We start from the raw sequence: 57671 nt of genomic DNA on the forward strand, positions 1-57671 counted from the left end.
TGAAGCCGTGGTCTTCCCACCAGTTTCCAGGGCCGACGTCCTCGGTCCGCCGCCCCTTGCGCATCGGCACATGCGTCAGCGGCACCTCCTCCTTGGGGCGCCCCTCGTCGGAACGGCATGAGCGCTTGCTCCGGCGCTCCTCGCTCGCATAGACGTCGCGCATATCCGTTCCCTCCGCGCTTCATCCAAGGATCGTGGCCGGCAAGGCGCTTCGCCGTAGCGCGCGGCCGAGTGCGCCGCAACGCGGCGCGTGCGTTCGGGCAATCGGGCAATCGGGCAATCGGGCAATCGGGATGCAAACGCATCGCGGCCCGCCTGTGGAGCACGTAAGGCCGCCGCATTCATCTCGAAGGCTAGGCGCGTGCCCGCACCACCGATATCCGAAACGCGAAAGGGTCTCGATCGATTTCCGACGGCGCTAACGATCTCGAAGCCGCTCGCCCTAGACCACCCATGATTTCTTGGCATACTGAGACCGTGACCGGATCAGCGGCCCGGCCGTGCGCGGATACCTCGCGCGAGGCGCATATCAACCGCCGCAGATCACCCGCCGATGCGTCGCGCGCGAGGTCGACCGGCGCAAGGCCAGCGGCAACGCGCGGCGCCATACCGCATAGACCTCGCTCGCCGTTCATACCGCGGGCAGGCTCCGCCGAACACGTCGTCCGGAACCGATCACCCGATTGCCCCTAGAGTGTGTTTGCCTCGCGCCGGATGGGTGAAATCGTCTGCGTTCGATCGAGCAAGGTGGCCAGCCTGCTTTGCGCGGCGACGTATACGTGCGTGGGCACGACGTCGAGCAACGCATCATGAATTCGGAGGATCGTTTCGATAACGGCCGCCTCCTTTTCGTCAAGGCGCCAGACGTGCGTGTCGAGCGCGCGAATCACGGCGGCATCCAAAACAGCCTCCGCATCGCTAAAGGTCGCGGCATCGGCATGACCGTATCCCGCTTGCCAAAGAAAGAAACTCAGGTACGTGACGCGCGTCATTTCGTTCAGCGCGTCTCGTCCGCCCTCCCGCGTACCGCATCCGACCAAGGCCATATGACACCGCAGAGACTCGTCACGCGCGTAATCGGTCGGCAGCGGAAGCAGCATGGACTTCGAGCGTCGAACCTGCCTCGGCGAGACGGACTTTCGCTTCCTTGAACACGGCATGTCTTGGATTCCTACGCGTCACGACGCCCTTCGCATTCAGCCGACGTGACAGTCGCGCGCCGACAACCGGTAGCGAATCGTGCGTGGCCTCCCGGCGCGAAACAACACGCCGGTTCGGTTCGAAAGCGGATGACCTTCGGACGGTTGCGCGACGCGCCCCAGATCAAAGAAACTATTGGCGGGCTCCACACCCAATGCGAAGTGTTCGCCGCGCCAAGGCGCGTGTTGACGTCCGCCATTGCTGATCCAAAGCAATGCATCCGGTAACTCGTCGGCGTTCCAGTCCAGAAACACCTCCGCTTGCGCGCGCGGATACCGGAGCACGAACGGCGGCCGGCAGTCGGAAATTTGCATCAGCTCCTCAGTGCGGACCGGTAGCGGTAGACGCGTCGCATCCATCAAGCCGAACGCCGTCGGTATCTGCGCAAGCGACAAGAACGACACGTTCGGCTCAATCCGCGACACGCCCGGCTCCTGCGGCACCGGATAACTCAAGATGTCGCCGTGCGGACAAGCAAGGACTTCAACGCCGCCCTCCGGTACAGCAAACGTCGGATGCAACGCAAACGGGAGAACCACGTCATGGCGTGCATGCACGGTCAAAGATACGGAGATCGCCGGTGAATTCGGATCGACTTCGATTGTGCGTTCAAGGCGATCGATATCGCTATCCGGCGGACACGCGATGCTGAGCGTGAGCGCATGTTCCGTTTGCGAAACCCGCTGCCACATATGGTTCGCACCATACCCGTGATCCCACGGATCGCTTGCTTCTCGTCGTTTGAAATCGGACGGCAACCCGTCCGGCGCCTTGACCATACCGAACGGAAGGCAAGGCCACTCTCCTCGCAACGCGCGTAACAAGCCCGTTAAGGGCGGTTCGTCTTTCCAGGGCGCGACGTGCAGCGGCGACACGGATCGTCCCGATCCGATATCGAAACGCACGGGTGCGATCATGCCCCCGAGCGACTGAACCTGCGCTTCCCCGTACGCCCATTTCAACGTCCAGCGTTCCATGGCTTGCATCGTGCTGTCTGTCCCAAAGTTCGGTTAGAAATGTAGCTACGGCTCAAACAATTCGCGAAAGCACGAACGGAATTCCGATCTGCGAGATCGCCGCATTGCGCGAATCAGGCGGCCCAATGAAACTGGACATCCGCGCGCCCGCGCGTGGACTCGATGAGGGCGGCATTGACTTCATCGGTCTGTTGAACCCACTGCTTGGCCGCGTCTTCGTCGCGACCGAAGCGCATATGACGGCTGACCAGCCGATCGCGCCGGACATTCGAATCGACGTCGACATACCAGACTTCATCGAGCAGCGAGCGAACGTGTTTCCAGTGCCCATGGTCGAGCAGGAGGTAATTCCCTTCCGTGATCACGAGCGGCGTGTCGGTTGACACAGGGATCGCCCCCGCGATGGGCTCTTCGATTTCGCGTCGAAACGTCGGCGCATAAATCACTTCGTCAGGCGTCTGCGCGCGCAGTCGCCTCAGAAGCGAAACATAGCCCGCGCTGTCGAACGTGTCTTCGGCGCCCTTGCGCGCGGCGCGCCCGAGCCGTTCGAGTTCGACGTTCGCGAGGTGATAGCCGTCCATCGGCACCACGACAGCCCGGTTCGGCATCGATTCGAGCAACACCTGCGCCAACGTCGATTTGCCGGCGCCGGGAGCGCCGACCAGACCCACAATTCTGCGTTGACCATCGGCAATCAGATGCTGAAGACGCCTGATATAGCGTTCCTGAATGATCGGCATTGCGTGAACGAAAAAGGGATAGGCCATCTCGCCACGTTCTTGTGTGACGCGTCGAGACGGCATCGGCAGCTCGCCCGCGCGTATTGCGTCGGGCGGCATCGTGCTGGCGCATCGACGACACCGGCCGTCGGATGCGCCGTCGTTTTAATGGTGCGCTTTGGCTTTTGCCGCGGCGTTGATTCCGCCTTCGATGAACTGGCGCGCATGCTTGGCCAAATCCATCCCGTCATCCCAAAGATTGCGCCAGATCGCGAGCGCATTGGACAACTGTTCATTCACGACCGTGGACGAGAAGCTCTCGAAGGTCACGACGCCCTTGTATTCGATCATCGCCAGGGCATGGAAGAACTGCGCGAAGTCGATGGTGCCGGAGCCCAGATAACCGCGATTGCTTTCGCCGATATGGACGTAACCCAGGCGTTTGCCACATTGCAGCACCGGCTGCATGAAGTCGGACTCCTCGATATTCATGTGATAGGTATCGAGGTGGACGACGACGTTCGGCGCGTCGACTTCATCGATCATCGCGAGGGCCTGGCTTGCGGTGTTCAGCAGATTGCTCTCGTAGCGGTTCACGACTTCCATACCGAGCGTCACGCCGCGCTGATGCGCGAAGTCGGCAATGCGCTTGATCGAGTCGACCGCGTTACGACGCCCCTTTGCGGTGACGGGTGCGTTGTATTTGCCCATCGCCCCATACAGAATGCCGCCGAAATACGTGCCGCCCAGTTCCGACGTGATGCGGATGCCCTCTTCGAGCATGGCGACGCCCTTCGCGACGGTCGCGGGGTCTTCGCTGGAGACGTCCGCGTCGAACGTGAGGCCGCGCGAGCACCCGATTTCGAGATCGTGCTCTTGCAGCAGATCACGCGTGAGTGCGAGGTCCATGACCTTCGGCCCATGCAGTGAGAGCTCGACGAGATCGTATCCGGCCGCCTTGGTCTGGCTGATGACCTTGCGGGTCGATTCCGGCGTCAGATCGCCAGCCCAAACCAATGCGTGAACACCCAGCTTATTCATTGCGAACTCCTTGCGTTGCGGCGACGCGTTTGCGCGCCATGAGATTGGAAATGCCGTTCGCCCATGCCCACCGGACGAGCATGACGGCGAGCAGGAAGACGCCCCAAAGCGCCGTTGCCAGATGCTGATTGGCGCCGAGGAGATTGAGACCGGACGCGATGACCTGAAGAATCACAAGCGCGATGACCACCGGTACGACCCGGCCAAAGCCGCCGAACGGATCGACGCGACCGAGAAAACACGCGAGCACCGAGATGAGCAGAAACGCTTCGCCATGCCCCACGCGAACCGAATTGAATTGCGCCGCCATGACCACGCCGGCCACGCCGCACATAAAGCCCGAGAGCATGTAGATGCGCGTCACCGCGCGCGTCGTCGCGATCCCGGAATATCGGGTTGCTTCGAGATTCGAACCGATCATTCGCGTGGCGAAACCGAGACGCGAGCGCGTCATGACGACATGCCAAAGCACCGCGCACCCGATAAAAATCCAGAGCGGGTTCGGCACGCCGATCAGCGAGCCGTTGCCGAGCGTGCGGATGAACGGAGGAAAGCCCGAGATATCGCCGCCGTGCGTCAGAAATTCGCCGAGACCGCGCAGGAAGATCATCATCGACAGCGAGACGAGAATCGGACTTGCGCCGGTCCGCGCGATGATGGCGCCCATCACCCAGCCCGACACGGAACCGACCGCGAGCGCCGCGACGATGCCGAGCACGATGGCGGCGGCGCCCGCATCGGCGCCTCCATGCGTTTGCAGCACATACGCCATGGCGAGGCCCGAGCAATTGGCCGTAAAGGTCACGGCCAGATTGAAGCCGCCCGAAATCAACGGCATCAGCATCGCGAGCGTGAAGAAGCCGAGTTCGGGCAACTGAAATGCGACCGAGACGAACGTGCTGGGCGAGAAAAACTGCTCGGACGCGACGCTCATCACCGCGATCACAAGTGCGAGAAAGGCGAGCAGGCCGGCCACATCGGCCGCGATGAAAGGCGTGCGGCCAGGCGAGGAAAGTGTCTTCATGATGCAGCCTTTGCGCGTTGCATGCTGAGGCGCGAGCCGACAAGCTTGGCGAAGCCGCCGCTCGACAAGGTGATGGCGATGAGGATGATGGCGCCGATGATCATCTTGAACGCGTACGGCGAGATCCCGAGCAGGTTCAAGCCGTTCGCCGTAATCGCGGTCAGCAGAATGCCGAGGATCGCGCCGAGGATGGTCCCGCGGCCGCCGCCCAAGCGCGCGCCGCCGAGCACGACCGCGGCCAGCACGTCGAGTTCGCGTCCGTAGAACGCGTTCGGCACGACCTCCTGAACATAGTGCGCCTGCATGAGCCCTGCGATGCCGGCCATCATCCCCAGCCAGCCGAATGCGACGTAGTGCATCGCGCCGATGTGAATCCCGACGCGCCGCGCCGCTTCGACGTTGTCGCCCATCGCGTAGAGCTGACGGCCCGTCGTCGTGCGCCGAAGCAGGAACCACGTCGCGGCCACCATGGCGACCATCACCGCGACCGGCAATGCAAGAACCGCGACGCCGCTCGACGTCGTGACGTGGACGATGGCCACGCGGTTCGTCAGCCAGTCCGGGAGGTCATAGATCGATACGCCGCCGGTCAGGAACATCAGACCGCCGAAGAACACGTTGAAGGTCGCAATCGTGACGACGATCGATACGATTTTGAATCGATAGATGATCGTCGCATTGATCGCGCCGAGCAAAAAGCCGAAGAACGCGGCCGCCGCGAGACCGAGCGCCCAGTCTCCCCCGCCGACGGCGTTGACGGTCAACGCCGTCAGGTACTGCACGACCGATGCGCCGACGGCAAACGAAATATCGATGCCGCCCGCGATCAGGACGACCAGCAATCCGACCGCGAAAATAATGTTGACCGAGCTCTGGTTCAACAGATCGAACAGGTTCGGCAGCGTGAGGAAGGTCGAGGTCGTGAGGCTCAAGCCGGTCGCCATGAAGACGATGACGAGCATCAGCAGTGCCTCGATGGAGCCGATCCCGAGTTTGCGAAGATTAGGCATGAACGTCTCGCTCGATTTGGTCAATGGTTGTCGTGCCGGGTACATATTCGGCAACGACACGGCCATCGCGCAGATGCAGGATGCGGTCCGAGTTGAAGTACACCTCGGGAATCTCGTCGGAGATCAGCAGGATGGCCATGCCTTCCGCGGCGAGCTTGTGGATGATCGCGAAGATGCCCGCGCGCGCGCCGACGTCGACGCCGACCGTCGGGGAATCGAGAATCAACAGCTTCGGATTCGTCGCGAGCCATTTGGCAAGCACGATGCGTTGCTGATTGCCGCCCGAGAGCGTCGACACCGCATCGTCGGGTTTGCCGATCTTCACGGCGAGCTTCTGGATCCAGTCGCGAATCAGCGCGTTGCGCTTTTTCATCGAGATGAGCCGCGACGCGTCGAGCAGATCGTCGAGCACCGCCGATACGGTGTTGTCGCCGATCGACTGCTGTTGCACGAGGCCGAGCTGAAGTCGATCTTCGGAGACATAGGCAATGCCCGCGCGGATTGCGTCGCGGTTCGAGCCGAGCGATAGCGCGCGTCCTTCGAGCGTGACCGCGCCGGCCGTCGGCCGCGTCATGCCGAACAGCGACAACGCGATCTCGGTGCGGCCGGCGCCGAGACGTCCCGTCAAACCGAGGATTTCGCCCTTGCGGATACGGAAATCGACGCTGCTGTATTCGCCTGCGCGCGACAGACCCTTGACGTCGAGCACGACGGGGGCGGCCGACAGATCCGTCTTGCGCACTTCGTAGTCGAACGTGCGCCCTGTCATGAGTTCGGTCAGGCGCGTCTGCGTCATGCCGGCCGTCGGAAACGTGCCGACGTATTTGCCGTCGCGAAACACCGTCACGCGCGTGCAGACGTCGAGGACTTCCGCGAGACGGTGACTCACGAACACGACCGCGATGCCGTCGGACGACAGGCGTCGCACGATCTTCAGCAGCGCTTCCGTTTCGGCATGGCTCAACGATGCGGTCGGTTCGTCCATGAACACGAGCCGCGCATCGGCGACGAGCGCGCGCGCGATCGCCACGATCTGCCGCTGAGCGATCGACAGCGAGCGGACCGAACGACCGAGATCGATCGATACGCCGAGCCGTTCGAGAATGCGGCTCGCGGCATCCCGCATGCGGCTGTAGTCGACGAAGCGCGGGCGCGAGCCCAGATTCTGTTCGAACGCGATGTTCTCGGCGACCGTCATCTCCGGAAACAGCGCGAGATCCTGCCAGATCACCTGGATGCCGAGCTCGCGTGCGCGTGCCGGATCGAGGCCTTCGATGCTTTGGCCGTCCATGCGCATCACCGCGCCCGGCTCGGGCTGATAGACGCCGCTGATCACCTTGATGATCGTGCTCTTGCCGCAGCCGTTTTCGCCCGCGAGACAGAGCACCTCGCCCGGCATGATGTCGAAGCGTACGTTCTGCAGCGCTTTGACGCCGCCGAAGTGCTTGGAGATGTTTTCGAGCTTGAGCAGCGCGGGACGGTCGGACTCGGCCGACTCGACCGGCCCGTCGCTCGATGGGCCGCGCGCACGCGCGGACTCCGTGGGGGAAGCTGCTTGAATCATTCAAATGCTCCGATGCGGCTGATGCGCGGCCGCCGCGGCGGCCGCATCCAAGTCACGACACCACGCGCGGCCAAGCGGCATACGGTGCCGCTTAGCCGCGCAACAAGACTTAGAGGCCCATCTTCGCGAGATCGTCGACCGTGTTGACGTTCAGATCAACGAGTTCGTTGACGATCAGGTTGTGTCCGTCCGGATGCACGACGCCGAGACCCGGAACGTTCGTGCCGTCGGTGATCTTCTCGCCCTTCGCGACCATCGTGCCGAGCGTGACGAACACTTCGCCGGCCAGTTCGGGATTCCACATGTAACCGCCGCTGAGTGTGCCGTCGTGCACGAGTCGTTTGCCCTGCCCCGGCGAGAACGGGCCGAGCACGGCGATCTTGCCGCTTTGCTGCTGCTCGGCGACCGCGCGCGCCGCGCCGATCGGTCCCTGGCTGCCGAACGCGAGGAAGCCCTTCAGATCCGGATGCGCGCGCATGAGGTCGAGCGCGGTCTGGCGCGATTGATCGACGTTCTCCGCGACGCCGTACCGGTCGCCGACGAGCTTCATATCGGGGTAGTTGGCCTTGATGTATGCGATGGCAGCGTCGGCCCATGCGTTATGCAGCGGCACGGTCAACGAACCCACGAAGACAGCGTATTCGCCCTTGCCCTTGAGCATTTCACCGAGGCGCTTGCCGTAAGCCTCACCGAAGCCCTTGGCCGAGGCGAGCTCGAAGTCCCAATCGGCGTTCTTCTGCTTGGGCGATTCATGCGTGATCACCTTGATGCCGGCCGCGCGCGCACGCTGGAGCACCGGTTCGAGCACCTCGGCGTCGTTCGGCACGACGCCGATCACATCGACGTGCTGGGCGATCAGATCCTCGATCGCGCGAACCTGCAGCGCGGGATCGGCGCTCGTCGGACCGACCATGAAGGCTTTGACGCCGAGCTGGTCGGCGCGCTTCTTGATCCCGGCTTCCATCGCATTGAACCAAGGGATGCCGCCGATCTTGACGACAACGCCGATGACGGGTTTATCGGGCGATGCCCAAGCCATGTTCGCCGCGAATGCGAACGCCGCCACGCCTGCCAACAACGAACGCACGAAAGTCTTCGTCATGTCTCCTCCGGTTAGGCATCTGAAAGTTTCGGCAGACGCCTCTGATGGGTGATAGGAAATCCCGAATCTTTTTTGCTGAATATTGCTAAATCCATTTAGCAGATCGGGTGACGTATGCTGAATCTATTTAGCAGCCGATGAAACCCGAACTTACCCTAATATGGCGACGGCGGACGCTCGGGCTACCGTCTGCGAACTTGGAACAGACGCTCGCGGGAGCACAGTGGGATGGCGCGTATGAGCACGGGGCGGAAGTCCACGATTTACGATATTGCGAAGGAAACCGGCGCATCGACCGCCACGGTCAGCATGGTGCTGAACGGGAGCTGGGCCCGGTATCGGATCAAGGAAGAGACGGCGAACCGGATTCTCGAAAGCGCACGGGCGCTCGGTTACAACGTCAATATGAAGGCCCGGGGGTTGCGCCTGTCGCGCTCGGGGCTCGCGGGCATGGTGCTGCCGCATTATCGAAACCGGTTTTTCGCGGGACTCGCGCAGTCGTTCGAGGATCAGGCGCGCAGTCGGGGGCTGTGCCCGATCGTCGTCGGCACGCAGCGCGACCCGGAGGTCGAGGTGAGCGTCGTCGAGACCTTGCTCTCGCAACGGGTCGAATTGCTGTTTATCGCGGGGGTGCGCAACCCGACGCCGCTCAACGCGCTATGTGCGGCTGCGGGTGTGCCGTCGATCAATCTCGACCTTCCCGGCGAGGCGGCGCCTTCGGTCGTTTCGGATAATCGCCACGGCGCACGGGCGATCACGAACCTGATGATGGACAAGCTCGAAGCGCGCGGCATCCCGCCGAGCGAACTCGTCCTGCTCGGCGGCGTGGCCAACGAGTACGCCACCGATATGCGCGTGGCGGGCTTTCGCGACGCGTTCGAAGCGCGCGGACTCGAACTCGCCGAAGACGCGGTCGACCGATGCGGATACAACGCCGGCGCCGCGCGCGACGCGCTCGCCGCGCGTTACCAAAAGCTCGGGCGGCTTCCGGCCGGTCTGCTGATGAACTCGATTACCGCGTTCGAAGGGCTCGTGCAATTGACGTCGACGCTGCCCACATCCGATTCGAAGTCGGCCGTCGTCGGCTGCTTCGACTGGGATCCGTTCGCCGTCCACCTCGCCTTCGACGTGACGATGCTGCGCCAGGATGTCCAGAAGATCATCGCCGAAGCATTTACGTCGACCGACAACTATGACGCGCCCGATCGGCATCTCGTGATGGTGCCCACGCGTTTCGGCGATATGTTCGACGAGAACGAACAGACGACGGAATTCGATCGATAGGCACGCGAGGCGCGCGACGCGTCTGCCTGCGGGAACGCATCCGTCGCGGCCCCGGAGACAAGCGGCGCCGCGCTATGACGCCGCCCCGACGACGCGGCTCACGGGGTGGGACGCGATCCCGGCGCGGGATGGCGTCGCGAACGCAACCCTGCTTTGCTCAAATGACTGGGCAACGCATGCCCGACCAATTCGGGCAAGCCCGAAGCCACGTCGAGCAAGGTGTGTTCCTCGATACCCGTGTCATAGCCCATCAGATTGAGCATATGCACGAGATCTTCCGTACAGGCGTTGCCGCTCGCGCCCGGTGCATACGGACATCCGCCGAGGCCGCCGAGCGATGCATCGAAGCGATCGATGCCTTCGTCCAGCGCAGCCAAAGTATTGGCAAGCGCCATCCCGCGCGTGTCGTGAAAATGCAGCGTGAGTGTCAGCGTCGGAAACAGTTTGCGTGCCTCGCGCGCGATGCGCGCCACTTGCGACGGATACGCCATCCCTGTCGTGTCGCACAACGTGACGCCATGTACGCCCAACGCGGCGAAGCGGGCCGCCAATTCGAATACCTGATAGGGGTCGACATCCCCTTCCATCGGACACCCGAAGACCGTCGACAGCGACACGTTGATCGCCACGCGTTCACGACTGACCGACGCGATCACGTCGGCGAGCTGCGCAAGCGACTGCGCGCGCGTCATGCGCAGATTGGCGACGTTGTGCGTCTCGCTCGCCGACATGACGAGATTGATCTCGTCGACCTCGCAGTCCATCGCGCGCTCGGCGCCGCGAACGTTCGGCACCAGCGCGGCGTAGACGACATCGGGATTCCGTCGGATGCGGCGCATGACCTCCTCGGCGTCACGCAAGGCCGGAATCGCCTTCGGCGACACAAACGAGGTCACCTCGATCTTCGCGTACCCCGCATCGGACAGACGATCCACGAATGCGATTTTCCGATCCGTATCGATGAACTGCTTTTCGTTCTGAAAGCCGTCTCGCGGGGCGACTTCCTGGATGTACAGCTTCTTGCCGTTGGCGGTCTGAAGAGACATGGCTGCGGTTCTCAGATAATGCCGCGGCTGCGCCAGTCAGCGCGCCGCTCGGCGTTGAGCCCGAATCGTTCGAGGATTTCGTCGGTATGCTGTCCCAGCGACGGCGCGGCGCTGCGCACTTCACCCGGCGTCGCCGACAGCTTCGGGACGATCCCCGGCAACTTGATCGGCGTACCGTCGTCGAGTTCTCCATCGAGGATCATTTCCCGCTCGAGATAGTGCGGATCCGATGCGATATCCGCGATATCGAAAATTTTTCCCGCGGGAATGTGCGCGGCGTTCAGCAGATTCAATACGTCGTCCATGCCATGTCGGCCGGTCCACTCGGAGATCGCCGCGTCGAGCGCCTCGACATTCCGCACCCGACCGTTATTGCTGGCCAGATCCGGCGATTCGCCGAGATCGTTTCGGCCGATCACGTTCATCAGCCGTTTGAAAATGCTGTCGCCGTTTCCTGCGATGAGCACATATTTACCGTCTGCGCATCGATAGGCATTGCTGGGTGCGATGCCCGGCAGGCTGCTTCCCGCCGGCTGCCGCACTTCGCCGAATACCGCATATTCAGGCAACAAACTCTCCATCATGTTGAACACCGACTCGTAGAGCGCGACGTCGATCATTTGTCCTTCGCCCGATTGATCGCGCGCGCGCAGCGCGAGCAGCACGCCGATCACGCCATGCAACGCCGACAGGGAATCGCCGATCGAGATGCCGACGCGCACCGGGGTCCGATCGGGCTCGCCGCTCAGATGACGCAAGCCGCCCATCGCTTCACCGATGACGCCGAAGCCCGGCAGGTCCCGGTACGGTCCGGTTTGACCGTAGCCCGAGACGCGCAACATGACGAGACGCGGATTGATCTTTCGCAGATCGTCCCATCCCAAGCCCCATTTCTCCATCGCGCCCGGCTTGAAGTTCTCGACGACGACGTCCACGTCGCTGACCATCGCGCGGATCAGCTCCTGCGCTTCCGGTTGACGCAGATCGAGACTCACCGATTTCTTGTTGCGTGACTGCACCTGCCACCAAACCGACGTGCCTTCGTGCAGCAAGCGCCAGTTACGCAGCGGATCGCCCTTGCCCGGCGGTTCGATCTTGATGACGTCGGCGCCGAATTCCGCCAGCATTTTCGCGGCGAACGGTCCGGCGATAAGCTGCCCGAGTTCGAGCACGCGAATCCCACTCAACGGTTTGGAAGACATGAATTCCTCATAGATCTCTCAGCTTCGGCTCTGCCGCGCCACACGACTGACAGGGCCGATCGATGCCCGCCCGAAGGCGGTCAATGCTTGTGTTTGCCCAGATAGGCTTCGCGCACGCGATCGCTCGTCAGCAATGCCGAGCCCGTGCCTTCGATGACGATATGCCCGACTTCGAGGACATACGCGCGGTCCGAAATCGCGAGCGCCTGATTCGCCATTTGTTCGACCAGCAGAATCGTCATGCCGCGCGCCTTCAACGATTGAATGATCTGGAAGATCTCCGCGACGATCAGCGGCGCCAAGCCGAGCGACGGTTCATCGAGCATCAGAATCTTGGGTTTGCTCATCAATGCGCGGCAGATCGCGAGCATCTGCTGCTCGCCGCCCGACAACGTGCCCGCGTATTGATCGCGGCGTTCCCTGAGACGCGGAAACATCTGAAAAGAAGCCTCGATATCGGAGGCCAATACCGCAGCGGGCTCGCGGCGCAAATACGCGCCGAGCATCAGGTTCTCGAATACGGTTTGATCGGGAAAGATCTGCCGGCCTTCGGGAACGTGCGCAATCCCCAAACCCACGCGCTTGTGCGCGGGCATGCCGGTCAGATCCCGGCCGTCGAACGCAATCGTGCCGCTCGACTTCTCGATGCCCGATAACGCGCGCATCAATGTGCTTTTGCCTGCGCCATTGCCGCCGATGATCGTCACGATCTCGTTGCGCTTCACATGCAGCGAGACCTGTTTAAGCGCATGGATCGCGCCGTAGCTGACCGCGAGGTCCTTGATTTCAAGCAATTGCGTCATGACTGTCTCCTAGGCTGCGGCGCCCAGATACGCTTCGATGACCTTCGGGTTCTCCTGAATCTGGCCGGGCAAGCCCGATGCGATCTTCACGCCGTAGTCGAGTACGACGATGTGATCGGAGATCGCCATCACGAGATCCATGTGGTGCTCGATCAGCAGAATGGTCAGGCCCTTGTCGCGCAGCTTGACGATCAGCGCGGTCAATTCGTCGGTCTCGGAGGGATTCAGGCCCGCAGCGGGTTCGTCGAGCAAAAGAAGGTCCGGCATCGCGGCCACGGCCCGAGCGATTTCGAGGCGGCGCTGCAAGCCATACGGCAAGCTCGTGGCCGACGCGTCCGCATGACGATGCAGATCGAAGAACCGGAGAATCGCGTAGGCTTGCCGACGGATCGCCCGTTCCTCGCCGAGCGCGCTGGGGAAGCCGAGCAGATTCGCGACAAGGCCCGACTTCTGAACGCGATAAAAACCGACCATCACGTTTTCGAGCACGCTGAGTCCGTCGAACAGCTTGAGGTTCTGGAATGTGCGGCCGATGCCCGCCGCCGCGATTTGATTCGCCGTGAGCCCGATCATCGACTTGTCCTGAAAGCGGATCGATCCCGCGTCGGGACGCACCAGGCCGGAGAGCAGATTCAAGGTCGTCGTCTTGCCCGCGCCGTTCGGGCCGATCAGCGAGACGATGTCGCCGCGCTTCAGGCTGAACGACACCTTATTGGTCGGCACCACGCCGCCGAACGCCTTGTAGAGGTCGCGCACGTCGAGCAGCGTGTCGTGCGCCGTCGTGTGCGGCTTCGCGGGCGACCAGACATCGGGACGCGCGCGGTCGGCCTCGGATAGCGCGCTCCGACGCGGCAGCAGCTTCGCGACCAGACCCGACAGACCTTCGGGCATCGCATAGAGCGCGAACAGCAGAATCAGCCCGTAGGCAAAGTGTTGCAATTCGGGCCAGCGAGCAAGCGCCGCATCGATGACCGTCAGCACGACCGCGCCTAAAAACGATCCGCCGGGCGTGCGGCCGCCGAACAACACGAGCACGAGCAGAAACACCGACACATTGAACGTGACGAAATCCGAGTTGATGTACTGATTCTGCTGCGCGACGAGACCGCCCGCGATACCGCATGTCATCGCGCTGATGACGAACGCGAGAATCTTGAAGCGGTAGACACTGATGCCAACGCTCTCGGCCGCGATCTCGGATGTGCGTACCGCGGCGAATCCGCGGCCGAAGCGGCCATTGAGCAGCAACGATGTCGTCGCGTGCAAAACCAGGCCGATGACGACGACCACGACGACCCACTGTCTGCCATCGAGCGGCGCACCGTGGAATGTCGGACCGGCGATGCCGGAAAAGCCTTCCTGCCCTTTGAACACATCGGTCCACTCGGACACGATCTTTTCGATCAGCAGACCGAAGGCGATCGTCACCATCGCGAGACTCGGGCCTTTGACACGCAGTGCGGGAATGGCGATCAGCACACCGAATACGGCGGACACGACGATCGCGGCAAGCAGCGCGAGCCACGGGTCGACCTGATAGTTCACGTTGAGCAGCGCAACGGTGTAAGCCCCGATGCCGAACAGCCCCGCGTGACCCAGTGACTTCTGCCCTGTCTGGCCGACCAGGATATTGAAGCCGGTCGCGGCAATGAAATACGCGCCGATATTGAACAGGATTTCCAGATAGAAATCGTTGATGCCCGAATACGCGACGATCAGGACCAGCGCGGCAATCGCGAGCGGCGCGAAGCATGGATTGAGTTTCATACTTTCTCCGCGTGTGCACGGCCGAGCAAACCGGCGGGCCGGAAGTACAGCACCACGATAATCAACGCAAACACCGCGATTTCGCGCAAATTGGCGTACCAAAGGCCGATCATCGATTCGAGCAGCCCGATCAGAAAGCCGCCGAAAATGCAGCCGCGCGGGTTTTCGAGCCCGCCGAGGATCGCGGCGGAAAATGCCTTCAGGGCCAGCAACGTGCCGACGAACACGGAGGCCGTCGAGATCGGCGCGACCGTGACGCCGGCGATCGCCGCAAGCGCCGAACTGATGGCGAACACACCGACGGCCACGGCGTTCGCGTTGATGCCCATCAGGCTTGCGGCATTTTTGCTAAACGCGACCGCGCGCACCGCGTTGCCCATCTTCGTCCGATGCAGCATCCAATCGAGCACGATCATCAGCACGAGCGTCGTCACGAACACGAGAATTTCTTGCGGCCGCACGCCGGCCCCCAACACCTTGACGATGCCGTCGCCAAGCGGCGACGAAAGCGCGATCGGCGCCGGCCCCCAGATCAGCAGCGCGAGGTTCTGCACGATGATGCCGAAGCCGATCGTGCTCATTACCCACGCGAGGCCGGCCTCGCCGACGAAATGTCGGATCGCCGTGACGTAAAGCACGTAGCCGAGCAGCGTCAGCACGACGCTTGCCGCAAGCAGCGCGAACAGAAACGCGCCCCACGTCATATCGGCCGCGCTCGGAAATCCCGACAGGCGTCCATGGCTGAACAACATCGTGGCGCTGACGCCGATAAGACCGGCGAGCGCGAGAAACGCGCCCTGCCCGAAGTTGAAGGTCCGGGTCGTCGTGTATGTGATGCTGAAACCGAATGCCACGAGCGCGTAAACGCTGCCCATCGCCAGACCGCTCAGCAAGGCTTGAAGGATTTGCATGCAGGACTCCGCCACATCCGTCTCGCGGCGCGCCGCCCGAAGACGGACGCGCCCACGATCGATCGGGCTATCAGAACTTGAGATCGGCCGGCGTGATCGCCTTGACCGTCGCGTCGTCGACCGAGACGACCTTGCCGTTGACCCAGCGCACCAAGCGGAAGTCCTTGACGGTCAGCGCTTCGTGGTTCTCGGCGGAGAACGGCTTGTTATAGGTCTTGATGACGCCTTTGACCGGCTCAAGATTTTCGAGCGCGGCCTGTACCTTGTCGCCGTCGGTGGTCTTGGCCTGCGTCATCGCAGCGGCGAGCAGCTTGACCGAATCGTAGGCCTGAGCGGCCATCACATACGTCGAGAGACTGCCGTCGCGTTTGACGAGCGTGTCGTACAACGCCTTCGATTGTGGCGAAGAATCTTCGGTGATGGACGCCGTGAAGATCATCTTCTGCGCGAGGTCCGGCCCTGCGATGCGCAGGAACGGCGGGCTCAGATTCGCCCACGACGCGAGCGTGACCGGGAAATAGCTGATCTTCTCGAGGCTGCGCATGACGTGCGCGTTCGAATCGGCAAGCGCGTAGACGATCAACGTGTCCGCGCCGGACGCCTTGATCTTGTTCAGCTGCGACGTCATGTCCGTGTCCTGCGGACCGAATTTCTCGCTCGCTACAGGCGTCACGTTATGCAGCGCGAGGATCTCCTGGGCATCCTTCGCGCCTTGCTGACCGTAGCCCGTCGTGTCGGCGATGATCGCGATCTTGCCGTTCTTGCTCGCGCGCGCCGCGTAGGCCGCGAGCAGCGCGATCTGATCGCGGTCGCGCATCGATACGCGGAAAACGTAATTCGGCGGCTGCTTCGCATAACGCGCTGTGATATCGGTCGCGGTCGCGACGGGCGAGATCGTCGGAATCTTTTTCTGTTCGACGATATGCAGCCACGCGAGCATGTTGCCGGAATTCACGCCGCCGAGCATGGCAACGACTTTCTCGTTGTTGACGAGCTCATTCGTATTCTGAATCGCCTTCGGCGGCGCCCCCACGTCGTCGCGCGCGACGATGACGACCTTGCGTCCCAGCACGCCGCCCGCCGCGTTCAACTCGTCGGCGGCCTCGCGCGCACCGGCGAGCGCGGAGATGCCGAAGTCGGCCGAACCCGTCGCCGACATATCGCTGTTAAACCCGATCTTGATGTCGTCGGCCGTCGCCGCGCTGGCGACGCCGGTCATCGCGGCAGCCAGAACGGCGGCTCGCCATTGCTTGAGGATGGTCTTGCGCATTGCGTCTATCTCCTTGCCGGCGCGTCGTATGACGGCGGCTTCGATCTGTTATGAATATAGGTAACGACGTGACGTACACTTCAAACGATATTGGCGCGCCTCAGCCTCGCAGGATCAGATCTGCCGCCTTGTTTCCGATCATCATCGTGGCGGCGCAGACATTGGCCGACGGCATGGACGGCATCACCGACGAATCGACGACGCGCAACGCCTGCACACCGTGCACGCGCAACTGCGGATCGACGACGGCGAGCGCATCGTCGTTCGGGCCCATGCGCGCCGTGCCGTTGACGTGATACGACGACACGCCGTAACGACGCGCGAAGTCGAGCAGTTCGTCGTCGGATTCGCACAGCGCGCCGGGCAGCGACTCGCCGTCGAAGCACGACGCGAGCGCTTTCGAACGCAACAAGCTGCGCGCGAGACGAATGCCGCGGACCAGCGTCATTTGATCGTCCGCATGACCGAGGTAATTCGCGTGGATGACCGGATCCTCGAACGGATCCGCGGAACGCACGCGCACCTGGCCGCGACTATCGGGCCGGTGTTGCCAGACGCCCGTGGTCATGCCGGGGAAATCGTCGAGCACGCCGACATAGCCTTCCTTGTAGCTGGCGGGGGTAAAGACGCCTTGGAGATCGGGCGCATCCAGACCTGCACGCGATTGCCAGAAGTAATGCACGAGCGATGGACTCAGCGCCATGATGCTGGGCTTCTTCAGCATCCACCGACTGATCTGGCCGACGAGATTCAAGCCTCGCACGAGCTGATTCATCGTCTGCATGTTTTTCACGCGCGCGACGACGCGAACCGAGTAGTGATCGCTCAGGTTCTCGCCTACGCCGGGCAGATCGCAGACCACGGCGATGCCCTTCTCGCGCAGGAAATCCGCGGGGCCGAGTCCCGACAGTTGCAGTAATTTCGGCGTATTGATCGCACCGCTCGATACGATGACTTCGCGGCGGGCCATGACCGTGTGCACGATCGACGGCTGACGCGGGTCGCAATAGCGCACGCCGACGGCGCGTGAACCTTCGAACACGACTTGGGTTGCCTGTGCGTAAGTGCGGACCGTCAAATTCGCACGCGTTCTCGATGGCTTCAGAAAACAACGCGCCGTGCTCATGCGCCAGCCGTTGTCGATCGTGCGCTGAAAGTAGCCGACGCCTGCCTGGCTTGCGCCGTTGTAGTCGGGATTGCGCGGCATGCCGCACTCTTGCGCGCCGGCGATAAAGGCTTCGCACAACGGATGAATCCAGTCGATGTCGCTCACGGGCAATGCGCCTTGCCGTCCGCGATAGACATCGTCGCCGCCGACGCGTCGCTCCATCGACTTGAAGTACGGCAATACGTCGGCGAACGACCAGCCCGGATTCCCCAGGCTCGCCCAATGATCGAAGTCGGCCGCCTGGCCGCGGTTGTAGACCAGACCGTTGATCGACGTCGAGCCGCCGAGCGTGCGGCCCTGCGGAATCGGAATGCGGCGGCCGTTGGTCAGCGCCGTCGGTTCGCTCGAAAATTGCCACGCATACTTGGGATTGAAGACGGCCTTGATAAAACCCGCGGGAATGTGCAGATACGGGCTCCGATCCGGCGGCCCTGCCTCAAGCACGCACACCGACGCGCCATCCGCGCTCAGGCGCTCGGCAAGAATGGCGCCCGCCGCACCGGAACCGACGATGACGAAATCAAAGCGGTCGGCATCGTCTCGCGACGTCGTGGATACTCGATTCATGGGCGATACGCAGACGGGAGCCGTCTGTCCGGGCTGACAACGATCAGGGGGATGCGCGGGCGACGAGCGTCCGCGCACGGGTCATGTGTTCGATCGGCGGCTAAGGCGCACGATTGAACGACTTGCCCGCGAGACAGGCGTACTTGAGTTCAAGGAACTCTTCGATGCCGTATTTGGATCCTTCGCGTCCGATGCCGGATTCCTTCACGCCGCCGAACGGACCGACCTCGTTCGAGACCGCGCCCGTATTGATGCCGACAATCCCATATTCGAGCGCTTCCATGACGCGCCACGTCCGTTCGAGATTCGCGGTATAGAAGTAGGCGGCGAGACCCGATTCGCTTGCATTTGCACGTTGAAGCACCTGAGCTTCCGATTCGAACGTACTCAGCGCGACGACGGGACCGAAGATCTCTTCGTGTGCGATGTCCATGTCGTCGGCGATGCCGTCGAGCAATGTCGGCTCGAACAGCAACGACCCGGGCGCGCTGACGCGACCTCCGCTCAGCAGACGCGCGCCCTTCGCAATCGCATCGTCGACGAGACGACTGACCTTACGCACGGCGCGCGAATCGATCAACGGCCCGATCGTCACGTCCGGATCCAGACCGTTACCGAGCGTCATCCGCTCGATCTCCGCACGCAGCTTCTCGGTGAACGTCTCGGCAACGCTCGCATGCACGAAGATGCGATTCGCACACACGCACGTCTGTCCGGCGTTGCGAAACTTCGAGGCCATGAGCCCTTGCACGGCGTCGTCGAGATCGGCGTCCTCGAATACGATGAACGGCGCATTGCCGCCGAGTTCGAGCGAGAGCTTCTTGATGTTGGACGCGCTTTGCTGCATCAGCAAGCGGCCTGTCGCGGTCGATCCCGTGAAGGTCAGCTTGCGGACAGTCGAGTTCGTCGCGAGCTCGCTGCCGATCGGCGCGGGATCGCCTGTCACCACGTTGAGCACGCCGGGCGGAATGCCGGCTTGCTCGCCGAGCCATGCGAGCGCGAGCGCGGTAAAGGGCGTCAATTCGGACGGCTTCAACACGACCGTGCAGCCGGCCGCGAGTGCGGGACTGAGCTTGCGCGTCACGAGCGCCGACGGAAAATTCCACGCGATGATCGCCGCGACCACGCCGACAGGTTGACGAATCGCCATCAGACGCTGGTCGCCGCGCGGTGTCGGCAGCACGTCGCCATAGACGCGCTTCGCCTCCTCGGCGAACCACTCGACGAACGAAAGCGCGTAGTTGAGTTCGCCCTTGGCTTCCGCAAGCGGCTTGCCTTGTTCGAGCGTCAGCAGCAGCGCGAGATCGTCGCTATGCTGTTCGATCAATTGATGCCATTTGCGCAGAATGGCGCCGCGCGCCTTTCCGGTTTTGGCGCGCCATGCGGGCAACGCGTCATCGGCCGCGGCGATGGCCCGAGCGGTCTCGGCCGCGCCCTGGTTGGGCACGGTGCCCAACAGATGCCCATCGAAAGGATTGCGCACGTCGATCGTGGCGCCGTTGTCGGCCGCGCACCAGACCCCGCCGATATAGGCGTGTTGACGCAAAAGCTCCGCTGCCTGCAATGCCATACCTGTCTCCAGATGTTCTGTCGCGGGTGCATCGTTGTCCGATGCGATATCGATGAACCCGACTTTTGCCGCAGTCTAGCAACGGCGATATGGCGCGCAAAAGCAGCGTTTGATGATGCTGCCATCACGTATTGCGATGACAAGACGGGGATGTGCGACTAGAATCGTGCGGTCGCATCGCCGTGCGGCGATCCGTCATTCGCACGTATTCCCCGTGTTATGCGTCTCGATCCTGTTTCTCTCAAGCTCTTCGTCAGTGTGGTGGAACGCGGCACAATCGCGGCCGCCGCGGAAAACGAGCACCTCGCAGCCGCCGCGGTAAGCAAGCGTCTGAGCGAACTCGAAGACACGCTGGGCATTCGATTGCTCATTCGAACCAACAAGGGCATCCGACCCACACCCGCCGGCGTCGAACTGTCGACACGTGCAAGGCGTGCGCTGCACGAACTCGATGAGATCGCGGTACATATGCGTGAATATGAAGTCGGCATTCGCGGCTTCGTTCGCGTCCATGCGAACATTTCGGCGATTACGCAGTTCTTGCCGGGCGACATCAAGCGCTTCCTCGGCGAGTACCCGAACGTTCAGGTCGATCTCGAAGAAAGGATCACGTCGGCCGTGACGAAGTCCGTGGCCGAAAACGCGGCGGACGTCGGTATCTTCTCAGGCGATATTTCCGACCACGACGTCGAGGTCTTTCCTTATCGCGAGGATGTGCTGGCCCTCGTCGTCCCGGCCGATCATGCCTTGGTCGCGCGTGACGATTTTCGATTCGCCGACGCATTGAACTACGACTTCATCGGCTTGCATCGGGGGAGCTCGATCAATCGCATGCTGGCCGCCGCCGCGCACGACGAAAAGCGCACGTTGAAACTCAAGGTCCAATGCACGGGGTTCGACGCGTTGTGCTTCATGGTGAATTCGGGACTCGGCATCGGGGTTCTGCCGCTCGACATCGCGCGGCGCTACGCCGTGATGTTCGACTTCCGAATCATTCAACTGGCCGATGCGTGGGCCAGGCGCAAGATTCAAATCTGCGTGCGCTCGTTTGACTCACTGCCGACTGCGGCGAAACTTTTCGTGAATCATCTGCGGGCACAACCCGGCACCGCTTGAAGCGACGACACGTTTTTCACGTGCCAACACCCGATAGCCGCTGAGGGCCGCTTGCGATCAGCACGGATTTAGCGGGCACACGAACCGAGCGCGATGCCATGGCGAGACGTTGAAGCCATCGCCCGCGACAAGCGCGCATTCCTGCGTGCCCTTAACGTCGGACGCAACGACTTCACGCACACGCCGCGCTCGGCCACTGCGGCGCGCTGATGAATCGATCCGCGAACTCGCGCGCCGGCAACGGCACGCCGAACAGATAGCCCTGGCCCTCCATGCAACCGAGATGGCGCAGCGTGTCGAGCTGCTCAAGGGTTTCGATACCTTCACCGATCGTCTGAAGCTTGAAGCCGCGCGCCATGTCGAGAATCGCGCGCACGACCGCCGCGTCCTTATCCGAGGACGTCATCCCCAGCACGAATGAGCGATCGATCTTGATCCGCGTGATCGGATACGTTTTCAACAGGCTCAACGACGCGTAGCCGGTGCCGAAGTCGTCGAACGCGACACCGACGCCGCGCGCGCGCAGACGCGCGATTGCGCTTAACACCGTGTCGTCGTCGAGCGCGATGGTTTCGGTGATTTCGAGTTCAAGCGCATCAGGCGGCAGACCGTGCCGGTCGAGCACCGCGAGCACGTCGCTCGCAAAACGATGGTCTCGGAACTGGACGCCGAACACGTTGACGCCCATCCGAAAATCCGGTTGCCCATTCCTGCGCCAGAACGCCGCTTGCGCGCACGCCTCGTCGAGCACCCAGGACCCCACGGTCGACGCAAGAGGCCCGCGTTCGAGCGAAGGCAGAAATGCAGCCGGAGACAACAGCCCTCTTTGCGGATGGCGCCAGCGAATCAACGCTTCGGCGCCGATCAGCGCGCCCGTCACGAGATCGACCTGGGGCTGATAGAACAAGACGAATTCGCTATCGCTGACCGCGCGCTGAAGTTCGATGTGGTACGACCGTCGCGCGAGCGCTTCCGTGCGAAGCGCGGGGCTGAACGCGAACGTCTTGCCCGATCCGCTTTGCTTTGCCTTATGCACGGCCAGATCCGCGGCCCCGATCACTTCGAGCGCCTCGAGTCCATGCGCGGGCGCCGCCGCGACGCCCGCGCACGCCGTGACGCGAACATCGACGCCGTCGATCGCAAGCGGCATCGCGATCGCCGCGGCCGCCGATTCGGCCAGCCTGCGCGCACGATCGATATCCGACTGATCGGGAATCAGCACCGCGAATTCGTCCGCGCCCATGCGCGCGATCGTGCCCTCGTCGCGGACCACGTCCTTCAGGCGCTGCACGATCTCGACGAGTACGCGGTCTCCACCCGCATGTCCGAGCGCGTCGTTGATGTCCTTGAGGCCGTCGACGTCGAACATGACGACGGTCGCCGAGCGTCCTTCCGTCAATGTGTGTTCGGTTTCGCGATAGAAACTCGCCCGGCTCGCGGCGCCGGTCAGCACATCTTCGTTCGTGAATCGGCGCAACGATTCGCGCTCGTCGCTCAGCGGCGTCAAATCCTGCAAATGCGCGTTGAACGTCAGCGTTCCGTTTTCATACCAGCAGAACAGCGAGAAGCCGAGCAGGAATTCCGTCCCGTCGCTGCGCAGTCCGTGCACATGCGACGGCATCGTGATCCCGTCGACGGTGCCCTTCTCGACCGCTTGCGCGATCAGCGAATGCAAGGCATCACGATCGCGTTCGGGCGCGAGCGTTCGGACGGTCAGCCAGCGCCAATCGTCGAGATCGTATCGATACAGCGTCGCGGCGCTCGCGTTCCAGCCGATGATTCGGCCATATTGATCGAACCGGATCATCGCGGTCGGCGAGATGGCTTCGGGCTCCGTACCGTCGATCGGATCCACTTCCGACGCGATTTCGATGCGCCGCAATTCGAGCCGATCCGTGGCCATCCGCGCCAGTTCGCGCAAACGCTCGGCATCGTCCGTCGAGAATTGATAATTCGGCGCCGGGTCGATGATGCATAACGCGCCCAGCGGCAGGCCATCGGCGGAAAGAATCGGGACGCCCGCGTAAAAGCGCACATGCGTCGAGCCGGTCACGAGCGGGTTATCGTGAAACCGCAAATCGAGTGATGCGTCGGGCACGATCATCACCTCGCTCTGCAGGATCGCATGCGCGCAAAACGACGCGTCGCGGCTCGTGTCCACCGCCGCCATATCGATGCCGATGGCGGCCGCAAAGAAGACATGGTCGTTGCCGATCATATTGACGGCCGCAACGGGCACGTCGAACATGCGCGCGGCGATACGGACAACGGCATCCAGACTGGGCAGAGGCCGATTGCGGCCTAAACCATACTTGGACAGCGCGACAAGTCTTTCGGGCTCGTGTGGCGATGCCGGGGGACACTTCATCAAAAGCCTCCGTGCCTCTAACAGAATTGATTCACCGATCCCCAAGGGGATTCACAGCCTGCGCGCGACGATACGCCCCTTCCCCGAAACATCGTCGGCCGGCATGCGAGTGGACGGTTCCGCTCATGCAAATAATCGCAATTCGTCTGACGAAGGTCAATCGGCCAAATCGACACTCGGCAACGAATATTCGGCCTAAAAGCCTTAGTTGCATTTCGCACTAAGTGTCGCTCGGGCATACGAAATAAGGCTGTGCGGTCAGATGACCGGCGTGCGATTGGGAATTTCAATAGCCCCTGTCGTGCCTTGAAAAAAAATAACCCTACAGTTTTTACGCGACGATCCGTTAAACGTTACCCTGCGTCGCCATGTCCTTTGCGGCGCGGCGCTTGGCGGTACCGTCTTTAGCGATAGCGGCCATTGTTGCGGTGCGGACCCAAGCCTTTTTTCGTCGGTACATATTGCCGGCGAGGCCGCGTGACGCACCCTTTCTTTTCCGCCCGCGCGTCAAGCCAAGAACGTTGAGTGAAATGCGCGTCGATCTTCATCGAATTCGAATCGCCTGCGACAACGCGATCTTGGCAATGCGCTCATTCCGGACGTCATTTTCCGCCTAACGCCAAACTCGCCTTCGGCGCGCTCGATGACCGGCTCCGCTCTGAGCGATAACCCTCGATTGGCGCGATGACCGTGCCTGAGTGTGCGCTCATCGCACTCGTGGCCCTTCAAAACGCTGTGATCCGTCAGCACAGATAGCTAGCCTAACGATGCGGGGATGCGTCGTGTCAGACGCCGAATGCATGTCGTCTGCACGACGAAGTGGGCAAGGATGCGCGGCCGCATGCCTTGGATGTCGCGCTCGCGCGACGCGAGCGGGCTCGACAGGCCTGCGAATCCGCTGCCTGTTCGTGCGTGACGCTGATACAGTGCCGGCACGCGGCAGGAACGGATGACTCGATTCCCTCGGTATCGAGGGCCGGTCCTCGACGCAGATCCATAAAAAAACCAAGATTTCGGAGACACTGATGAGCTATTCGGCCGATACGGCCCTTGCCGGATCCACCTCGCCCACACGCGCCGCGATGGCCAGCCTCGTCGGCGCGATCATCGATTGGTACGACTTCTACGTCTATGGCCTCGTTGCCGCGCTGGTCTTTCCGCGCTTGTTCTTTCCGTCCACGACTTCGTCCGTGGGTGTGCTGCTGACGTTCGCCACGCTCGGTGTCGGTTTCGTCGTCCGGCCGTTGGGCGGCGTCATCTTCGGACACTTCGGCGACAAGGTCGGCAGAAAGGCCATGCTCGTCGGCACGCTCGTACTGATGGGCGGCGGTACGGTGTTGGTCGGCCTGCTGCCAACGTACGATCAGATCGGGATCGCCGCGCCGATCATCCTTGTCGCGCTTCGACTCGTGCAGGGCTTCGCGGTGGGCGGCGAATGGGGCGGTGCGGCATTGATGGCGATCGAACATTGCCCGGAAAATCGGCGGGGCTTTTTCGGCAGCTTTGTGCAAGTGGGCAGCTTCGTCGGGCTGTTGCTTGCGACCGGATCTGTGTCGTTGATCGATACACTGACCACGGAGGCGCAGTTTCTGTCGTGGGGCTGGCGTCTTCCGTTCCTGTTGAGCGTGGTCGTGATCTTCGCCGGCTATTGGGTACGCCGCTCCGTCAGCGAATCGCCCGAATTCGAACAGGAAGTCAGTGCCGGCAGGACTGAAGCGATTCCGCTCGTCGCGGCGATTCGCGCGCATCCGTCTGCCTTTCTCGTCATTGTCGCGATGCGCTTGTGCGAACTCGTGAGCTTTTACGGCGTCACGGTGTTTGCGCTGAACTACGGGATCAAAACCTACGGCATTCCGCGCAGCGTGTTGCTCCACGCGACGATTGTCGTGGGGTTTGTCGCGATCGTGCTTTGTCCGACCATGGGCGCGTTGTCGGACCGGATCGGCCGCCGCCCGATCTACGTCTTGGGTGCGCTGATCGGTGCGCTTGGCGCATTTCCCTTGTTCTGGGCATTGCAAAGTCAGAACCCGCTTTGGATCTGTCTGGGCTTTGTCCTCGTCGGAAATTTTTGCTGCAATCTCGTGATCTGCGTGCAGCAGCCGCTCTTCACGGAAATGTTCGCGCCGGCGTTTCGCTATAGCGGCGCGGGCTTTGCGTATCAACTCGCGAGCGCGATCATCGGCGGGCTAACGCCGCTCGTTTCGGCGACGCTTTCGATGCGGGACAACGGCGGCTATACATACGTCGCCGTCTATATGTGCATCGCATGTCTCGTATCGGCCGCGACCGGATTGCTCGCGGGACGCAGATCGAACGCCGGCGCGACGGCATGGCGTGGTGCTTGAGCTCGATAAAGGTACGAATGATCAAGGACGCAACAGGACAAGACATGACAGGACAAGTCGAACGCAAGATCCGCGCACCGAGACGGGTTGTGACAGGACACGACGAATCGGGCCGCTCGATCGTGATTGAAGATCGTGACGCGCCGAACGTCACGCTGCGTACCGAGACGGGCGGCATCGTCTCGACCTTGCTCTGGGTCACCGACCAGAGCCCCGCCTCGACGAGCGGCCGACACGACGCCGCCGATCGCAAGATGGGCGTGCCGCCGCCGAAAATGGGCTCGGCGTTTCGGGTCATCGAGTTCCCGCCGACCGATCCCGCGATGCATCACAAGCCCAATGTCGAAATTCTTCGTGACTGGGGCATGGAAGGCGAAGCGTTGCCCGGGCATCCGCCGCGGCATCCGCTTGTGCATCGAACGCGTACGATCGATTACATCGTCGTGCTCGAAGGCGAAATCGACATGATGCTCGATGAGGGAGAGGTTCATCTGCGCGCGGGCGACACGTTGATTCAGCGCGGGACGAACCACGGCTGGATCAATCGCGGCACGGCGCCTTGCAGGGTCGCCATCATCTTCATCGATGCGGACGAACCTGACGAAGTCCGTCGCGCGGCGCAATAGCCGAGTCGGCGGAATGAATCGCGGGCGTTGACGCGCGAGCCCGGTCTTCGCCGACGTATGGACGCGATGCACTGCGCGAGCGATGCCCCATCCTCCCTCGAATACGAGCGAAATGCGCCTGAGCCCGTTCCGCCCGTCGGATAAACACGCTTCGATTGTCCAGAAATTGTTGCACGCAGGCGCGGGCACGCATCCGATTTCGCCGGGTGACGTGTTCGTACTCAATGAGCGGTAACTCTCATATCAAACGATCTCGACATCGATCGACGCAGGCCTGGTCCGACGGAAAGACGTGAGGGTTGTCGTGCATCGATGCCGTGCTTTCGCGCGACACGTTTGCGCGCCCGTTGCTTGGCCAAAGTCATGCAAGCGCCGAACAGACGCCTCATGATGAAATCGGACCGGTCTTAGCAACAGCGCCCGCGCATCGAAGTGCGACGCCGTCGACGCCGAATCGCCTCGCTTTACATTGCCGGCGCCTTCAAGAATATTGAGCGTGCGCTTCCAAACGGTCCTTGGCAGGCAATGCCCAAGATACGGCGCGAATTGTCCAACTGAGCCGATCTCTATGAAAACATGGGAATTCGTGAGCAACCTTCGCGAGGCGCTTTCGTTGCTCTGGCGTGCATCACCGGGCGCCGTGGCACTGGCCATCATCTCGAATCTCGTCATCGGCTTGATCCCTGCCGCTCTGCTCTACTTCAATGCACAACTGATCGAGCGCCTCACATCCAATGCCCCCCTTGCAGCGCTCATGACCCTGGTTGTCGTGTATTTCGTACTCGGCGGATTCCAGGACGGCCTCACTGCGATATCGAGCTTCATCGTCGACACGTTGCGCGATTCAGTCGGAGCCTCACTCAAGCGACACGTCAACGAAGCCGTGTCGAACTATCCGAAGCTGACGATCCACGAAGATGCGGATCTACGGGAAACGGCAATCCTCGCCACCCGCGCGAGTGAGCACATCGGCGATCTGATTTCGCATCTCCACGCCGTCTGCGTAGGAGCGGTCATGATCATCCCGCTGCTTGTGCTGTCAGGACAATCGGCCTGGTGGATTCCGTTTCTCATGCTGGCCGGCATGGTGCCGTCCGTGCTGTTTCGCGCAAAAGCCGAACGCGAAAGCTGGGACGTCACGGAATCCCATGCGACAACGTTCAACGCATTGCGCATTCACGAGCGCATCCTGACGCAGCCTGAATATGCCAAGGATCTACGGATCTATCGAATGCAGGGGCGAATACTCCACACCTGGCAAAACCTTTACGACAGCTATCTAGCGTCCATACGACACGTCCGCCTGAGGAACGCATTGAAACTCGCGGCGACCTCGACGACAGCAAGCATTTTTCTCGGCATTCCACTCTACGCCGCCATCAGCAGATATCAGGCCGGCCAATCCAGCATTGCGCAGCTCGCGTTTCTGCTGGGCGCGCTCGTCCAACTGAAAGATGGATTAGCGGCAGTGATCTTTAATTTCGGCGATCTTCTTAGTCTCTCGTATTCCGTGCGCCCGCTGCGCAAACTCGCCGAAGCATACGAACGGAACGCGCGGCGATTCGTCACGAACGATACATGTGCGACCGCGTCGAGCGAAACGCCACCGATCCAGCCCTGCGTAGCGCTACGAAATGTCGATCGGTGCTATCCGGGTACGGCGCGTGCCGCGCTCGATCGCATCAATCTGGAAATCCATCATCGAGAAGTCGTCGCCGTTGTCGGTGAAAACGGGGCGGGCAAAACGACGTTGGTCAAGTTGCTCAGTGGCTTCTACGAACCCACTGCAGGCGAGCTGATTTGGTCAACACCGCACGCAGAACCGAAAGTGGTGGCCGTTTTCCAGGACTTCGCGCGTTTCCCGCTCGACACCTACGAAAACCTCGTGATGAATAATGATCGACGACGGGCTCATGCATGTCTGCACGCCGTCGGCTTGGACGTGCTCTCCGACACCCTTCATACGCCACTCACGACGGAAAGCCCGGACGGGATCGATCTGTCGGGCGGACAGTGGCAAAGATTAGCGATCGCACGCGCCATGATTCACGCCGATGATGCGGATCTCCTTGTCTTCGACGAACCCACATCTGCGCTCGACCCCGAGTCCGAAGCCGACATCATGCGTCTGATCCTCGACCTCTCAAGGAAAAAAACCGCGATCATCGTTAGCCATCGACTCGCATTGACGCGATTTGTCGACAGGATCCTCGTGCTCGATCAGGGGCGCCTCATCGAGGACGGCTCGCATGATGAACTCATGAAACAAGGCGGAAAATACGCGCGAATGTTCGAGAGTCAGGCCCAGTTTTATCGCGAAGGCGCCGCATGCGCGAACACCTGACCTCACGACCCACTTCAACATCCTGCGCAGTCACCCGACCTCATCCGCGATGCACCGTATCGAGCTCCGGAAGCAACGTCACGCTTTCCTGATCGTTCGGGTCCGTTCGCGCAATGATGACGACCGCCGGTTCGTCCGAGTCGTTATAAGGCTGATGCGCAACGCCCGCCGGGATATAGAAAAAATCGCCGGCCGCGACCACGGCATGCTCTTCGAGCTTCGAACCGTACCAAACCCCCGATGCCCCAGACAGTCCGTAAATCGCGGTCTCGTGACCCGCATGCAGATGCGTTTTAGCGCGCGCACCCGGCGCTATCGTCACGATCTGAAGATTCAGCCCGGTCGCGCCGACCGTCTCGGCCGAGATTCCCACCGCATACTGGAGCCCTTGCTTGCCGATGAACGGGGCCTGCGCGCGCAATAAGCGACAGCTTCGCGAAGTCGATACCTGATCCGCTGCCGCCAACGTTTGAGTCGTCATGATTCTTCTCCTCGGGGACACGATACGAGATCACGCTTGCCGTGCACATCGACACACCGGCCCATCACGCGAACCGAGCGTCCGCGCCACACGCCGCTTGACACATCATGGCTCCACATCGACGTGCATCCGGACCTTGCGTACCGCGGGCAGCATAACGCGTCCGCCTTACGATCGCCATGTGCACGCAAATCGTTATCCCGATTCACTTCGCGACCGCTGCCTTCCCCGCGTCTTTCGCGCGCCAGACGACGTCGCCGTCGAGCGCATACAACTCGCAGCCGTCATGTCCCTGACCGCATTGAACGAGCGCCTGCGTGATGGGATCGAAGCCCGACGCGGAGCCCCATGCGCCGTCGGGTGCGATCGCGAATGCACGCGGCCGGACCCGTTTCGTGAAGTCGAGATACGCCGCCCGGCCGGCCGCATCGAGAAACGGCACGGCGTTCACGTCGTCGATCCTCGCGAAATGCGTCGGCGCGGGCGCATCGGGTTCTCCGGGCCAGACGATCGCATTGTCGACCGCGTATAGCGCGCAATGCCCGGTCTTGCGCTCGCAGTCGTTCAGCGCGAGCTGCGCGGCGTCGAAGCCGCCGTGCGTTACGCTCGCCCCGCTGATGCCGACCGCCATCGCGCGCGGCAACGGTGCCTTGAGAAACTGATCAAGGACCGATTGCGCGACCGCGGGCGGCAGATACGGCACCGCATGCACATCGCTCAAGGCCGCGTAGTGCGTGTCAGGCGGCGGCGGACTCGGCATATAGTCGGCATTGACCTCGGTGCCCGGCATCCCGATCCCTTTAAGGAACGCATCGAGCTTGCCGACCCATACGGACAGTCCCGCGGCCGACGCGAACGTCGCATGCGCATCGTCCTGAAACCTCCCGATATCGACGAGCTCCGACGGCGCACCCGCGCGCCGGTAGGCATCGAACATCGCATGCCAAGTCGGCGTCGAGAAAATCGTGTCGTTTTCTCCGAAGAACCAGATCGACTTGATCCGCGTTTTCGCGCCGAATTCGGCGCTACCGGCAATCAAGGCCTGATCCGGCGTCGGACAGTCCGATTCCTTGACGCCGCCCGCGAAGCTCACAAGCCCCTTGACGTCGCTCGGCTGCGTGGCGCCGAACGCCAATGTGTGCCAGCCGCCCATACTTTTCCCGCCGACGACGATGCGCGACGCATCGATGCCGGGTTCGTTCTTGACCGCGTCGAGCACCGTGCGGATATCGGCGGCCGCGACATTGCCTTCCTTGACCATATCGCAGACTTCGCGCGGCATATGACCGTCCGAGTCGTTATAGCCGCGCATCATCGGCAGCGCGACGGCATAACCTCTCGATAGAAAGTAGTAGGTGATGAACTCGTCCGACACGGGCGGCACGCGCTTGGGCTCGTGCGAGGCGCCGTGATTGATGAGCGCCAAAGGAAACGGCCCGCCGTTCGACGGCATGAACAACGTGACGCGCAGCCGTGCCTTGGGCCGCCCGACATCGACAAAGAACTGGCGTCCGTTCATCGGCCCGACGGGCTGCGTACCCGGCATATCGAAGTCGGCCGCAAGCGCGTGCATCAAATGCAAGGCGCCGATCAGAAAAACAATGAATCGTATGCGAAGCGACATGGTCTGGGCGTGTGGCGCCATCGTACTAAAGCGGACCGACAAGGCATCGATGCACGGTCCTTCCAACAAAACCTGAATATAATTTCGCCGATATTCGCGCGCATTGTAACCGCATGCATGTTGAACACATCGCGGCGCCTGATAGGCGTGATGCGCGCGATCGCGCATTTCATTCAAAGGAGACGATGTGGCGGAAACCATCATTCTCGACTGCGACCCCGGGCACGACGACGCGGTCGCGATCATGCTGGCGCACGGCAATCCGAATATCGATCTCGCGGCCGTCACGACGGTCGCGGGCAATCAAACGCTCGACAAGGTCACACGCAATGCGCTCGCGGTCGCGCGCGTCGCGGGCATCGTCGGCGTGCCGTTTGCGGCGGGCGCGGATCGGCCGTTGATCCGCAACGTCGAGACCGCGCCGAGCATCCACGGCGAATCGGGCCTCGACGGCCCGAATCTGCCAGAACCGGCCTTCACGCTCGATGCGCGCCATGCGGTCGATCTGATCATCGACACCGTGATGGCGCACGAACCGGGCACCGTGACGCTCGTGCCGACGGGCGCATTGACGAATATCGCGCTGGCCGTGCGCAAGGCGCCGCATATCGTCGAACGCGTCAAGCAAGTCGTGCTCATGGGCGGCGGCGTTCACGTCGGCAATTGGACTCCCGTGGCCGAATTCAATATCGTCATCGATCCCGAAGCCGCCGACATCGTGTTTCGCGCGGGCTGGAAGGTCGTGATGGTCGGGCTCGATCTCACGCATCAAGCACTCGCGACGCCCGAGGTCGAGCAACGCATCGCCGCGATCGGAACAAAACCCGCGCGTTTCGTCGGCGAACTGCTCGAGTACTTCAAACAGACCTATGCGAACGTCGCGGGCTTCGACAGTCCGCCGGTTCACGATCCGTGCGCCGTCGCCTATGTCATCGATCCGACGATCGTGCGCGCGGTCCAGGTGCCGATCGTCGTCGAACTTCAGGGTGCGCATACGACCGGCATGACGGTCGCGGATTTTCGTGCGCCCGCGCCCGCGACGTGTCCGACGTGGGCCGCGATGGAGCTCGATCGCGAACGGTTCTGGGCGCTCGTCGTCGATGCGATCGAACGCATCGGCGAGCCTGCTTAGGCATCGGTGCGCGCGCACGGGCGCGTTTGGAAAGCCCGCCCGACCCGCGGGCTCGGCGCGCCCCTCTTAGGCACCGGTCCTTAGCGATCGTGCCTAAGCTAGGAAAAAAGCGTGTGCGTATCAAAGCCCGCACGATGGTCCATGCGCATCGTGCGGGCTTTGAAAATCATCGACTCACGGATTCGGAATCAGCAGCGGCGACACTTGCCGCGCTCGCGATGCGTAAGCCGCCGCATCAACCGGCAGCAGATAGCCTTGCGCGGCAAGCGCGTTGGCCGCCGCGGTCACCTTCGCGACATAGTCGGCCCGACCCGTATAGCGATCAGCGAGCGATGCGCGCGGATCGCCCGGCGCTCTCGCGCCGTCGCTCGGCGCAAACGCGATCACCGAGCCGAACATGCTGCAGCTTTCACCTTCTGCATGGCCCGCGCCACGCGGACTCCAACCCGTATAGGTCGCAATCGGTGCGACGAGGTCGGGCACCCGAACGCCTGACGTCTCGTTGCCATCGCGATCGACGCGGGACTCGAAGATCGCATAAGGCTTGCTCGTGTTCACGCGCGGAATCGCCGTGCTGTAGTCGGTCACGAACAGCGGATTGTGAATATCGCGCGACGGCACGGACAACGACGTCGGCGCCGCGTTCGGACCGTTCGGCACGACCACGCGCGTGAGATCCGGAAAGCCCGTCGCATTCGGCGCAACCGCCTCGCCCGACGCAATCGTCGGATACCGCGAAGGCGGCGGCGTTTCGTCCTGTGCGACCCAGCGTTCGAGCGCGCGAACCAGCGCACGATCGACAGGCTCCTCGGCAACCGTCGATCTCGGCAACGCGCACAGACTGCCGGGTGCGGGAATGTCGTAGAGTCCGGTCGTTACGCCTGGACCGCCCGTGTGCTGCGTGCCGGGCACGAGGTAATAACGGACGTTCGGCGGCAGCGTGAGGTCGTGGCCCGCGCCATCGGTCGTCACGAGCGAAGCCGCCGCGCCCCACCATTCGAACGCGCCGTCGATCTGCATGATCTTCGGACAGCTCGCATTGGCTGAACACCGCGCAAGCAGGCCGTCGGTCTTGCCGGTGACCGGGTCGGTCATCACGTTGTAGGCAAACGGGAATTGGAAGCCGGGCATGAAATGGTCTTCGTGCTCCTTCGACCAGCGGCCCGGCTGCGAAAACATCGAGTTGATCCACGTGCGCCGCGCGCCGGGCACGATCGGCAACATCGCATCGAACACGACGTGCCCGTCGACATCCGTGTTGAAGCCCTGATACAGAAAGTCGCGCAGGAAGCGGCCCGATTGCGAAATCCCTTCGCCGATCGCGACATCGATGTTCGTCGCCTCGGGGGTGCAGGTCGCGGTCACGCACGCGGCCTGCTTCAAACCGTTGAGCGGATTTGCGTGACCGGTCGCGTCGCTCGGCCGATAGCGCAGGAATGCGACGAGATCGCGCACCGCCGCGAAGCCGATACCGTTGACGGTCGGATCCGCCGCCTCGTAGACGAAGCTGTAAATCGTGCCCGCATCGGGCGCGACGTTCGTGCCTCGCGGCCCCGGCACGCTCGCGGGCGGCGTGAAATCGACCGCGTAACCGCCGTTGGCGGCGCGCGTGTAATGCCAGTTCGATACAGGGACCGACGGTGCGTCGTACGTCGCGTCGCCCGCGCGGCCCTGCGCGGTCTGCGTGGCCCACGACTGCCGCGCGGTCAAGGTCGGCGTCGATACATCCGAGGGCTTCGCGGGCGGATACGTCAACGGGATCGAGGTCGGCACGCCGCCCGCATAGTCGGGAATGAATTCCTCGCGGCTCTGACCGACAATCGACGTGCCATCCGCGTTGCGCGCGACGGGAAACGAAACGCCGACCGCGCCCGTCGAGGCGAGCGTCGCATTGCCCGTCATCGGAATCGTGCCCTGCCAGCCGCTCCAGACCACGGTATAGCCGTCTTCGAGCAGCGAAGGAATCGAGCCGTTCGGCGCGGCGCCCGTATCGAGCGCGCCGCCGCCGACGAACGTCGTCTGCCCGAGACGCAGGCCGCGATTCACGACGTCGTAAAACAGCACGCGCTTGCCGTTCGCCGGATTCTGCGGCGTCAGGATCACGACGTCGGTCGCGTATTCGACATAACCGTCCGCATCGCGCGGCGCTTGAGCGAGACCGGCGATGCCGGCATTCGCGGGCGCGGCCGGATCGAGTTCACCGTGCACGGTCGCCGTGATCACGCGATACGGACCCGACGCACCCGTAGGCACGGCTCCGCCGAATGCGGGCCCGTCCGAATGCACTTCGAACGTACGCACACGTCCGCCTTCACGCATCGCCGTCGACGCGTGATCGCCGACGCTGCTGCACGCGGCCAGAACGGATGTCAGCAACACGGCACCCGCAACGGGCTTCTTCATGCTCGACTCCTTGTGTTCTTTACGACGGGAACGTCAAGACATTGCACGGCGTGCGACGAATCGCACGCGTGACATGCAGGCATTACTGCGGCAAGACCTCGCCACGCGTCTCGGGCGCGAACGGGATCAGCACGAGCCCGATCACGAACGCAATCGCGGTCAGCGCGATCGGCGTGCCTAGCGTCTTCATATGCAGGACCATCGCGCCGATGCCGAAATTGACGCCCGCGCCGATAAAACGGCCGACCGACGTGCAGAACGCAAACGCCGTGGCGCGCACGCGCGTCTCGAACTGTTCGGGCAACCAGAGGCTGAACAAGGCGAAATTGCCGCCGAAAAAGCCAAGTACGAACAGCAGCCCGATAAACGTCGCGAGACCGTCGGGCAAATAAAACGCCCAGCCGAATGCAAGGGCGATCGAACACGCCATGCCGATGAAATAGATCGCCAGCGTCAAACGACGGCCGATCCGCTCGGCCATCGGCGGCAGTACGAGACAGCCGAGAATCGTGCCGATCGACAGCACGCCCGTGGCGATCGACGCGATGCGCGCGGCTTCCGGTTTGGTCGCACCGCCCTTGACGGCGAGCTGGATCACGGCCGCCGGCTCATAAACGGCCCCGGCCCAGAGGCCGATGATCGCGACCGTCAGCAACGCCGCGGCGATCAGCGTGCGCCGCACGTAGCGCGCGCTGAAAATCTCGGCCAACGGTCCACGCCGCCGCGCGGCGCCGTGACTCAGGCTTTCCGCGCGACGCCACGTATCGCTTTCCTTGACGCGCATGAGGACGATGATCGCGAGCACGACGGGAAGCGCGCCGGTCAGGAACATCGCGCGCCAGCCGTAGTGCGCGCCGATCGTGTAGTTAAGCGCCGCGGCCAGGAAGAATCCCGCGTAATACCCGGTCTGCAGATAACCGGCGCCCATCTTGCGGCGATCCTCGGGCCACGCCTCGGCGACATAGGTGCCCGCGAGCGCCCATTCGCCGCCGATGCCCACGCCCGCAAGAAAGCGATAGAAACCGAGTTCCCAGACCGAATGCGAGGTCGCGGCAAGCCCCGTAAAAATCGCGAACATGAAGATCGTGCCGGCCAGGACTTTCGTGCGGCCGAAACGATCGGCCAGCGGTCCCCAGATAAACGACAGGCCCCAACCGACGAGGAACAGCGCAAAGAGAATGGACCCTGCAAGACCGATATTCGCGGGCGTCGCCGCATAGCCTGAATTCGGCAGCAATTCCGTCAAGGCGGGCGCAAGCACGAGCGCATAAACAAACGAGTCCATGCCATCGAGCGTCCAGCCGGCCCATGCGCCCCAGAACCCCGCGATCTGCGCGCGATTGAGCCGCGTGCGCGTGGCGGGCACGTGCGCGCTGCCCGTGCGTCCTAATGTGTCCATCATGTCTCCTGATCGGGCCTCTGTCTCGAGTAGCCGATACCGTGCCTGAAACGGCCGCTTCGATTTTTCGTGTCCCCTACTCTACGAAGCCCAAGGCGGCGGTTCAATTACGCACGAAGAGACAGCATTACTTTTAGAGTAACGGTCTGGCACGCCCACGCCCACGCTTAAGAAGCGAAGGAATCGACGCGCGTCGATCCGGCATGCGGCCTATGTCCATGAATATTGCTTAAGGACGTTCTCCCGCAAACACCGCCCTCGATCCTTAGCGACCGAACGTCTAAAGCTTGCCGGAACGATCGAGAGCGATGCACTCAAGCGAGCGAGTCCGACATTTCGGATGTCCGAGCCAAGCGCTTGAGTTGCCGCGCATCGCGCTTGGGCGGCGCGCCGAACATGCGCGCATATTCGCGGCTGAATTGCGATGCGCTTTCGTAGCCGACCTCGAATGCCGCGCTTTCGACACCCATCGCGTGCGTCAACATCAGCCGACGCGCTTCGAGAAGACGAAGCTGTTTCTGATATTGAATCGGGCTCAACGCGGTCAATGCCTTGAACTGTCGATGGAACGCCGATCGGCTCAGTTGCGCGATCGTGGCCAGTTCGTCGATCGGGATCGATTCCGCATAACGCTGCCGCAAGGCCTGGATAGCACGCATGACACGCTGCGACGGCGTGTCCGCGAGCGCCATGCGCGCGATATCCGCGCCGTGCGGTCCGGCCAGCAGCCAATAGCAGATTTCTCGAATGATCATCGGCGCGATCGTTGCGATCGCGCCCGGCGTGTCGAGCAGATGCACGAGGCGTAATGCGCAGTCCGCGATCGGGCCGGCGATATCCGCGACAAACACACCGCGGCTCGCATGTGCGGCGACCGCGGGCGGCGCGGGCATGTCTTCGACGACGCGGCGCATGAGCGCAAGGTCGAGCTCGACGATCAACACGAGGCACGGCTTGTCGGGCGAGGCTTCGAATACGCGCCCGAGCGACGGCGCATCGACACCGACGACGAGCGCCTGGCCCGCCCGATATTCGAGGCGGTCGCCGCCGAACGTGGCCCACTTCGCGCCCTGCGCGACGATGCACATCGCGGGATTCGCCATTCGATAGACCGGCGGCTTGGGGTGATCGGAACGCAAAATATGGACACCGGCGATGTCCGTCGTGTACGGGCTTTCGCCCGCCTGACGCTCCGTATAACGGAGCATGGCTGCCGCCAACTGATCCGACATGGTTTGATCGCGCTCGGTGAAGATCGCGTCAGCATACGCCTGCAAAGCACAATTAGGCAGAAATCAGCAGGGTTTCGGCATTCAATTCATGACACTCGGACTCATACAATGGACCCACTCATTCATGAACCGAGAGAACGTCATGCCCCAAACGAACCCTGAATCCACGACCAAGATCGCAATCGTCACCGGCGGCAGCCGCGGCATCGGACGCGAAACCGTGCTGCGCCTCGCGGCGCGCGGCGTGCGGTCGATCCTGACCTACAAGTCGAATCGCGCGGAAGCCGACGCGGTCGTTGCACTCACACGCGAGGCGGGCGCGCCTGCCACGGCGCTCGAACTCGACGTCGGGGCGAGCCATACGTTCGACGCGTTTGTCGAGAACGTACAAGCGGCGCTCAAGGCGCTTGGCGCCGAGCGTTTCGACTATCTCGTCAACAACGCGGGCACTTCATCGGCTGCAAGCTTTACGCAAGGCACGGAAGCCGAGCTCGACACGCAGTTCGCCGTGCATTTCAAAGGCGTCTTTCTGCTCTCGCAGAAACTGCTGCCCCTGATCCACGACGGCGGCCGCATCGTCAACGTGTCATCGGGACTCGCGCGCTTCGCGTTTCCGAATCGCGCGATCTACGGTCCGATGAAGGCGGCGGTCGAAGCGCTTACGCGCTATATGGCGCTCGAACTCGGCCCGCGCCGGATCGCGGTCAACGTCGTCGCGCCAGGCGCGATCGCGACCGACTTCAGCGGCGGCATGGTGCGCGACAATCCGGCAGTCAATAAAGCCGTCGCCGATCACACGGCGCTCGGCCGCGCAGGGGTGCCGCAAGACGTCGGCCCTGTCATCGCGGCTTTGCTATCCGACGATTTTGGCTGGGTCAACGCACAGCGGATCGAGGTCGCGGGCGGGATTCATATCTAGGCTGCCGGCGGCAGGTTCGTCGGCGCATACGGCACGTTTCCGCCCGGGGCATCGAACAGATTGTCGGGGCCGCCGTTGATGCGCTGACGGACCGCGTCGTTGACGACGAGGCCCGCCGGGAACGCGCGCGGGCCGACGCCCGCCGCGATCCAGAATTTGTCCGCGATCCATGCGCGATGCCGCGGCCCCAAGGGATCGGGCTGAACCGCGACCGGCGGGTGCAGCGTGAACTTCAATCCGACATCGGTTTGCTGAAGCCGATCGACGAGCCAAAGCAGCGGTCCGTCCGATAGTCCATGCTCGGCATACCCGCCGCCGACGTCGCAATGTCCACCGGGAAACAGCGCCTGCGTCACATTCGGGCCGTTGTCCCACAACGTCGGCGTAAAGGGCTTGCGTTGTTCATCGAGCGATACCGCATGCACACCGAGATCGATGTTCGAACTCAACGTCGTGTCGCAGAACCGGAATAGATCGACGACGCCCGCGCCGTAATACACCGGAATACCAAGCGCACCGACTGTGTCCCACACCGCGACGGCGGCGACTTTGACGGGGACGAACGACGTATCGTCGAGCGGCTTCGGATTCGAAAATGCCGTGTGGATTTCGAACCATTCCGTCAATCCATCGACGATTTTCTGGAACGTCGTATCGCTGCCGTGCCGCCAGCGATACCAGGCCGAAACGGCCGTGTCATAGCGCGTATCGTCATCGCTTGCCGCAAGGTCGGGCCGAAGCAGGCCTTGCCCCGCGATCAATCCCGCGAGCGCCCGTGCCGTGTAAGCGCCGCGACTGAAGCCGACGATCACGATGCGGTCGCCGGGAAGGTAGTTCCGCGAAATGTAGGTATAGCCGCGCGCAATCCGCGCGACGACGCCGACGCCGAATGCGCCGCCCGCGACTTTATCGAGCAACTGCTGCGAATTGCCGACACCGTGAATATATTTCGCGATCTGTATCGGCGTTCCGCCTGCATCAACGAGCGCCTTCTCCATCTCGGCTCCGCCCCACGGCGTATCCGCCGGGACCGGCGCACCGTCGAGCCACGCGAAACTCTTGCAGACATTCGTGAGATCGGGTTGGCATCCGGCACCCGCTGTCGGAGCGTTGCCGTCGCCGGTCTTCGTTTGATCTTCGGGGCCGTTCCATGTGCCGTCGGCGAAAAAGACGATCGTCTTTGCCATCGTGTTCTCCTTGTCGTCAGTGCAAAGCGCGTCTTAGGGAAAATAAGCAATGCGACCGACGCCCGCTTCAACAGCGGGCGTCGGTCGATCCGGCACTATGGCATCTCGACATTCTTATGGTGAATTCGCGTATTCCCGCCCCCAATGCAAAGGGTCCGCTTGCCGTCGACGCAAGCGGACCCTTCGACAACGCACCGTAAGAAAACCAAACATTCAAGCCAAGCGGTCAAACCCGCCTTGACTCAGATCCGGCTCAACTCCATGCGTGCCGCGGCGGATTCACGCCGTTGAGCACGTAATTGCCGATATGGAACGGCTTCCAGCGCACGGGATCGTGCAAGGTATGCACGCGCGCATTGCGCCAATGACGATCGAGGTTGTGCTCGGCAAGCGTCGAGCGTGTGCCGGCAAGTTCGAAAAGCCGATTGGTCGCTTCGACCGCGATCTCCGTCGTGAGCACCTTCGATTCGGCGGTCGTCAGCGTCGCTTCGGCGACCGTCTCCTCGTTCGGCGTGCGCAGCGCCGCGTCGATCTTACGGCCCGCGCGTTCGAGCAGCGCTTCGGCCGCATGCAGTTTCAGCGCGATCGTGCCGATCGTCGCGATCACGAACGGGTCTTCGGTTGCCTGCTCCTTGCCGCTGTCGATCCACGGACGGCTCTTCGAGCGGATGAACGCGATGGTCTCGTCGAGCGCCCCCTTTGCGATGCCCGCGTCGATCGCGGACTGAATGATCTGCGAGATCGGCCCCGCCGCGGTCTGGTTGTCGAAAGCATCGATCCGCACGACGCGGCTCTTCGGCACGCGCACGTTTTCGACGAGAACGGTACCCGACGCGGTCACGCGCTGACCGAAGCTCGTCCAGTCGTTGACGACGGTCAGGCCTGGCGCATCACGATCCGCGAACACGAGAAACACCTTGCCTTCATCGTTGACCGCGACGATCGGCACGATATGCGCGAGCAGGGCACCCGTCGTATAGAACTTCTTGCCGTTGACGACGACATGGTCGCCTTGCTCGACCACGCGCGTCTCGAACGCCGCGACGTTACGGCTGTCACGCTCCGAAAATGCGTTGCCGAACCGATAGCCTTTGAGCACGAGACCAAAGAGTTCGCGCTTCTGCGCATCGGTCGCATCGAAGGCGATATGCGCGACGAGCGCAATGTGATTCTGCGTAATCTGCGCGATGCTCGAATCGGCGGCCGCGATGATCCGGATGACCTCCGCAAGCGTTGCGTAAGACACTTCGGCGCCGCCATAGGCCTTCGGAACCGTAATGCCCCACAAACCCGATTGCGAATACGCGTCGAGTTCGTCGAGCGGCAGCCACCCTTCCCTGTCGCGCTCCGACGCCCCGTGGGCGAACGCGACGGCCAGCCGCTTCGCGATCTCGATGGCCTCGGCGTCGTCGCGCACGACATGCGCGGGCGCGGCCGGGAGCGGGCGCGGCGCGAACGGCTCGGGCGAGTTGACGCGCAGACGGGTTGCGTTATTCAGTTGTTCAATTGCCGCACTCACGATAGATCGCCTCCGATGGATTTGCGTCATGGGAACACGCGCGCCCGATGGGTCGCTTGCGTGTCGATCGCGCTTGAAAATCCGATGTCGTACGCGTCGTTCAAGCCTCTGTGTCGCCGACGCGCAGTCGCACAAGTCGCGCATTGCTGCGAATCAATATAAGCGGCGCGCGATGCGGATCTAACGTATTTCTGATCATGTCCTTATGCACGCCAAGCGGCGCGTCCAACGCGCGCGCAGCGACTATGCATATGAACAGAAATTCGTTTCGAATGCGCCGGGGCGACCGCACAATAGGCCGAGCCGCGTTATTCCACGTCATTCCATTTCCGTGCGCGATCGATCGCCTGGGGTCGAGCGCGCCGACCGACAAGCCCTTGCCACGAAGCCGTGCGCGCGAATCGATGAAACGACCTCCTCTGCTTCATCTCGCCGCGATCGGCGGCGTATTGATCGCGATCGCATTGATCGGCGTGCGCAACGCCCCCGGCCGCACGCCGAATACGCTGCTCAACGTCTCGTACGACCCGACCCGCGAGCTCTACCAAAGCCTGAACACGGCCTTCGTGCGCGACTATGCGCACGAGAACGGCACGCGCCTCGTCATCGCGCAATCCCACGGCGGCTCGTCGCGGCAAGCGCGTTCGGTCGTCTCTGGCGAACAGTCGGCCGACGTCGTGACGCTGGGCCTGTTCTCCGACGTCGATATCTTGCGCGAGCACGGCCTGATCGCCGCCGGCTGGGCCGATCGTCTGCCGCATCATTCGCAGCCGTATTACTCGACGATCGTATTCGTCGTTCGCAAGGGCAATCCGAAACACATTCACGATTGGCCGGACCTCGTCGCGCCGTCGGTCGAGATCGTGACACCCGATCCGCACACCTCGGGCAACGGCAAGCTCAGTATTCTCGCGGCGTGGGGCTCGGTGGTCTCGCGCGGCGGCAGCGACGCCGATGCACGCGCGTATCTGCGCGCGCTTTACGCACATATCGTGCACTTCGATACAGGCGCGCGCGGCGCGGCCACGACGTTCACGCTCGACAAGACCGGCGACGTCCAGCTCGCGTGGGAAAACGAGGCGTTGCGCGAAGTCGCCGACAATCCGGGCGATCTCGACGTCGTCTATCCGCGCGTCAGCCTGCTCGCGGAGCCATACGTCGCATGGGTCGACGCGAACACCGCGCGGCATCACACCGAAGCCCAAGCGCGCGCCTACCTCGAATTTCTGTTTACCGACGAAGCGCAACGCATCATCGCGAGCGCCGGCTACCGCCCGTTCAACCCGGCGATCGCTCACGAATACGCCACGCGTCTGCCGCCTTTGACGCTCTTTCCGATCACCGCCATCGCCCGCGACTGGGACGATGCCAATCACCGCTTTTTCGACGAGAACGGAATTGTCGAACTCCTATCCGGCTCCGGACACCCTGCTTGAACGCGTCTGGCTCCCGACGCGATCCGCCGTGGCGCGACTCGCGCGCGGCCGCTACGACGCGAACACGGCCAAGCGCGATCTGCTCGCAGGCCTCACGGTCGCCGCGATCTCGTTGCCGCAAGGCATGGCATATGCGCTGATCGCCGGCGTCGATCCGCGCTTCGGGCTCTACTCGGCGATCGTCGTCACGCTGGTCGCATCGCTGCTCGGCTCGTCGTCGCATCTGATCAACGGTCCGACGAGCGCGATCTCGCTCGTCGTGTTCAGCGCGCTCGCGTTCCTCGATCCGAATGCAACCGCGCCGCTCTACGAGTGCATGTTCCTGCTCGGCGTCATGGTCGGCATCATCCAGATCGGCATCGCCGTGTTCCGGCTCGGCGATCTCACGCGCTACATTTCCGAGTCGGTGATCATCGGCTTCATGGCCGGCGCGGCGACGCTCCTTGCGATCGGGCAGGTCGGCAACGCGCTCGGCGTCAAGGACAAAGGCACGGGCAACCAGCACGTGCTCTATCGGCTCTGGCTGACCGTCGTGCATGGCGATCCGATCAATCTCAAGGCGCTCGCGATCAGCGGCGTATCGATCGTGCTCGCCGTGCTGCTGCGTCGTCTCGTGCGGCGCTACAGGCTGCCGCAGATCGATATGTTCGTCACCTTGATCGTCGTCTCGGGCGCGGCGCGTCTGCTCGGATGGTCGGTCACGGGTTCGAACGGGCACGCCGCCATTGCCTTGATCGGTTCGCTCAAGGCCGGCTTGCCGACCGCGCATATTCCGGAAATCCGCTGGAGCTGGATCGGACAATTGACACCGAGCGCGATCGCGATCGCCTTTCTGGGGCTGCTCGAAGCACTGTCGATCGCCAAGTCGATCGCGCATCGCACACGCCAGCCGCTCGACTACAACCGCCAATGTCTCGCGGAAGGCGTCGCGAATCTCGTCGGCGGATTTTTTCGGTGCTTGCCGGGCTCGGGATCCTTGTCGCGCTCCGCGATCAATTTCCAGGCCGGAGCCGCGACGCGCGTATCGGGCATCGTGACGGCCGTGGTCGTCGCGATCGCCGTGCTCTTGCTCGCGCCGCTGACGCGCTATATCCCGAAGGCCGCGCTTGCCGGATTGCTGCTCGTGACCGCATGGCGTCTCGTCGATCTCGAACGCCTGCGCTACACGGTGCGCGCCTCCAAATACGATGCGGGCCTCGTCGTGACGACCGCGCTCGCCGCGCTGTTGATCGGCGTCGAATTCTCGATCCTGATCGGCGTCGCGCTCTCGATCATTCTGTTCGTGCCGCGCGCGGCCAAGCTCAAGGCCTCGGAGCTCGTCGTGACCGATGAAGGCGTCGTCCGTGAAAAGCAGCACGACGATGCCGCGTGCAGCGCCGTCGCGGTCTGGGATTTCGAAGGCGAATTATTCTTCGGCGCGGCGCGCGAGTTCGAGCATCATCTCGAACGCGTCCGCGCGCGGACGCAAGCAGCCGGCGCCGTGCATCTCGTGCTGCGCTTCAAGCGTGTACGCAACCCCGACGTCGTCTGCATCGAAAAACTCGAAACGTTTCTTCGCGATGCGCAACGCGACGGACTCGTCGTGCTGCTCGCGGGTCTGCGTCCCTCGTTCCTCGACATACTCGATCGGCTCGGTTTCACGCATTGGTACCCCGGCGAGCGCTTCTTTCCGGAAGAAGACACGAAGTGGTCCGCGACGCTGCGCGCGGTCCGTTATGCGTATGAGCAGATCGGCTCCCATAACACGTGCGCGCATTGCGCGGCGCGCCGTCCGGTCGAACAAACCGCGGATCTGTACTACCTCGTCTGAGCAGGGTTTCGATGTCGGTCCGCGTCGGACTTTCATCGAAAACCGCCTGACAAAGCCCGCGTCAAAGCACGGATCAGCGCGTTGGAGACCTTCTTTTCGAACGTGTTGCGGGCGATTGCCAAGGTGACGACGTGCTCGCGCACATCGTCACCTTGAGCCTTAGATCGACACCGTCAACCTCGCATAGTAGTAGCCGCCATTGATGCCGAAAGGACTCAAGTGCGGATACAGATCGAAGTTCGAGCGTGCATTCGGGTTCGTTTCGGTCGGATACTTGTTGAACAGATTGTTCGCCCCAATCGCGATCGTGGTGTTCTTCGTGATCTTGAACGCGACATCGAGGTCCGTGATGAACGCCGGATTGATGTTGTCCGCATAGTAGCCGCTATAGTCGGTCGCCCATTGCGTCTGCGACGACTTGCCGTAGTACGTCTCGCGCAACGTCACACGCCACGGTCCGAGCGTATAGGCCCCCGAACCCGAGACCACGATGCGCGGCGTCGCCGTCGTCAGGTTCGAGACCTGAATCGCATCGAGCAACGCAACGCCCGCTGCCTGCAGCGATGCCGGCGTATTGACCGAACGGATCGTCGTGCGGTTGTAGTTCGCATTGAGATTCCACGCGACCGTCCCGTATGAACCGAAATCCGACTTGTAATCGAGCGATGCATCGATGCCGCGCGTGCGCGTGTTCGCGCCGTTCGTGAAGAACTGCGCGTATGTATTCGCGATCGCGTCGGCGGGCACGATCGTGCCGTTGGCCGCAATCGCCTGCGCGGCCAGCGTGCCCGAGATATCGCCCGAATCGACGATCCGGTTGTCGATATCGATCTGATAGGCGTCGACGTTCAAATGCAGACCCGCGACGGGCTCGGCGACGAAACCGAAACTGAATTGCCGCGACGTTTCATCCTTGAGGCTCGGTGCGCCGAGGATCCGCGCGCCCGCCGAATTGAGCGGGATCTGGATCATCGCGCCGCCCGTCGTCACATTGGTCGCCGAGTAGTTTTCCTGAACCAGCGTCGGCGCGTGCGTGCCCGTCCCCGCCGAACCGCGAATGCCGAATGCGGAGCCGAAGTCGTATCGCGTCGAGACGGTGCCGTCGAGCGTGGCCCCCAGGCTCTGATAATCCTCGGCGCGGATCGCGCCGTCGATCTGCCAGGCCGGCAGGATATGCGTCGAGACGTCGGTATAGGCGGCCACGCTATTGCGATGCGCATCGCTCGCGTCGGTCGGCAGATAGCCGGGGAACGCGACCGCGCCGCTTTCGTAATACGAGCCCGGATCGCCCGGATTCAAACTGAACGTTTCGTAGCGATGCTCGAAGCCGACCGCGACATTGACGGGCGACGACCAGAACGGCAGCGAAAACGCGCGCTTGAAGTCGAGGTTCGTCGTCAGTTCCGACGACGTATAGCCACCAACGTCGAACGACGTGGGCGTCGAACCCGTATCGGTCAGCAAACTGTAGTTCGCCGTATTCAGGTTCTGCAGATTGATCACGTCGCGGCCGTAGGTCGTGCTCAGATCCCAGTCCCAATGCGATTCGGTCGTACCCCGCACGCCGACCGTGACGCTGTAGTCGGTTTCGTGACTGTGCTCGATCGGCGAGAAGCCGTTCGGGTAAATCGCTTCGAGGCCCGGCAGATTCTCGGCGATGTACGACGGCGAGCGGTAGTTCTCATAGGCGCGCACCGTGCGATCGGCGACGGTGGCGAAGCTATAGAGGGTGACGTCGTCGTTGAGCGGCTTTTCGAGGTTGTAGCCGAACGTGAAGAGATTCGTCTGCGGATCGCCCTGCACCTGCGCGGGTTCCGGACCGCCGCTCGCGCCGCTGCGATCCGAGGCGCTGTGATGCCGATAGCCGGCGCTCAGCGTCAGAAAACCATCGTCGCCGAGCGCCATGCCGTGCGTCAGATCGAATTGTCCGGTCGCACCGCCGCCGTCGAAATAACCGCCGCCCGTCGTCGAGATCGTCGTGCCCTCGCTTTGCTTCTTAAGCACGATATTGACGACGCCCGCGATCGCGTCGGACCCGTATTGCGCGGCCGCGCTGCCGAGCAGCACTTCGACGTGGTCGATCAACGAGAGCGGAATGAGATCGAGGTCGACCGCGTTGGCGCCCTGCGACGGATCTTCATCGGCATAGAGCGTCGCGGACAGATGCCGTCGCTTGCCGTTCACGAGCACGAGCGTCTCGCCCGGGCCCAGTCCGCGCAACTGGAACGTGCGCGACAAGGCGCCCGCATCGTAGCCGACCGCGGGCGTCGTCAACGAAGGCACGACCGTCTTGAGCGCGTCGAGCAAATTGCCTTGCCCCGTCGCGGCGAGGTCCTGCGCCGTGATGACCTGGATCGGCGTCGCGCTGTCGCGCTGACGCTGCGCGCTCGCGCGGCTGCCCGTGACGACCACGGGATTGAGCGCGACCGTCGATGCGTCACCCGCGCCGGCGCTCGTAGCGCTGGCCGTTCCTGCAACCGTTCCACCGGCGGTTCCACTACCCTGCGCGAGCGACGCGGCATTCGACGAAGCCGATTGATCGGCTTGCGCATCCGGTGTCGCGGAAGCATTCGGTGCTGCCTGCGCAGCAGCCGTGTCGTTCGATGTCGATGCGCCCTGCGCCGTCTGGCCCAACGCGATCGATGTCGCGAGCAGCGACCCGAGTCCAACGGTCCATGCGCCCCGTGCTTTGGTTCCCATTTTCGTTTTTGAATGAATGACCGCGTCATTCCTCTCTCGCGCGTGCTTCACGCCGTCTAAATCCGGCACGCGATTCAAAAATGAAATTGACGCAGACACAGTTATAAAAATGAAGCGTGCTGCGCATCGTACCTTCGTGAACGGCGATCTTTTATGCCGGTTTAAGATAAGGAAATACCCATTTATTCTGCTCGAAACGTCGTGCACGGGTGTACGCGCATGACCGATTCGCTTAAGCTCTGCATCCTCGCTTCCTTGACGTCCCGTGCCGAATTCATGCCTTCCGACGATCGTTTGACTGTGGATCCCGCACGCCCCGGCGGTCGTCGCGACGCGCTCGACGCTCAAGCACCGCACGCGCCGTCGCATGCGTTCGACGACGCGCGCCGCATCGCGCGATTCCGATGGAGCGTGCGGCTCACGTGGCTGCTGCTTTTAGGCGCGATCATCGGCACGCTATCGGGCACCGGACTCGATTTTTCGCTGATCGCCAAGAAGCTGCCGTTTCTGCTCGGCGCGCATCTTTCTCCCGACGGATTTATTCAAGGCGCACCGTTGACCGTGTTGATCACGGTCATATCGATCACGTGCTGCGCCGTGATCGGTGTGCTCGTCGCGTGGGGCCGCATGTCGTCGAATCCGATCGGCTTCGCGGCGGCGACGTTCTATGGCTCGCTGTTTCGCGGCACGCCGTTGATGCTGCAGGTGCTCGTGATCTATCTCGCCTTGCCGCAAGTCGGCATCGTCATGGGACCGATCACGTCGGGCGTGCTCGCGCTGTCGCTGAACTACGGCGCGTATCTTGCCGAGACGATCCGCGGCGGCGTGCTCGCCGTCCCGCACGCGCAACGCGAGGCCGGACGCGCGCTCGGACTCTCGCGGCATGTGATCGCCTGGCATGTCGTCGCGCCTCAAGCCTTGCGATTCATCATTCCGCCGGCCGGCAGCCTGTTCGTTTCGATGCTCAAGGATTCGTCGCTCGTCTCGTTGATGGGCGTCTGGGAACTCAATTTTCTTGCGCAGTCGTACGGCCGCAGCACCTATCGATATATGGAAATGCTCGTGACGGCGGCCGCGATTTACTGGGTCATGTCGATCGTCTGCGAGCTGTTTCAAGCCCGCCTCGAAAAGCGCTACGGCCGCGGTTTCGAACCGCGTACCGCGCTCTGACGCATCCCCCGACCTACCGCTCCAAGCACACCATGAAACGATCGATCCTGACCGCCCTCGCGTTTGCGGCATGCCTGGCCGGCATCGCGCATGCGGGCACGACACTCGACCGCGTCGAACACACGCACGTATTGCACGACGTGCTCGTCAACGACTATCCGCCGTTCGGCTTTATCGATGACAACAACCAGCTCGCGGGATTTGACGTCGATGTCGCGCGCGCCGTCGCGCAGCGTCTGGGCGTCAAGCTCGTGCTCGAAACACCGGCGTGGGAAACGATCGTGGGCGGCCACTGGAACGGACGCTGGGATGTCTGCATCTGCTCGATGACGCCGAATGCCGAGCGCGCGAAGGTCCTCGACTTCGTCGCGCCGTACTACAGTTCGCCCGCCGTGCTCGTCGTCAACCGCGCCGACACACGCATCAAGTCGGCTGCAGACTTGACGGGCAAGAAAGTCGGCGTCGGCGTCGGATCGAGCTATGAGAGCTATCTGCAGAAGACGCTCGTGATTCCGGGCGCGCGACCCATCGCCTATCCGTTCGGCGCGATTCAGATCGTGCCGAGCGATGAATCCGTCGCGTTCGAAAACCTCGCGATCGGTCCCGGGGTACGACTCGATGCGGTCGTCTCGGACCTCGCGACGGCCAACGCACGCGTCAAGCGCGCGCCCGTGTTCCGGATCGTCGGCGAACTCTATGCGGAACCGAATTGGGTCGCCGCCGACAAGGGCGACGCCGAGTGGAACGCGAAGCTTGCGGCAACGATACGCAGTCTGCGCGACGACGGCACGCTGTCGAAGATCTCGCAGCACTGGCTCGGCGAGGACATCGTCAAGGATCTGAACTGATGCCGGTACCGCGCGCTTTCCAGCTGATCGCGTATCTCGCGAAATGGGAACATCACGTCCGGCATGTGCTCTCCTCGTCGTATCCGGAGAGTCTCTCGATCGATGCCCTACGCGAGATCGCGGGGGTGAGCGACGATCGTACATGGCTCGACACGCCGCTCGACTATCCGCCGCTGCGCGGCACGCCGGCGCTGCTCGAGACGATCAGCCGCCTCTACGCGACCACGCGGCCCGACGACATCGCGAGCTTCGCGGGCGGCGACGAAGCGCTCTATGCGACATTCCATGCGTTGCTCGATCGCGATGCGCACGTCATCGTGCCGACGCCGAACTATCAGTCGCTTGAATCGTTGCCGATGTCGTTATGCGACGTGACGGGCATCCCGCTCGATGCGGCGCGCGACTGGCATCTCGATCTCGATCGCGTGCGCGACGCGCTGCGTCCGAACACGCGGTTGATCGTCGTCAATTTCCCCCACAACCCGACGGGCGCGGTGCTCCCGCGCGCGACCTTCGATGCGTTGATCGAGCTCTGCCGCGCACGCGGAATCTGGCTGCTGTCCGACGAGGTCTATCGCATGACCGAGTACGACGTGCGCGATCGGCTACCGCCCGTCGTCGACGTCTATGAACGCGGGATCTCGCTCAACGTAACGTCGAAGGCGTATGCGCTGCCGGGTCTGCGGATCGGATGGATCGCGTGCCGCGACACGGCGCTGCTCGATCGCGTCACGCAGATGAAACAGTATCTGTCGGTCTGCAATGCCTTGCCGTCCGAACATCTCGCGACGGTCGCGCTCGCGGCCGAAGCGCATCTCGTCGAGCGCGTCATGACCCTTGCGCGGGCGCGACGCGACCGCGTCGGCGCGGTGCTCGAACGGTATCCGTCGCTGTTTCAGTGGCGCGCGCCGAAAGCCGGCGTCCTCGCGTATCCGAAGTACCTCGGCCGCGACGGCGCGCAGCGCTTTGCCGAACGACTCGTCCAGGCACGCGGCGTGCTCGTGGTCCCCTCGACGGTCTACGCTTCCGAACTCGGCGACGTCTCGCCCGACTATCTGCGGATCGGCTTCGGCAAGGCCAATCTCGACGCGGCGCTCGAATCCTTCGAGGCTTTTCTCGAAGACGTGCGTATCGCTTGATACACATAAGCATGAAATACGTCGTCATGCATTGAAACGCCGCCTGAATGTGTTAATTTCAACGCGCCTTCGGCAATCGTCGGCGCGCGTCCTCGCAGGAAACGCGCACATACCAAGCACATACAGGCCAATCCATCATGATTCGGACACGACAGGCGTCGCGGATTTGCAATCGGGGCAAGCCACGAAGCACGCGGCGACTTGCATTACCGCGGGTTACCGACAATCGGTTCCAGAGGCTGTCCTCAGTGTCTTAGCAGACGCGTTTGCAGATAATAGACAGCGCCACGCCCCGTGCATGGCGAGCATTCAGCGATCTCCTTTCAAGCAGATGAATACGCCTATCCTTCTCGATCGCCTCGAAACACAACGCGGCCTCGCGTTCCATACGGCCCGTGCGGGCCGCCTGCTGATCCCGGCGCTCGTCGCGGCAAGCCTGATACCCGCCGCGCACGCCGAACTGGGCCAGGCGCCCTCGTGGACGTCGTCGAGCACCGCGAGCGTCGCGGCGCAACAGACGCGCCAGCTCGACGCTGTCTCGTCGGGCTACACGGTCAACGAAACCACGCTCTCGACGGGCACCGTCGTGCGCGAATACGTGAGCTCGGACAACGTCGTCTTCGCCGTGGCCTGGAACGGCCCGAAATTCCCGCCGCTCGACACCTTGCTCGGCGCATCGAACCTGTCGAGCTTCAAGCAAGGGCTCGCGACCGTACGCCAGGCGCGCGGCGGCGGCATCGCGCCCGCGACGGTCGAACAGTCGGGCCTCGTCGTGCAAACGGGCGGTCACATGGGCAAGTTCATCGGCCGCGCGTGGCTTTCGAATGCGCTGCCCAGCGGCTTCAGCACCGACAGCATCCAGTAATCCAGAAGAACGATCGAGAAAAGGGGTAAGCCATGTCCAAATTCACGTGGCTCTGCGCGCTCGCGAGCGTGTGCGTCGCCTTGACCGCATGCGGCGGCGGCGGTGGAAGCAGCAGCAGCGATAGCGCGTCGAATGGCACGAACACATCATCCGCATCGGGCGGCACCGCATGGGCCGACGCCACCGCGACACCGACGACCAGCAGCGCGACGAACGCCATCCCCATCACGATCGCACAGGGACCGTACGGCGCCGTCAACTTCCCGTTGGTCACCGTGACGATTTGCGCGCCGAACTCGAATGCCGCCACTGCCTGCGCGTCCATCCCGAACGTCCTGCTCGATACGGGTTCGTTCGGTCTCAGACTATTCGGCAGCGCGATCAATTCGGCCAACTCGAGCACGATCGCCGCACTTACGCAGCAAACGTCGGGGGGTAATCCGGCGTCCGAGTGCTCGTACTTCGGCAGCGGCTTCACGTGGGGGACCATTCGCAACGCGGATATCAAGCTCTCGTCCGAAATCGCGAGCAACGTACCGATTCAGGTCATCACCGATCCGACGTCCACGGCCCCGACGGCGCCAGGCGGTTGCCAGGTGTCGAGCCAGATCAGCGTGCCCTCGGACCTCGGCGCGAACGGCATTCTCGGCGTCAGCGTCACGGAATACGACAATCTCGGCGACTACTACGCGTGCAACGGCACGAACTGTTCGACATACACGCCGGCATCGAATTCGGTGCGCATCACGAATCCGGTCGCGCTGTTTCCGACCGACAACAACGGCGTGATCGTCGAAATCAAGCAGATCGCCGACAGCGGCGCGGCCAGCGACACGGGCACGCTCGTGTTCGGCATCGACACGGAGTCCAACAACGTGTTGAACGGCACCGGCGCGACGACGTTCACGACCGACGACTACGGCAATCTGAGCGCGACCTTCAACGGACGCACGTATTCGGGCAACGCGTTCTTCGACTCGGGATCGAACGGCATCTTCTTCCCCGATTCGAGTCTGCCGACCTACGGCGACTGGTACGCGCCGAGCGCGACGGTCGGCCTGTCGACCACGCTTATCAGCGCGAATTCGACGTCGGCGACGATCAATTTCAACATCGGCGACGCCCAAACGTTCTACAACTCCGACTATTACGCGTCGAACAACCTTGGCGGCCCGATGTCCGGCACGATGGACCTCGGTCTCTCGTTCTTCTACGGACGGCACGTGTATTACGGCATCGTTGGCAAATCATCGACCGGCGGCGGCACCGGGCCGTACGTCTCGTACGTATCGAACTGAGTGAACACGGCGCGTCACGCACGCGCCGTGCTTACGCACTCGGGTATCCCCTCACTGAATCGACCCCTCGCAAAACACGATAGCTGACATCGCAAAACGCGTCCGCTCGCCGGCATTCAAGTCTCTACACTTTCGGCACGCGCCGATTTCAAGCGCGAAGCCCAATAAAAGAAGGAGACACGCATGCCGGCACGACGCGGTTCGATTTTCGCGCTGGTCACAGCCCATGTGGCGGGGATGGTCGACCTCGTCGCACTGCCCGTCTGGGTCAACGTCCTCATCGAGCGATTCGGTTACGACGCGCAAAACGCGGGCGCACTCGTCACCGCCTACCTGGCCTGCGCGGTCGTCTGTTCGGCCTGCGTCGCCCCCTTGTTCACGCGTATTCCCGCACGGCTCAGCGCAGCCGGCGGCTTCGCGATCGCCGCATGCGGCTTCGGTCTTGCGACGCACGCGGATACGTTCGGCGCGATGGTCGCCGCGCATGCGCTCGCCGGCGTCGGCGTCGGAACCGGCCTGTCCGTCGCGCACGGCATGGTCGGCAAGGCGTCGAACCCGCATCGCTTGTTCGCGTTCTGCCATCTCGCGCTCGGCATCTTCGGCGTGGTCTACTTCGCGGCCGTTCCGCCGCTGATCGTCGCGCACGGCGGCGTCACGCTGTTCACCGTGTTCGTCGCGCTCTCGCTTGTCGCGGCCGCCGCCCTCGCGCTCGCGTGGCCGACGTTCGACGCCGCGGCCGCGCCGCTTGACCCCGCGCGCGCATCCGGTCCGGCCAAAACGCCGCCGCTTGCGCGCGGCTGCTGGACCGCGATCGCGGGCATCGTCTGCATGGCGCTCAACCAGGCCATGGTCTTCAGCTTCGTCCAGCGCATCGGGCTCGCGCGCGGCTTCGGCGATGCGCACGTCAACGCCGTGCTCGTCGCGGGCGGTCTGATCAACATGCTGCCGCCCGTACTCGCGGCTCTGCTCCAACATCGGCTCGACGCACGCAACGTCGCGCTCTTCGGCCCGATCGCGCAGATCGTGCTCGCGCTGACGCTGAGCAACACGACGGCATTCGCCCCCTATGCAGTGGCGTCGGCGCTTTGGGTCTTCGCGATGATTTTCACGCACACCTTCCTGTTCGGGCTGCTCGCCAAGCTCGATACGAGCGGGCGCGCGGTCGCCTATACGCCGGCCATGCTGATGGCGGGCTCCGCGATCGGACCGTTGCTCGGCGGCGCATTGATCGTGCGCTTCGGTTTCGTCGCGCTCGGCGCGGCCGCGACCGTGATCGGCCTCGCTAGCCTCGTGTTTTTCGGCCGGCTGCGCACGCTTGATCGCGCCGAGCCCAGCCTCGGGCTCCCGCCCGTGCACTGATTCCCTTTCTTTGATTTTTTATTCGAGGCACTTGATATGGCAGGCATCGTATTCAGTAACGTCCGCGTGTTCGACGGCAGCGGCTCCGCGCCGTACGACGCGCAAGTCCGCGTCGAAGGCAACCGGATCGTCGCGCTCGCGAGCGGGGCCGCGCCGTCGCTCGCGATCGACGGCGACGACCGCTACGACTGCCGCGGCGCGACGCTGATGCCCGGTCTTGTCGAGGCGCATGCGCACCTGTCGTGGCCGACGTCCGTCGAGAAGTTCGTGCCCGGCATGTCGCTGCCGCCCGAGGAACTGGTCCTCACGACCGCGCGCAACGCGCGCATCCTGCTCGATCACGGCTTCACGAGCGCGTATTCGGCAGGTGCGCTGAACAAGCGCGTCGAGGTCGCGCTGCGCGAACAGATCGAAAGCGGCGGCATGGCCGGTCCGCGCCTCGTCGCCTCGTCGATCGAACGCACGCCGCCCGTCGCGTCCGATGAACAAGCGCTCAACGCGGGCGAGGTCGATCCGCACGGCGTGGGCCCCGAAGCCGTGCGCGCTTTCGTGCGCTCATGCGCCGACATGGGCGCGCGCTCGGTCAAATTCCTGTTGTCGGGCGAAGACGCCCTGCAGCCCGGCGCTTCGCAACAGTTGCTCTATAGCGAAGACGAAGCCAAGGCGGCCGGCGAGGAAGCCGCGTCGGCGGGCGTCTGGCTCGCGGCGCACGCGCAAGCCGCCGAGGCGGTCAAGATGGCGCTGCGCAACGGCTTCCGCGTGCTCTATCACTGCACGTATGCCGACGCCGAAGCACTCGACATGCTCGAAAACGCGCGCGAGCAGATCTTCGTCGCACCCGCGATCGGCATCATCCAGGCGACACTCGACGCCGCGCCGCCGCCGCACTTCGACATGAGCCACATGAAACGCAGCGCCGCCGAAGTCCGCGATCTGCAGCAGCGCCTCGTGCCCGAACTGCGCCGGCGCGGCGTACGCGTGCTGCCCGGCGGAGACTACGGCTTCCCGTTCAACCCGAACGGACGCAACGCGCGCGACCTCGAACTTTTCGTCGAGCTGTTCGGTTACACGCCGGCCGAGGCGTTACATGCCGCGACGGCGCTCGGCGGCGAACTCATGGGTCTGCCCGGCGAACTCGGGCGTATCGCGCACGGCTATCTCGCCGACCTGCTGATCGTCGACGGCGACCCGACGCGGGACATCACGATCCTCCAGGACAAGCGCCGCCTGACCGGTATCATGAAGGACGGCCAGTTCCACAAAGTCCCTCACGCGCTGCGCGTGCTGCACTAACGCGAAACAAACCCGACATTGATGAACGATTCCCAGACCCGTGCCGACCTCGATGCGCTGATCCGCGCAGCAGGCGCCGTCATCGATCCTCCGCGCGTCAAGGGCTGGTATGCGCCCTACCGCGACGCGCAGCCCACGGACGGCGTCGCAGTCCGCCGCGACATCGCCTACGGCAGCGACGAACGCCAGAAACTCGACGTCTACTTACCGACGTCGCCGTCGGACACGCCGCGGCCGGTGCTTGTCTTCGTACACGGCGGCGGCTTTATCCGCGGCAACCGCTCCGAGCGCGCGAACGTCGGCTGGCGCTTCGCGCGCGCGGGCTTCGTGACCGTGCTGCCGAGCTATCGGCTCGGGCCCGCGCACCGCTGGCCGGCCGGCGCACAGGACGTCGCCGCGACCTGGGCATGGGCGCATGCGAACGCCGCCGCGCTCGGCGCGGATCCCGCCCGCATCGTCATCGCAGGCGAATCGGCCGGCGCGGCCCACGCGGCCGCGGCAACGCTGATTGCGCGCCTGCGTCCCGCGGGCCTTGCCGCGCCGAAGGCCGCGATCTTCATCTCGGGCGTCTACAACGTCCACCTTGAAAAACGCGCGCGCCGGCAATTCAAGGTCGCGACGCCCGATCCGCGCAACGAGGCCTATTTCGGCGACGATTTCGATCGATACCCCGAGATGTCGACCGTCGAACAGATCGACGTGCCCGCGTTCCCCGTGCTCGTCACCTGGGCGGAACTCGATCCGCCGCAGATGCATGTGCAGGCCGGCGAGCTGTTCGCGCGGCTCACGACGCAATACGGCTTCGATCCCGACCTCGCCGTGATCCCCGCGCACAATCACCTCTCGCAGCTCGAAGCGATCAACACGGTCGACGATGTGCTCGCGTCCGCGATGCTCGACTTTCTGAACCGCGTCTGAGGGATCATCGGGCGCTAAGCGCCCGGCAAGCCCGCCGCCGCTTCGATGATGCGATCGCGCAGCCAGCGGTGGCAGCGGTCGTTCTCGCGATATTCATGCCATTGCAGAAACTCGTGGACCGCCGGAATCGCCACCGGCGGTTCGACGAGCCGCAACGGCAGCCGCCGCGCGAGTTCGCTCGCGAGACGGCGATGCATGGTCGCGATCATTTGACTGCCGATCAGCGCGGGCGCCATCGAGACAAAGTCGGACGTCGTCACGCGGATGCGCCGCTTGACCCCTTGCGATTCGAGGTAGCGGCTGTCGTAAGTCGGCAAGCGCGGCCAGCCGAGCAACGCGGCGACATGATCGAGCCGCTCGAAGGCTTCGAGGCTCACGCGGTCGCCGACCGCGGTATTGCCTTCCCAGACGACGCACGTGTACGTGTCGTCGAACAGCGGCCGATTCGGATGATCGGACGCGATGAACGGCTCGGGAATGATCAGCAGATCGTATTCGCCGCGCCGGAGTTTGTCGGCCGAGTCCTCCTGCGGCATGAATTCGAGCGTGATATTCGGCGCGACCTGCTCGATCGCGGGAATCACGTGCGGCATCAGCACGTTCGTCACATAGTCCGACGTCGCGATCTTGAAGTGGCGTCGCGCGTGCGCCGGCTCGAATGCCGGATCGATCGCGACGATCGTCTGCACTTGGAGCAGCAGATCCCGCACGGGTTGCGCGAGTTCGTGCGCAAGCGGCGTGAGTTCGAGATTGCGTCCGACGGGCACGAGCAGTTCGTCGTCGAAATACTCGCGGAGCTTCGCGAGCATGCCGCTGATCGCCGACTGACTGAGATTGAGCCGCTCGGCCGCGCGCGTGATGCGCCGCTCTTCGAGCAGCGCATCGAGCGTGACGAGCAGGTTCAGGTCCAGCTTGTTGAATCGCACCGCGTGCGCCTCCATGCAAAACGCCGCCTGTGTCGAACGCACCTTCGAATACACGACGGTCGGTTGCCGGGCCGCGATTGCCAGGGCCGCCGTCGAGAGAGACTGCGCGTATCAGGGGTCGTATTGGAGTGTGCGTCCAATGTCCCCTGTCGCGGTAGTCATGCAATTACGGATTCAATTCCGCTGGACGTTTCATCCGGACGGCATGGGCCGCCGTGGCCTCACACCCCTCACTCTGTCGACACGACATGCTCGCGCCGCGCCGCTTGCACGGCATGCCCCGTGACCGTCGCCAGCACGCGATCGACATCGTCGGGCACCGTATCGCCCCGCCACGCAACGTGCTGATCGGGGCGAATCAATGCATAACGCGCACCGTATAGCGCATGCAGCGCGGGATCGTCGATCACGAGCACGTCGAGCGGGATACCGAGCGCGCGGGCGCGCTCGCGCCATGCGGCCGTCGGTGCGTCGCCGCCGCGCGTCGCGAGCAGCGTGAATCCGTCGCCGAAACGGTCATAGAGCGCCGCGCCTCGCGCGGTTGACGCGCCATCGAGCCACCGATGCGGCGCGCGATGACCCGGCCGTGCCGACGGCACGTAATCGCGATAGTGATGCGGCGGCGCGTCGGTGCCGTCGTGCACGATGACCGGCGAGTCGTCGTAGCGATAGTCGAGCACGACGCCGAGCGTGTCGAACTCGCGGATCTTCTCGTCGAGAATGCGCGTCTTCGCCGCGGCGCGCGCGGCATCGCCGGCCGGTCCGTCGTCCTCGAGCTCGGCCGTCACGAGCGAGCCCGACGAACGGTTGTGATTGATGACGGCCTCGTCGATGGTGCGCAGATGAACGGGGCGCCGCTCGATGCCGTAGCTGTCGAGCAAGGCGTCGCCGGCCCAGCCTTGCAGCACCGCGGCGAGTTTCCAGCCGATATCGACCGCATCGCCGACGCCGAGATTCATGCCGTAGCCGCCGAACGGCGGATGCAGATG

General features: G+C 63.1%; 44 protein-coding genes (1 of these 44 running past the window's edge). 17 read left to right on the forward strand and 27 right to left on the reverse strand.

The window, feature by feature from the left end; all coding sequences use genetic code 11:
• Positions 1-689: 689 nt before the first annotated feature.
• From D7S86_RS27490 to D7S86_RS27525, 8 genes are all read right to left on the reverse strand, one after another.
• Positions 690-1100 carry a hypothetical protein gene (locus tag D7S86_RS27490; RefSeq protein ID WP_121091319.1) on the reverse strand — a complete coding sequence of 137 codons (411 nt, stop codon included), beginning with the start codon at positions 1098-1100 and terminating at the stop codon, positions 690-692.
• A gap of 96 nt (positions 1101-1196) precedes the next feature.
• On the reverse strand, positions 1197-2177 hold the full coding sequence (locus tag D7S86_RS27495; protein WP_121091320.1) for an aldose epimerase family protein: 981 nt from the start codon (positions 2175-2177) through the stop codon (positions 1197-1199).
• 113 nt (positions 2178-2290) lie between these two features.
• Positions 2291-2944 carry a nucleoside/nucleotide kinase family protein gene (locus tag D7S86_RS27500; protein ID WP_240648434.1) on the reverse strand — a complete coding sequence of 218 codons (654 nt, stop codon included), beginning with the start codon at positions 2942-2944 and terminating at the stop codon, positions 2291-2293.
• A 117-nt stretch (positions 2945-3061) separates the two neighbouring features.
• On the reverse strand, positions 3062-3937 hold the full coding sequence (locus D7S86_RS27505) for a sugar phosphate isomerase/epimerase family protein (protein WP_121091321.1): 876 nt from the start codon (positions 3935-3937) through the stop codon (positions 3062-3064).
• Entirely contained in the window at positions 3930-4961 is a 1032-nt protein-coding gene (locus D7S86_RS27510) for an ABC transporter permease (RefSeq protein WP_121091322.1), read from the reverse strand. Before D7S86_RS27510 ends, D7S86_RS27505 begins: the two co-directional genes overlap by 8 nt.
• Positions 4958-5971, reverse strand: coding sequence for an ABC transporter permease (locus D7S86_RS27515; protein WP_121091323.1), 1014 nt, complete (start codon positions 5969-5971; stop codon positions 4958-4960). Before D7S86_RS27515 ends, D7S86_RS27510 begins: the two co-directional genes overlap by 4 nt.
• Complete coding sequence (locus D7S86_RS27520; RefSeq protein WP_121091324.1) at positions 5964-7535, reverse strand: sugar ABC transporter ATP-binding protein; 1572 nt, start codon at positions 7533-7535, stop codon at positions 5964-5966. Before D7S86_RS27520 ends, D7S86_RS27515 begins: the two co-directional genes overlap by 8 nt.
• A gap of 109 nt (positions 7536-7644) precedes the next feature.
• The gene (locus D7S86_RS27525; RefSeq protein ID WP_121091325.1) at positions 7645-8637 is read right to left on the reverse strand and encodes a substrate-binding domain-containing protein; all 993 of its coding nucleotides are present in this window, start codon (positions 8635-8637) and stop codon (positions 7645-7647) included.
• A 237-nt stretch (positions 8638-8874) separates the two neighbouring features.
• Between D7S86_RS27525 and D7S86_RS27530 the strand changes: the two genes are divergently transcribed.
• Complete coding sequence (locus D7S86_RS27530; RefSeq protein WP_240648435.1) at positions 8875-9921, forward strand: substrate-binding domain-containing protein; 1047 nt, start codon at positions 8875-8877, stop codon at positions 9919-9921.
• A 98-nt stretch (positions 9922-10019) separates the two neighbouring features.
• On the opposite strand, the gene D7S86_RS27535 is transcribed toward D7S86_RS27530, so the two are convergent.
• The 8 genes from D7S86_RS27535 to D7S86_RS27570 form a co-directional block, all read right to left on the reverse strand.
• A complete protein-coding gene (locus D7S86_RS27535) occupies positions 10020-10967 on the reverse strand; it encodes a hydroxymethylglutaryl-CoA lyase (protein ID WP_121091327.1) in 948 nt (315 codons plus the stop codon).
• 11 nt (positions 10968-10978) lie between these two features.
• Positions 10979-12169, reverse strand: a complete 1191-nt coding sequence (locus D7S86_RS27540; protein WP_121091328.1) for a CaiB/BaiF CoA transferase family protein — start codon at positions 12167-12169, stop codon at positions 10979-10981.
• Positions 12170-12249: 80 nt separating this feature from the next.
• Complete coding sequence (locus D7S86_RS27545) at positions 12250-12972, reverse strand: ABC transporter ATP-binding protein (protein ID WP_121091329.1); 723 nt, start codon at positions 12970-12972, stop codon at positions 12250-12252.
• Positions 12973-12981: 9 nt separating this feature from the next.
• Complete coding sequence (locus D7S86_RS27550) at positions 12982-14739, reverse strand: branched-chain amino acid ABC transporter ATP-binding protein/permease (RefSeq protein WP_121091330.1); 1758 nt, start codon at positions 14737-14739, stop codon at positions 12982-12984.
• The gene (locus tag D7S86_RS27555) at positions 14736-15650 is read right to left on the reverse strand and encodes a branched-chain amino acid ABC transporter permease (protein WP_121091331.1); all 915 of its coding nucleotides are present in this window, start codon (positions 15648-15650) and stop codon (positions 14736-14738) included. Before D7S86_RS27555 ends, D7S86_RS27550 begins: the two co-directional genes overlap by 4 nt.
• 70 nt (positions 15651-15720) lie before the next feature.
• Positions 15721-16920 carry an ABC transporter substrate-binding protein gene (locus tag D7S86_RS27560; protein ID WP_121091332.1) on the reverse strand — a complete coding sequence of 400 codons (1200 nt, stop codon included), beginning with the start codon at positions 16918-16920 and terminating at the stop codon, positions 15721-15723.
• 100 nt (positions 16921-17020) lie between these two features.
• On the reverse strand, positions 17021-18655 hold the full coding sequence (locus D7S86_RS27565; protein ID WP_121091333.1) for a GMC family oxidoreductase: 1635 nt from the start codon (positions 18653-18655) through the stop codon (positions 17021-17023).
• 100 nt (positions 18656-18755) lie between these two features.
• Complete coding sequence (locus tag D7S86_RS27570) at positions 18756-20225, reverse strand: NAD-dependent succinate-semialdehyde dehydrogenase (RefSeq protein ID WP_121091334.1); 1470 nt, start codon at positions 20223-20225, stop codon at positions 18756-18758.
• Between the two features lie 219 nt (positions 20226-20444).
• Here D7S86_RS27570 and D7S86_RS27575 point away from each other — a divergent pair, with 219 nt between their 5' ends.
• Positions 20445-21341 carry a LysR family transcriptional regulator gene (locus tag D7S86_RS27575; protein ID WP_121091335.1) on the forward strand — a complete coding sequence of 299 codons (897 nt, stop codon included), beginning with the start codon at positions 20445-20447 and terminating at the stop codon, positions 21339-21341.
• Between the two features lie 172 nt (positions 21342-21513).
• On the opposite strand, the gene D7S86_RS27580 is transcribed toward D7S86_RS27575, so the two are convergent.
• Positions 21514-23709, reverse strand: a complete 2196-nt coding sequence (locus D7S86_RS27580) for a putative bifunctional diguanylate cyclase/phosphodiesterase (protein ID WP_121091336.1) — start codon at positions 23707-23709, stop codon at positions 21514-21516.
• 1025 nt (positions 23710-24734) lie between these two features.
• Between D7S86_RS27580 and D7S86_RS27590 the strand changes: the two genes are divergently transcribed.
• The 3 genes from D7S86_RS27590 (at position 24735) to D7S86_RS27600 (ending at position 29024) form a co-directional block, all read left to right on the forward strand.
• Positions 24735-26054 (forward strand): MFS transporter, encoded by a 1320-nt coding sequence (locus D7S86_RS27590; RefSeq protein ID WP_121091338.1) that lies wholly within the window; start codon positions 24735-24737, stop codon positions 26052-26054.
• Between the two features lie 44 nt (positions 26055-26098).
• Positions 26099-26680: a cupin domain-containing protein gene (locus tag D7S86_RS27595; RefSeq protein ID WP_158602114.1), complete on the forward strand. Its 582-nt coding sequence runs from the start codon at positions 26099-26101 to the stop codon at positions 26678-26680.
• A gap of 568 nt (positions 26681-27248) precedes the next feature.
• Positions 27249-29024, forward strand: coding sequence for an ABC transporter ATP-binding protein (locus tag D7S86_RS27600; RefSeq protein ID WP_121091340.1), 1776 nt, complete (start codon positions 27249-27251; stop codon positions 29022-29024).
• A gap of 40 nt (positions 29025-29064) precedes the next feature.
• On the opposite strand, the gene D7S86_RS27605 is transcribed toward D7S86_RS27600, so the two are convergent.
• Together D7S86_RS27605 and D7S86_RS27610 are read right to left on the reverse strand one after the other, a co-directional pair.
• A complete protein-coding gene (locus D7S86_RS27605; RefSeq protein ID WP_121091341.1) occupies positions 29065-29505 on the reverse strand; it encodes a cupin domain-containing protein in 441 nt (146 codons plus the stop codon).
• A gap of 205 nt (positions 29506-29710) precedes the next feature.
• Positions 29711-31129, reverse strand: a complete 1419-nt coding sequence (locus D7S86_RS27610; RefSeq protein WP_158602115.1) for an alpha/beta hydrolase family protein — start codon at positions 31127-31129, stop codon at positions 29711-29713.
• A gap of 187 nt (positions 31130-31316) precedes the next feature.
• On the opposite strand from D7S86_RS27610, the gene uriH reads away from it, so the two are divergent.
• Positions 31317-32261, forward strand: coding sequence for a uridine-preferring nucleoside hydrolase UriH (uriH, locus tag D7S86_RS27615; protein WP_121091343.1), 945 nt, complete (start codon positions 31317-31319; stop codon positions 32259-32261).
• A 174-nt stretch (positions 32262-32435) separates the two neighbouring features.
• Here the strand turns inward: uriH and D7S86_RS27620 are convergent, their stop codons facing one another.
• The 3 genes from D7S86_RS27620 to D7S86_RS27630 all read right to left on the reverse strand — a co-directional run bounded on the left by D7S86_RS27620 (position 32436) and on the right by D7S86_RS27630 (position 37295).
• A complete protein-coding gene (locus D7S86_RS27620) occupies positions 32436-34664 on the reverse strand; it encodes an alpha/beta hydrolase domain-containing protein (RefSeq protein WP_121091344.1) in 2229 nt (742 codons plus the stop codon).
• A gap of 82 nt (positions 34665-34746) precedes the next feature.
• Positions 34747-36066: an MFS transporter gene (locus tag D7S86_RS27625; RefSeq protein WP_420813314.1), complete on the reverse strand. Its 1320-nt coding sequence runs from the start codon at positions 36064-36066 to the stop codon at positions 34747-34749.
• 311 nt (positions 36067-36377) lie between these two features.
• Positions 36378-37295, reverse strand: a complete 918-nt coding sequence (locus tag D7S86_RS27630) for an AraC family transcriptional regulator (protein WP_121091366.1) — start codon at positions 37293-37295, stop codon at positions 36378-36380.
• A 142-nt stretch (positions 37296-37437) separates the two neighbouring features.
• Here D7S86_RS27630 and D7S86_RS27635 point away from each other — a divergent pair, with 142 nt between their 5' ends.
• The gene (locus D7S86_RS27635) at positions 37438-38214 is read left to right on the forward strand and encodes an SDR family NAD(P)-dependent oxidoreductase (protein ID WP_121091346.1); all 777 of its coding nucleotides are present in this window, start codon (positions 37438-37440) and stop codon (positions 38212-38214) included.
• On the opposite strand, the gene D7S86_RS27640 is transcribed toward D7S86_RS27635, so the two are convergent.
• The gene (locus D7S86_RS27640) at positions 38211-39401 is read right to left on the reverse strand and encodes a DUF2235 domain-containing protein (protein WP_121091347.1); all 1191 of its coding nucleotides are present in this window, start codon (positions 39399-39401) and stop codon (positions 38211-38213) included. The two genes, D7S86_RS27635 and D7S86_RS27640, sit on opposite strands and share 4 nt — an antisense overlap.
• 253 nt (positions 39402-39654) lie before the next feature.
• Positions 39655-40881: an SfnB family sulfur acquisition oxidoreductase gene (locus D7S86_RS27645; RefSeq protein WP_240648439.1), complete on the reverse strand. Its 1227-nt coding sequence runs from the start codon at positions 40879-40881 to the stop codon at positions 39655-39657.
• A 443-nt stretch (positions 40882-41324) separates the two neighbouring features.
• On the opposite strand from D7S86_RS27645, the gene D7S86_RS27650 reads away from it, so the two are divergent.
• Together D7S86_RS27650 and D7S86_RS27655 are read left to right on the forward strand one after the other, a co-directional pair.
• Positions 41325-42356, forward strand: coding sequence for a sulfate ABC transporter substrate-binding protein (locus D7S86_RS27650; protein WP_121091367.1), 1032 nt, complete (start codon positions 41325-41327; stop codon positions 42354-42356).
• A complete protein-coding gene (locus D7S86_RS27655; RefSeq protein ID WP_240648437.1) occupies positions 42319-44166 on the forward strand; it encodes a SulP family inorganic anion transporter in 1848 nt (615 codons plus the stop codon). The genes D7S86_RS27650 and D7S86_RS27655 overlap by 38 nt, the downstream gene beginning before the upstream one ends.
• 159 nt (positions 44167-44325) lie before the next feature.
• Here D7S86_RS27655 and D7S86_RS27660 read toward each other — a convergent pair whose 3' ends face one another.
• A complete protein-coding gene (locus D7S86_RS27660; protein ID WP_158602116.1) occupies positions 44326-46866 on the reverse strand; it encodes a TonB-dependent receptor plug domain-containing protein in 2541 nt (846 codons plus the stop codon).
• A gap of 219 nt (positions 46867-47085) precedes the next feature.
• Between D7S86_RS27660 and D7S86_RS27665 the strand changes: the two genes are divergently transcribed.
• The 8 genes from D7S86_RS27665 (at position 47086) to D7S86_RS27700 (ending at position 55756) form a co-directional block, all read left to right on the forward strand.
• The gene (locus D7S86_RS27665; protein ID WP_205962902.1) at positions 47086-48036 is read left to right on the forward strand and encodes an amino acid ABC transporter permease; all 951 of its coding nucleotides are present in this window, start codon (positions 47086-47088) and stop codon (positions 48034-48036) included.
• Positions 48037-48068: 32 nt separating this feature from the next.
• The gene (locus D7S86_RS27670; protein ID WP_121091352.1) at positions 48069-48884 is read left to right on the forward strand and encodes a transporter substrate-binding domain-containing protein; all 816 of its coding nucleotides are present in this window, start codon (positions 48069-48071) and stop codon (positions 48882-48884) included.
• On the forward strand, positions 48884-50023 hold the full coding sequence (locus D7S86_RS27675; protein ID WP_121091353.1) for a pyridoxal phosphate-dependent aminotransferase: 1140 nt from the start codon (positions 48884-48886) through the stop codon (positions 50021-50023). The genes D7S86_RS27670 and D7S86_RS27675 overlap by 1 nt, the downstream gene beginning before the upstream one ends.
• A 331-nt stretch (positions 50024-50354) precedes the next feature.
• Positions 50355-50888 carry a DUF2844 domain-containing protein gene (locus tag D7S86_RS27680; protein ID WP_121091368.1) on the forward strand — a complete coding sequence of 178 codons (534 nt, stop codon included), beginning with the start codon at positions 50355-50357 and terminating at the stop codon, positions 50886-50888.
• A gap of 32 nt (positions 50889-50920) precedes the next feature.
• Positions 50921-52186 carry a DUF3443 family protein gene (locus tag D7S86_RS27685; RefSeq protein WP_121091354.1) on the forward strand — a complete coding sequence of 422 codons (1266 nt, stop codon included), beginning with the start codon at positions 50921-50923 and terminating at the stop codon, positions 52184-52186.
• 183 nt (positions 52187-52369) lie between these two features.
• Entirely contained in the window at positions 52370-53545 is a 1176-nt protein-coding gene (locus D7S86_RS27690) for an MFS transporter (RefSeq protein WP_121091355.1), read from the forward strand.
• 36 nt (positions 53546-53581) lie between these two features.
• The gene (locus tag D7S86_RS27695) at positions 53582-54838 is read left to right on the forward strand and encodes an amidohydrolase family protein (RefSeq protein WP_121091356.1); all 1257 of its coding nucleotides are present in this window, start codon (positions 53582-53584) and stop codon (positions 54836-54838) included.
• Positions 54839-54859: 21 nt separating this feature from the next.
• Complete coding sequence (locus D7S86_RS27700) at positions 54860-55756, forward strand: alpha/beta hydrolase (RefSeq protein ID WP_121091357.1); 897 nt, start codon at positions 54860-54862, stop codon at positions 55754-55756.
• A 14-nt stretch (positions 55757-55770) separates the two neighbouring features.
• Here the strand turns inward: D7S86_RS27700 and D7S86_RS27705 are convergent, their stop codons facing one another.
• Complete coding sequence (locus D7S86_RS27705) at positions 55771-56682, reverse strand: LysR family transcriptional regulator (RefSeq protein ID WP_121091369.1); 912 nt, start codon at positions 56680-56682, stop codon at positions 55771-55773.
• Between the two features lie 230 nt (positions 56683-56912).
• Positions 56913-57671, reverse strand: the 3' end of a protein-coding gene (locus tag D7S86_RS27710; RefSeq protein ID WP_121091358.1) for an FAD-dependent oxidoreductase. 906 nt of this gene lie beyond the right edge of the window; the window shows 759 of its 1665 coding nt (coding positions 907-1665); its start codon lies off the right edge, out of view; its stop codon occupies positions 56913-56915.

Source organism: Pararobbsia silviterrae (assembly GCF_003628125.1).
Taxonomy (GTDB): Bacteria; Pseudomonadota; Gammaproteobacteria; order Burkholderiales; family Burkholderiaceae; genus Pararobbsia; species Pararobbsia silviterrae.

What these genes read in the sequence shown, in the direction of transcription:
- D7S86_RS27565 (WP_121091333.1), bottom strand. Translation starts at nt 18,655, where the DNA reads ATGAATCGAGTATCCACGACGTCGCGAGACGATGCCGACCGCTTTGAT.
- D7S86_RS27640 (WP_121091347.1), bottom strand. Translation starts at nt 39,401, where the DNA reads ATGGCAAAGACGATCGTCTTTTTCGCCGACGGCACATGGAACGGCCCC.
- D7S86_RS27635 (WP_121091346.1), top strand. Translation starts at nt 37,438, where the DNA reads ATGCCCCAAACGAACCCTGAATCCACGACCAAGATCGCAATCGTCACC.
- D7S86_RS27595 (WP_158602114.1), top strand. Translation starts at nt 26,099, where the DNA reads ATGACAGGACAAGTCGAACGCAAGATCCGCGCACCGAGACGGGTTGTG.
- D7S86_RS27580 (WP_121091336.1), bottom strand. Translation starts at nt 23,709, where the DNA reads ATGAAGTGTCCCCCGGCATCGCCACACGAGCCCGAAAGACTTGTCGCG.
- D7S86_RS27525 (WP_121091325.1), bottom strand. Translation starts at nt 8,637, where the DNA reads ATGACGAAGACTTTCGTGCGTTCGTTGTTGGCAGGCGTGGCGGCGTTC.
- D7S86_RS27560 (WP_121091332.1), bottom strand. Translation starts at nt 16,920, where the DNA reads ATGCGCAAGACCATCCTCAAGCAATGGCGAGCCGCCGTTCTGGCTGCC.
- D7S86_RS27535 (WP_121091327.1), bottom strand. Translation starts at nt 10,967, where the DNA reads ATGTCTCTTCAGACCGCCAACGGCAAGAAGCTGTACATCCAGGAAGTC.
- D7S86_RS27620 (WP_121091344.1), bottom strand. Translation starts at nt 34,664, where the DNA reads ATGAAGAAGCCCGTTGCGGGTGCCGTGTTGCTGACATCCGTTCTGGCC.
- D7S86_RS27555 (WP_121091331.1), bottom strand. Translation starts at nt 15,650, where the DNA reads ATGCAAATCCTTCAAGCCTTGCTGAGCGGTCTGGCGATGGGCAGCGTT.
- D7S86_RS27625 (WP_420813314.1), bottom strand. Translation starts at nt 36,066, where the DNA reads ATGATGGACACATTAGGACGCACGGGCAGCGCGCACGTGCCCGCCACG.
- D7S86_RS27670 (WP_121091352.1), top strand. Translation starts at nt 48,069, where the DNA reads ATGAAACGATCGATCCTGACCGCCCTCGCGTTTGCGGCATGCCTGGCC.
- D7S86_RS27520 (WP_121091324.1), bottom strand. Translation starts at nt 7,535, where the DNA reads ATGATTCAAGCAGCTTCCCCCACGGAGTCCGCGCGTGCGCGCGGCCCA.
- D7S86_RS27650 (WP_121091367.1), top strand. Translation starts at nt 41,325, where the DNA reads ATGAAACGACCTCCTCTGCTTCATCTCGCCGCGATCGGCGGCGTATTG.
- D7S86_RS27540 (WP_121091328.1), bottom strand. Translation starts at nt 12,169, where the DNA reads ATGTCTTCCAAACCGTTGAGTGGGATTCGCGTGCTCGAACTCGGGCAG.
- D7S86_RS27685 (WP_121091354.1), top strand. Translation starts at nt 50,921, where the DNA reads ATGTCCAAATTCACGTGGCTCTGCGCGCTCGCGAGCGTGTGCGTCGCC.
- D7S86_RS27610 (WP_158602115.1), bottom strand. Translation starts at nt 31,129, where the DNA reads ATGTCGCTTCGCATACGATTCATTGTTTTTCTGATCGGCGCCTTGCAT.
- D7S86_RS27545 (WP_121091329.1), bottom strand. Translation starts at nt 12,972, where the DNA reads ATGACGCAATTGCTTGAAATCAAGGACCTCGCGGTCAGCTACGGCGCG.
- D7S86_RS27515 (WP_121091323.1), bottom strand. Translation starts at nt 5,971, where the DNA reads ATGCCTAATCTTCGCAAACTCGGGATCGGCTCCATCGAGGCACTGCTG.
- D7S86_RS27505 (WP_121091321.1), bottom strand. Translation starts at nt 3,937, where the DNA reads ATGAATAAGCTGGGTGTTCACGCATTGGTTTGGGCTGGCGATCTGACG.
- D7S86_RS27605 (WP_121091341.1), bottom strand. Translation starts at nt 29,505, where the DNA reads ATGACGACTCAAACGTTGGCGGCAGCGGATCAGGTATCGACTTCGCGA.
- D7S86_RS27695 (WP_121091356.1), top strand. Translation starts at nt 53,582, where the DNA reads ATGGCAGGCATCGTATTCAGTAACGTCCGCGTGTTCGACGGCAGCGGC.
- D7S86_RS27510 (WP_121091322.1), bottom strand. Translation starts at nt 4,961, where the DNA reads ATGAAGACACTTTCCTCGCCTGGCCGCACGCCTTTCATCGCGGCCGAT.
- D7S86_RS27665 (WP_205962902.1), top strand. Translation starts at nt 47,086, where the DNA reads ATGACCGATTCGCTTAAGCTCTGCATCCTCGCTTCCTTGACGTCCCGT.
- D7S86_RS27550 (WP_121091330.1), bottom strand. Translation starts at nt 14,739, where the DNA reads ATGAAACTCAATCCATGCTTCGCGCCGCTCGCGATTGCCGCGCTGGTC.
- D7S86_RS27700 (WP_121091357.1), top strand. Translation starts at nt 54,860, where the DNA reads ATGAACGATTCCCAGACCCGTGCCGACCTCGATGCGCTGATCCGCGCA.
- D7S86_RS27500 (WP_240648434.1), bottom strand. Translation starts at nt 2,944, where the DNA reads ATGGCCTATCCCTTTTTCGTTCACGCAATGCCGATCATTCAGGAACGC.
- D7S86_RS27690 (WP_121091355.1), top strand. Translation starts at nt 52,370, where the DNA reads ATGCCGGCACGACGCGGTTCGATTTTCGCGCTGGTCACAGCCCATGTG.
- D7S86_RS27570 (WP_121091334.1), bottom strand. Translation starts at nt 20,225, where the DNA reads ATGGCATTGCAGGCAGCGGAGCTTTTGCGTCAACACGCCTATATCGGC.
- D7S86_RS27590 (WP_121091338.1), top strand. Translation starts at nt 24,735, where the DNA reads ATGAGCTATTCGGCCGATACGGCCCTTGCCGGATCCACCTCGCCCACA.
- D7S86_RS27660 (WP_158602116.1), bottom strand. Translation starts at nt 46,866, where the DNA reads ATGGGAACCAAAGCACGGGGCGCATGGACCGTTGGACTCGGGTCGCTG.
- D7S86_RS27530 (WP_240648435.1), top strand. Translation starts at nt 8,875, where the DNA reads ATGAGCACGGGGCGGAAGTCCACGATTTACGATATTGCGAAGGAAACC.
- D7S86_RS27675 (WP_121091353.1), top strand. Translation starts at nt 48,884, where the DNA reads ATGCCGGTACCGCGCGCTTTCCAGCTGATCGCGTATCTCGCGAAATGG.
- D7S86_RS27495 (WP_121091320.1), bottom strand. Translation starts at nt 2,177, where the DNA reads ATGGAACGCTGGACGTTGAAATGGGCGTACGGGGAAGCGCAGGTTCAG.
- D7S86_RS27490 (WP_121091319.1), bottom strand. Translation starts at nt 1,100, where the DNA reads ATGCTGCTTCCGCTGCCGACCGATTACGCGCGTGACGAGTCTCTGCGG.
- D7S86_RS27630 (WP_121091366.1), bottom strand. Translation starts at nt 37,295, where the DNA reads ATGTCGGATCAGTTGGCGGCAGCCATGCTCCGTTATACGGAGCGTCAG.
- D7S86_RS27575 (WP_121091335.1), top strand. Translation starts at nt 20,445, where the DNA reads ATGCGTCTCGATCCTGTTTCTCTCAAGCTCTTCGTCAGTGTGGTGGAA.
- D7S86_RS27680 (WP_121091368.1), top strand. Translation starts at nt 50,355, where the DNA reads ATGAATACGCCTATCCTTCTCGATCGCCTCGAAACACAACGCGGCCTC.
- D7S86_RS27600 (WP_121091340.1), top strand. Translation starts at nt 27,249, where the DNA reads ATGAAAACATGGGAATTCGTGAGCAACCTTCGCGAGGCGCTTTCGTTG.